Source organism: Mesorhizobium sp. UC74_2 (assembly GCF_042701485.1).
Taxonomy (GTDB): domain Bacteria; phylum Pseudomonadota; class Alphaproteobacteria; order Rhizobiales; family Rhizobiaceae; genus Mesorhizobium.
Map to the genome: position 1 here is coordinate 5672489 of NZ_CP170562.1, position 53991 is coordinate 5726479.

Below are 53991 nucleotides of genomic sequence, written 5' to 3' on the forward strand. Positions count from 1 at the left end.
GTCCGTCGGCTTCGTGGTCTCCTCGATGATGACCTCCTGGGTCGTCGCGCGCATTCCGGCGCCGCGTGTCATCGCCGGCGGGCTGGCGCTGGCCTCGCTTGCTTTCCTGCTGCTGACCCAGGTCGGCAATGGCCATCCACTCGGAATGATCGTGGCGGCGACAATCGTCATGTCACTGGGCCTGGGTCTCGTCTTTACGCTGACCACGGATCTGATCGTGGGTGCCGCGCCGCCTGAGCGCGCCGGAGCGGCTGGCGCGCTCTCGGAAACCGGCGCGGAATTCGGCGGCGTGCTGGGCATCGCGGTTCTGGGCAGCATAGGCATGGCGATCTATCGCAGTGCCATGGCCGGTGGTGTGCCCGCCGGCGTACCGGAAGAAGCCGCCCACACGGCACGCGATACGCTTGGCGGAGCGGTCGCGATTGCCCCGCAACTGCCGGAGGGACTTGCGGATGCGCTGCTGGTCGTGGCGCGGGACGCCTTCAGCAGCGGCTTCGAGCTGATCGCCACGATCTCGACGGTGCTGACTGTTGTCGCCGCGGTCGTGATGCTGCTGATGTTCCGCAAGGATGGCCCGACCAGGCCATCCGATGAGCCGCAATCGCCCGCCTTGCAAAAGGCCGCGTAGCTTGCGGAAGCAACGCGGCCCGTGGTTCAGGCGAGTTTGGCGTTCAGGCCGACCTTGATGGCGCCAAGGGCGCGCGAAACCGGGCACTCCGCCTTGGCCTTGGCGGCCAGTTCCTGGAACTTGGCGTCATCGATGCCGGGAACATCGGCAACCAGCGTGATGTTGCTCTCGGTGATGCCGGTGCCGGGGATGAGCTTCACAGCCGCCGTCGCCTCCAGCTTGGCGGCAGGCGTGCCGTTTTCGGCCAGGAAATGCGAAAGCTGCATGGCGTAGCAGCCGGCATGGGCAGCGGCGATCAGTTCTTCCGGGTTGGTGCCGGACTTGCCGCTTTCGTCCTCGAAGCGCATCTTGAACGAATAGGGCGTGCCCTTGAGCGCGCCGCTCTGGGTGTCGATCGTGCCGGCACCTTCCTTCAGATTGCCTTTCCAGACGGCTGTTGCGGTGCGATCCATGGTCTTTCTCCTGCAGGGATTGAGGAAGGAACTATAGCGCCGCAACCTGACAAGACCACAACATCCTTCTCGACCGCTGAGAATCGTCGCGCCGGAATGTCGGCTTTGCGCAAGCTGGGCCGTCCTGGGCCTGGCGCCATATCGGCGCACACCATATGGGGAAGTGAACGATGAAATATCTGTGCCTGGTTTATCACGAGGAAGCGGCCCTGCGGGCGCTGTCCGCCACAGACATGAGAAAACTCGATGCGGACTCACTCGCCTACGACAAGTTGCTGGACGATAGCGGCCATCTGATCGCGGCGGAGGCGTTGCAGCCGGTGAAAACGGCGAAGGTGGTGCGCAAACGCAAGGGCAGGGTGCTGGTGACCGACGGTCCGTTCGCCGAAACCAAGGAACAATTGCTCGGCTTCATTCTGGTCGAGGCAGAAGATCTTGAAAAGGCGCTCGCGCTAGCCGCCGATATCCCGCTGGCGGAGATGGGCATGATCGAGGTGCGAGCTATCTACGACATTCCGCAGCCGTAATACCAACGATCACCCAGGCGACCATTGGAGCGTGCGATTGCGCGCGGCCGTCAATCCTGCACTGCAGGCGCCGGTGCCTGGCAGACATCGACCCACTCGGCGCCGACGAGCGCCGCCATGCGTGTTGGATCAAGCCGCACGGCGGCATTCGTGGCGCCGGCCGCGGGCACAACCTCGGCGAACGCCTTCAGCGAGATATCGCAATAGACCGGCAACGGTGCAGGCAGGCCGAAGGGGCATACGCCGCCAATCGGGTGGCTGGTCAGGGTCACAACCTCCTCGGCTTCGAGCATGCGTGCCTTGCCACCGAAACGGTCCTTGAACTTGCGGTTGTCGAGCCGCGTTGTGCCGGCAGCGACCACCAGCATCGCCGTGTCGCCAACCCTCAGGCAGATCGTCTTGGCGATCTGGTCAGGTGTCACGCCATGGGCCTCGGCAGCAAGCGCAACCGTCGCCGAGCTTTCTTCGGTAACGATGATGTCGATGTCCGGGGCTTGGGCAGCGAAGAAGGCGCGGACGGATTCGAGGCTCATATCCAGACCATAAGGATCGCCTGCAAGGCAGGCAACCGGACTGGTCGCCAGTTCAGGTGGCCAGTCCGGATATCCATTGGTCCTGAGAATGCCTAGATCGCCTCTCCCTTCAGCAGGCGGGGCGTGTCATTCGCCAGGCCCGAAGCCTGCCGGATGAAGAAATCCTTCAGCCGGGGCATGCGTTCGACCAGGCCGAGGCCAATGTCGCGGACCGCGCGCAGCGGTGCGATGTCGTTGGAGAACAACCGGTTCAGCACGTCGGTGGTGACACCCATCTGCATCGTGTCGAAACGGCGCCATTGCTGGTAGCGTTCGAGCACGTCGAGCGCGCCGATGTCCTGGCCAAGCCGGTCGGCCTCGACGATGACTTCGGCAAGGGCAGCAACATCCTTGAAACCGAGGTTGAGCCCCTGTCCGGCGATCGGGTGGATGCCGTGCGCCGCGTCGCCCGCCAGTGCCAGGCGCGGCGCCACGAAGGCGCGGGCAAGCGTAAGCCCGAGCGGCCAGGCGCGGGGTTTGTCCATTGCGCGGATCTCGCCGAGCTTCAGTCCGAAACGCTGTTCCAGCTCCATCTCGAAGACAAGATCGTCGCCGCCGACAAGTTTTTCGGCGTCCTCGGTGCGTTCTACCCAGACAATGGAAGAGCGATTGGTGCCGTCCTTATCCGGTTTCAGCGGCAAGGTGGCGAAAGGTCCCGCGGGGAGGAAATGTTCCTCGGCGCGGCCGTTGTGCGGCCGTTCGTGCGCCACTGTGCAGACGATGCCGGACTGGCCGTATTCCCACCGCACCGTCTTGATGCCGGCCATGTCGCGCAGTCTGGAATTGACGCCATCGGCCGCGACCAGCAGGCGCGCATTGAGGGTGGCGCCATCGGCCAGATGAACGGTCAGGCCGGTGGTACCGGTATCGAAGGATTGCACAGCGACGCCTTCGATCAGGTCGATACCCAGGCGCTCGGCCTGGCGACGCAGGGCACCGTTCAGATCAAGGTTGGCGACCATATGCGCGAAGGGTTCGCCGGGAGCGACCTCACCATCGAAGGTCAGGAAGGTCGGCCGTACCGGATCCGCGGTGCGCGAATCGGTGATGATCATATCGGTGATGGCCTGCGCCTGAGGAGCAATCTCGGCCCAGACGCCGAGCTGGTCGAGCATGCGGCATGCGGCAGCAGCGATAGCCGAAGCGCGGCCATCCTTCCGCCATACACCCGCCGGAGCAGCATCGACGACGGCGATGCGCAGGCTGGGACGTGCCTGCTTGAGCGAGACAGCGGCGGCGAGGCCGACATAGCCAGCACCCGCCACCAGCACGTCGAGCCGCGTGTTTTCCAGTGCGTCTTTCCCCGATCCTGTCGCCATTCCAGCCACCTTTCCCACCTGGCCGCTCCAGCCGATATCCGCTTTATGCCTTGACTGCCCGCCATGGCTGTCCGAAACCGCGCCGACAATTGCGAGGAACGGACGCATGACGCAAGCCATGAACGAACTTCTTGGCATTCTCGACCTGGAGAAGCTGGAAGACAACCTGTTCCGAGGTCGCAGCCCCCAGACCGACTGGCAGCGTGTTTTCGGCGGCCAGACGATCGCGCAGGCGCTGGTGGCCGCGCAGCGCACGGTCGAGCCGGATCGGCATGTGCATTCGCTGCACGGCTATTTCATGCGGCCGGGCGACACAAAGCTGCCGATCATCTATGAGGTCGACCGCATCCGCGACGGCTCGTCCTTCACCACAAGGCGTGTGGTGGCGGTGCAGCACGGCCAGGCCATCTTTTCGCTGGAGGCTTCCTTCCAACTGGACGAAGGCGGGCTCGAACACCAGATTCCCATGCCCCGCGATGTTCCGGAGCCGGACACGCTGATGACGCAGCGCGACCTGCTGGAGAAATTCGGCGAGGCGGTGCCGGAAGGGATCAAGCGCTACTGGCAGCGCGAACGCCCGATCGAAATGCGGCCGATCATGCTCAAGCACTACACCAGCCGCGAGCGGCTGGAACCGGAGCAGAACATCTGGATCCGTACGACGGGGCCCGTACCGAATGATCGTGCGCTGCAGGCGGCGGTGCTGGCCTACCTGTCGGACATGACGCTGCTCGATACCTCAACCTTTGCGCATGGCCGGGCGATCTTCGACCGCGATATCCAGGCGGCCAGCCTGGATCATTCGATGTGGTTCCACCGCAGCCATCCGATCGACGACTGGATCCTCTACACGCAGGACAGCCCCTCGACGCAGGGCGCGCGGGGTTTCACACGCGGCTCGCTGTTCGCCCGCGACGGCACGCTGATCGCCTCCGTCGCCCAGGAAGGGCTAATTCGTCTGAAACGACCGCCTGCAGAATAGGCAATCTACCTTTTTTGCTCACTAAATAGGCATTTTGTAGGTGCCCATGGTGCTTCGATTCCGATCGAAGCATATGTATTTCTTTTTTAATCAAAGACTTAAGCATCCGTTTCGCCATTTGGCACGGAGCTTGAATTGCCATGGGCACTCGCCGGCCCATGTCGAGGCCGGTGATGTCGCGTGGAACGCGGGGACCGCAACGAACAAAGGGCGAAACCTGATGAAGATCGTGATGGCTATCATCAAGCCGTTCAAGCTCGACGAGGTGCGCGAAGCGCTCACCGCCGTCGGCATCCAGGGTCTGACCGTCACCGAAGTCAAAGGCTACGGACGTCAGAAGGGGCATACCGAAATCTATCGCGGAGCGGAGTACGCCGTCTCCTTCCTTCCAAAGATCAAGATCGAAGTCGCTGTCTCGACCGACCTCGTCGACAGGGCCGTCGAGGCGATCACCAACGCCGCCAAGACCGGCCAGATCGGTGACGGCAAGGTCTTTGTCTTCGGCATCGACCAGGCCGTGCGCATCCGCACCGGCGAAACAGACACCGACGCGCTGTGAGCGGGTCACGCATCGTTATGGAGAGATCGATGAACAATCTTCCTAGCCTGAAGAGGGTGGCAATGCCGCTGGCCGCCCTGGCCGGCATGCTTGCCGCGACTGTCGCCTATGCGCAGGAAGCAGCACCCGCCGCCGCTCCCACTCCCACGCTCGACACCGGCAACACCGCCTGGATGCTGACATCCACGGCGCTGGTGCTGATGATGACCATCCCAGGGCTCGCCCTGTTTTACGCCGGCATGGTGCGCAAGAAGAACCTGCTCGCCACCGTGATGCAGAGCTTCGCGATCTGCTGTCTGGTCACCGTGCTGTGGTTCGTGGCCGGCTATTCGCTGGCATTCTCGGATGGCGGCTCGCTCAACGCCTATGTCGGCGGCTTTTCCAAGGTCCTGTTTCAGGGGATCACGGTTTCGTCGCTGTGGGCGCCGGGCGTGGCCAACATTCCCGAGTTCGTCTTCGCCATGTTCCAGATGACCTTCGCCATCATCACACCGGCGCTGATCGCCGGCGCTTTTGCCGAACGCATGAAGTTCTCGGCGCTGCTGCTGTTCAGTGGCCTCTGGCTGCTCGTCGTCTATGCGCCAGTCGCGCATTGGGTGTGGGGAGGCGGCTTCCTCGGTTCGGCCGGCGTGCTCGATTTCGCCGGTGGTACCGTGGTGCACATCAACGCTGGTGTCGCCGGCCTCGTCTGTGCGCTGGTGCTTGGCAAGCGCGAGGGCTACGGCTCGGTCAACATGGCGCCCTATAACCTCGTCTACGCGGTGATCGGTGCCGCGCTGCTGTGGGTAGGCTGGTTTGGTTTCAATGCCGGTTCGGAACTCGCTGCCGATGGCCTTGCCGGGGCCGCCATGGTCAACACGCAAGTAGCGGCCGCAGCAGCCGGCCTCGCCTGGATGTTCACCGAATGGCTGGTTGCCAAGAAGCCGTCGGTGCTCGGCATCATCTCAGGCGTTGTTGCCGGCCTCGTCGCGGTGACGCCGGCTTCCGGTTTCGTCAATCCGACAGGCGCCTTCATCATCGGCATCGCCGCGGGCATCATCTGCTATTTCGCAGCGGTGAAGATCAAGCACGCACTTGGCTATGATGATTCGCTCGATGCCTTCGGGGTGCATGGTGTCGGCGGCATCGTCGGCGCACTGCTCACCGGTGTCTTCGCCGATCCCGCCATAAACGCGCTCGGCAAGGACGCCTCGGTGCTCAAGCAGCTCTACGGCATCGTCTTCACCATCGCCTGGGCCGCCGTCGCCACCTTCGTGATCCTCTATCTGGTCAAGGCACTGGTCGGATTGCGTCCAAGCAAGCAGGAAGAGATCGAAGGGCTGGACGTCACCCAGCACGGAGAGGTGGTGCAGTAAGCATTGCATCGCGGGCGTTCTGCGCCCGACAGAAAAATCCCGTCGTGGCCGCTGCGAACGCGCTCACGTCACTTGGGCCCGGAGCGATCCGGGCCCTTTTTTCATCGCCGCGGGTTGGCTGTCGTCAAAGATCATACCTTGTCCCGCATAGTTAATGCCGCCTTAACCATCGCCTCGATAGTCTGGGTTTCGAATCTGCCGGAATGCGTCCCGCATCCGGCCCAGGCAACGACAGACGGGGAAATTCATGCGTTCAGGGGCATCGGCACCGCTCGCGATGACTGGCACCGGACACGGTTTCCAGGCGTTCCTGCGACGCCAGGCCGGCCGGCTTGTCGGCGGAGCGCTGTTCGTTTTCGTCGCTTTCGGCGTGGCCGCGCTGGCGACCTGGAACGTTGCCGATCCCTCCTTCTCCCATGCCACCGACAATCCGGTGACCAATGCCATGGGGTATCCGGGTGCGGTATTCTCCGATCTCGCCACCCAGTTCCTCGGCCTTTCCGCCGTCGCCGCGCTGGTCCCGGCCGTGATCTGGGGTTTCCTGTTGTTCTCCGCCCGCGGCGTCGACAAGATGCCGCGCCGTGGCGTCTCGTGGTTCGGTTTCGCCCTGCTTGCGGCAGCCATGGCCGGCTGCGTTGTGCCGCCCAAGACCTGGCCGTTGCCAAGTGGTCTCGGTGGTGTCTTCGGCGACATGGTGTTGAAGGTGCCGGGGATATTCCTGGGGGATATCCGACCGGTGTCGCCGCCAGCATCATCGCCGTCCTGCTGGCCGCTCCCGCACTCTGGCTGTTCGCCTATGGGGCGGCGCTGATTTCCCGCGCCAACGGCTTTGCCGTCATCGACGAGCCCGAGCCGAAGCGTCGCGAGAAGGAAGAAGACCGCGATGCCATCCTGTTCGAGAATGAAGAGGATGACGACGACAATGGCGGCCTGCTGGCGCTTGGCGCCGTCACCCACTGGTGGCTTTCGTTCCGCGCCTGGCTGCATCGCCGTGCCGCCGCCCGTCGGCGCGAAGAGGAGGGCGAGTTCGATTTCGCCGAAATGCCGTCGCGGGAAAGCGCCTGGCGGCGCGCGGCGGAACGTGTGGAATCAGCCGAACTCGCTGAAGCCCGCATGAGCTCGAGCGGTCGTGCCCGCGTCGAACCCGAGTTCTTCGCGGCGATGGTCAAGGACCGCCATCCAACAGTCGATCCCGCGGTCGCCCCGTTCGAGACCGATGATTTCGACAATGGCGATTTCGGTAAAGCCGATGTCGAGCGCGACGAGGACGATTATGCCTATGACCAGCCCGTGGGCTCGCAGAGGGCCGGCTCTACTACCCAGGTGCGCAATTTCCGCTCCGATGCCGCAACGCGGGTCGAAGCACCTGCACCACGGCCGACCCAGGGCGCGCGCGTCCAGCGCGAGGCCCAGACCTCGCTGATCGCCCCCAGCAGTTTCGAGATGCCCTCGCTGCATTTCCTCTCAGAGCCAAAAAGCGTAGCCCGCGACCCAAGCCTGTCCAAGGACGCGCTGGAACAGAATGCGCGCCTGCTGGAAGGCGTGCTGGAGGACTTCGGCGTCAAGGGCGAGATCATCCATGTCCGGCCCGGTCCCGTGGTCACGCTCTACGAACTCGAGCCGGCGCCCGGCATCAAATCGAGCCGTGTCATCGGTCTGGCCGACGATATCGCCCGTTCGATGAGCGCGATCGCGGCCCGTGTCGCCGTCGTGCCCGGCCGCAACGCCATCGGCATCGAGCTGCCCAATGCCAAGCGCGAGATGGTCTATCTGCGCGAGATCCTGGCCAGCCGCGATTTCGAGGACAGCAAGGCCAAGCTCGCGCTTGCGCTGGGCAAGACCATCAATGGTGAGCCGGTCATCGTCGACATCGCCAAGATGCCGCACGTGCTGGTGGCCGGTACCACGGGTTCCGGCAAGTCGGTGGCCATCAACACCATGATCCTGTCGCTGCTCTACCGGTTGAAACCGGAAGAATGCCGCCTGATCATGATCGATCCGAAGATGCTGGAACTCTCCGTCTATGACGGCATTCCACACCTGCTCACCCCTGTCGTCACCGATCCGAAGAAGGCCGTGGTCGCGCTGAAATGGACGGTGCGCGAGATGGAGGATCGCTACCGCAAGATGTCCAAGGTCGGCGTGCGCAACATCGACGGCTTCAACCAGCGCGTCGCGCAGGCAGACAAGAAGGGCGAAAAGATATCGCGGACCGTCCAGACCGGCTTCGATCGCCAGACCGGCGAAGCGATCTATGAGACGGAGAATCTCGATCTCGAACCGATGCCCTACATCGTCGTCATCATCGACGAGATGGCCGACCTGATGATGGTGGCCGGCAAGGACATCGAAGGCGCCGTGCAACGCCTTGCGCAGATGGCGCGCGCCGCCGGCATCCACGTCATCATGGCAACGCAGCGTCCATCCGTCGACGTCATCACCGGCACGATCAAGGCGAACTTCCCGACCCGTATCTCCTTCCAGGTGACGTCGAAGATCGACAGCCGCACCATCCTCGGCGAACAGGGTGCCGAACAGCTGCTCGGCATGGGCGATATGCTCTACATGGCCGGCGGCGGCCGCATCCAGCGCGTGCACGGTCCATTCGTGGCCGACGACGAGGTCGAGAAGGTGGTGCAGCACCTGAAGCTGCAGGGTGTGCCTGAATATCTCGATGCGATCACCGAAGACGACGAGGACGGCGACGATGAGCCGTCGGGTCGTGGTGGCTCTGGTGGCGGCAACAGCAATCTCGACGATTCCGACGACCCGTACGACCAGGCGGTCGCCGTGGTGTTGCGTGACGGCAAGGCATCGACCAGCTACATCCAGCGCCGTCTCGGCATCGGCTACAATCGTGCCGCCTCGATCATCGAGCGGATGGAGCAGGAAGGCATCGTCGGCGCTGCCAACCATGCAGGCAAACGCGAAATCCTGGTGCCGACGGAAGAAGACAAGTTCTGACGGGAGGGATGGTCAAACTAAAGCCCAACTGAGGGTCCATTGGCTGTCCCGAACAACGATACGAGAGTAGGCGGCATGAAAGACGATCTTTTCGCAGCGACAGCCGGTCTTGCCCTGACGCGGCGGCGGTTGCTCGGGCTTGGCCTGATGGTGGCGGGTGCCGCCGCGGCCAATGCCGTGCCGGTGTTCATGCCCGTGGCTTCTGCCCAGGCCGGTGTCCCGCCTGCCGCGCAGAAGATCGCCGATCATTTCTCGGCCGTGAAGTCGATGACGGGCGAATTCGTGCAGTTCGGTCCGAAGGGCGAGCAGACCGGCGGCAAGTTCTTCATGGAACGCCCGGGCAAGATCCGCTTCAACTACGACGGCGCCAACAATTTCAAGGTGATCTCGGACGGCGAATCGGTGGTCCTGCTCAACAAGAAGCTGCAGACGTCCGATCTTTATCCGCTTTCCAAGACGCCGCTGAAGCTTCTGCTCGAAGACAGAATCGACCTGTCCGGCGACCGCGTGAAGACCGTGAAGGAAGAAGAAGATCTCACCACGATCAAGCTGTCGGACAAACAGGTGTTCGGCAATTCGACCATCACCATGATGTTCGATCCGAAGACCTATGAACTGCGCCAGTGGACGATCACCGATGCGCAGGGCAAGGACACGACGGTGATGATCTTCAACACCAGGGAAGGCGTTTCCTTCGCGCCCGACACGTTCAAGATCGACTACACCGCCAACCGCGAGCTCAATGCCAAGAAAGGCCTGCGCTAAGACTGGCAGCGGCAGTTTCGTTCCGGCTGCCGCCATCTCCCAACTCTTTGTGGAAATTCGACGCACCTGGCCGTTGTCCGATGCGTCGTCTTGTTTTTCCGAGCCCGGGCTGGCAGGTTCCGCGCACATTCATCGCATTGATGCCTTCGCTTGAGCCCGCCGGCTTGACGGGCACGGGTTCGGAACACGCATGGCTTTTACCCTGGCAACCTGGAACATCAACTCGGTCAGGCTGCGCATGCCGCTGGTCGAGCAACTGATCGCCGAGCGCAATCCCGACGTCATCTGCCTGCAGGAAACCAAATGCCCGGACGATCTGTTTCCGGCGAATGCGTTCCGCAAGCTGGGCTACGAGCACATCGCGATCCACGGCCAGAAGGGTTACCACGGCGTCGCCACCGTCGCGCGGCGACCGATCGAGATCGTGGAGAAGCGCCGCTTCTGCGAGATAGAGGACAGCCGGCATATCTCCGTGCGGTTCGAGGCTGGTGGCAGGAAGATCGTGCTGCATAATTTCTACGTGCCGGCGGGTGGTGACGAACCAGATCCGGCGATCAACCCGAAATTCCGGCACAAGCTCGATTTCGTGCAGGAGATGAACGGTGTTCGTGCGGACGACAGTGACGGCGCAGGCTCGATCCTGGTCGGCGATCTCAACATCGCGCCGCTCGAACACGACGTCTGGTCGCACAAGCAGCTGCTCAACGTCGTCAGCCATACACCGGTCGAGACGGAGAGTTTCGAGGCCATGCGCAAGCAAGGGGCCTGGGCCGACCTGATGCGCCTCAACGTGCCTCTCGAGCAGAAGATCTACACCTGGTGGAGCTACCGCGCCGCCGACTGGCAGGCGTCTGATCGCGGCCGCCGGCTGGACCATATCTGGTCCTCCAACAATCTCGTGCCGGCCTTCACGGGGTATGAGATCCTGCGCACGGCGCGCGGCTGGGAGCGCCCATCCGACCATGTGCCGGTGATCGCCCGGTTCGATCTCTGAGGACGTTGTTCAGATGCTGTCCGCTTGCCATTCGGGACGCAGCAGCGACATCACCAGTTCGTCGCGATACTCGCCGCCGAAATAGGCGCTGCCGCGTGAAATGCCCTCGGCCTGGAAGCCGATCGCCTCATACATGCGTCGGGCGCGCAGATTGTCGGGGAACAGGCCGATGACGAGGCGATGAACATCGGTCTCCTCGAACGCACGCGCGACAACGGCGGCAAGAAGGCGCCGCCCCTGGCCCTGCGCCTGGACTGACGACCGCGACGCGACGCACCAGCGTGGTGCGTTCGAGCGCATTCCAGAAGCGCATCAGGACGAAGCCGATCGGTGTCGGGCCGTCATAACCGATGAAGTAGGCATGACTGCCGTCGACAAAAGCGTCGCGGTGCCGCTGCTCATCCCAGCGACCGACGAGCCGGTCATAGCCGTCCAATCGTTCGGTGGTCATGATGAAAGGCAAATTGTCGACGCTTGCGCGGAGGAGATGAAAGGTCGTGCTCATGGGCGTTTCCGTCAGGTCGTCCGCTCTATCTCTTGGCCATGCGACATGATCTCGTCGGAAAGGCGGCGATTCTTGCTTTTCAAGCTTCGGTTCGGGGACGTGCCCTAGCCGCCGAAACGCGGCGCCAGTTCTTCGATCCGCTCGATCAGTGCCTGCAGTTCCTCGACGATGCGCTGATGCAATTGCACGGCAAGGTCGGGATACTCCTCGAGAATGCGCCGGAACATCTTGCGGTTGAGACGCAGAACCTGCGAATCGATGGCTGCGGAGGCACTGGTCAGGCGTTTTGTATCGGCGATCAACGCCAGCTCGCCCAGGATCGCGCCGGGTCCCGCGGTGCTGATGACGACATGATTGCTGTCGGCTTCGCGATAGAGGGCGATGCGGCCGCTGATCACGACATAGGCGGAGTCGGCCTCATCCTCCTCGCGGTAGAGCTTCCGGTCCGCCGGCAGCGAGGTGGTCTCGGCGCCGAAGGCGAGCAGGCGCAGCTGTTCCGGCGTGAAGCCCTCGAAGAGCCTCACGGCGGACAGGATGCGGATGTCGTCATCCAGCGCCATCAGTTATGTCCCCGGACCGACAGGTCGTTCCCTCCGTTGCGCGACCCCACCCAAATCGCCATCCGGCCAACTACACTTAATTGACCAATAATATAGAGCCTTTAACAGAATCTGTTCGGACAGGGGAGCGGTTCGAGAAAAGGCAGCTTGCCGGGTGCCCATAAGAAAACGGCCGGGACAATCCCGACCGTTGGCAAACAGCGGCTCCGGCCCTGCTTTGGCAAGGCGAGGTAACGTTCAGGGAACCAGCTTGTAGCCGCCGCTTTCGGTGACGAGGATCGCCGCATTCGACGGATCGTGTTCGATCTTCTGGCGCAGGCGGTAGACGTGGGTTTCCAATGTGTGGGTGGTGACGCCGGAATTGTAGCCCCAGACCTCTTCCAGCAGCACATCGCGCGTTACGACCTTCTGCTCCGCGCGATAGAGGTACTTGATGATGGAGGCTTCCTTTTCGGTGAGCCGCACCTTGCCGCCGCGCTGGTCGATCAGAAGCTTCTGGCTCGGCTTGAAGGTATAGGGCCCGACGGTGAAGGTGGCATCCTCGCTCTGCTCGTGCTGGCGCAGCTGTGCGCGGATGCGCGCAAGCAGCACGGCGAAACGGAACGGCTTGGTCACATAGTCGTTGGCACCGGCTTCCAGACCGAGGATCGTATCGGAATCCGTATCATGCCCGGTCAGCATGATGATCGGCGCCTTGTAGCCGCCCTTGCGCAGGATTTTCACCGCCTCGCGACCGTCCATGTCCGGCAGGCCGACGTCCATGATCAAGAGGTCGATCATACCGTTCCGCGCCGTCGCGACGCCTTTCGCCGCGCTGGTTTCCTGCAGGACGTCGAATTCCTCATAAAGCGACAATTGCTCTGCCAGCGTGGTGCGGAGGTCTTCGTCGTCGTCGACAACAAGGATGGTGCGTGAAGTCATGGATCAATCCGTTGTTTCAAAATTACAAAATGATAGGTGTGTCGTCGACTGGCATCCGTGTATGCGGATGTTGTCGCCTTAAACAGCTGATCACGGTAATTTGTTCCATGACGCTATCATATCCGAAAAACCGTGTGCGCAATGGGGCAGGGCGATCCTTGGCCACAGGTCTTCGAACACTGGTCGTTCGGGCGCGGCCAGGTGATGGAACCAAAGGGCTTCTGCAGGCAGGAAAGCTGGTGTTTCCCTGCGCCCTTGGCAGGGGCGGGATTTCGTCGAACAAGCGCGAAGGTGATGGAGCGACGCCGCTCGCGGCGATGCGCATTCTCTCCGGCTATTTCCGCAACGACCAGTTTTCCGGAGGGCGGCGTACGCGGCTTGCGATGGCAGCCATCAGCCCCGACCTCGGCTGGTGCGAGGTGCCGGATGACCGCAACTACAACCGGCCGGTCAGGATTCCCTATGGCGCCAGCCACGAGCGCATGAAGCGGGACGACCGGCTCTACGATGCCTGCCTCGTGCTCGACTGGAATGTCGCGCCGCGCCGCCGCGGGCGCGGCAGCGCGATCTTCTTCCATCTGGCGCGACCTGGTTTCATGCCGACCCAGGGCTGTGTGGCCGTGACCGCGCGGACCATGGCGCGGTTGTTGCCACTGCTGTCGGACCGGACCGTGATGAAGGTAGTGCGCTAAGCGATCGGATTTGGGTTCAGCGCACCGCGTTTTCGTTAAAAAACGGACATGCTCTATCGGCGCCTCGGCTGCCGTGGCGTCTGCCAGCCGAGATCGAGCAGGCCAAGGCGCTGGGGAGCTTCGGTGACCGTGCGCGCAACGTCTTCCGGACGCAGGCCGACGTCACGCAGGTGGGAGTCCGAAAGGGCTTCCGCGTTCTGCAGCGGCAACGATGCGGCGACACGAGCCTGCCGCAACCAGTCCAGGACGGGCTGGATGCGGCTCGGCCGCAGCGGCTGGGATTTCAGGACAATGGCAGACATGATCAGGTTCTTTCAAAGCAGCGAAGCTTAAGCTGCGCTTGGCAATTTTCGACTGATCCCAGTATCCTGCATTGAAACGCAAGGGGGAAACGAGTAGTTCTTGGCAGATCATCAAGGGGCGCTTGAAGATAGCCATGTCCCGCCTGCTGCCTGGAACCCGTGCCTTGCGGACGCTGGAAGCCGCGGGCCGACACCTCAATTTCACCCGCGCTGCCGACGAACTCGGGCTGACGCCGGCGGCGGTCAGCTACCAGATCAAGGAAATCGAGGATCAGCTCGGCCTGATCCTGTTCACGCGCACCAGCCGCAGCATTCGCCTGACCGAAGCCGGGCTTGCGCTGGTGGATGCGTCAGCGGATGCGCTGGAAACACTGAACCGTGCGGTGACCAAGGCAAAAAAACTCTCCCGCGGTGCGGCACAGTTGAAGGTCACCGCCAGCGCTGAATTCGCCACGCGTTGGTTGCTCCGCCGTGTCGATGGCTTCCGCAAACTGTATCCCGATGTCGACCTGCGTTTCGACATCACCTATGACGTTCGCGATTTCGACCGCGACGACGTCGACATCGGCGTTCGCTTCGGAACCGGCAAGTATCCAGGGCTTCGTGCCGAGAGACTGTTCGAAAACGTCATCATCCCGGTGTGCAGTCCCGAATTGCTGCGCCAGGGGCCGCCGCTCAACGAACCGCGCGACCTGCTCAGGCACACACTGGTTCATATCGAGTGGGTACGCCAGGGCATCGTCTGGCCGAACTGGCGCATGTGGATGGCCGCAGCCGGCATCGAGGACTTCGACGACAGCCGCACTGTGGTCATGACAACCTCCACCGATGCCATCGCCGCTGCCGCCGGCGGCAATGTCGTGGCGCTGGCCGATTTCGCCATGGTCGCCAACGATCTCTCGGAAGGTCGCCTGGTGCGACCGTTCGAACTCGGCATCAAGGTGCCACCGGAATTCGCCTACTTCCTGGTCTATCCGGAGGCATCGGCGCAGGATGCGCGGATCATTGCCTTCAAGGACTGGATTCTGGCCGAAGCGCATGCGCCGCCGGTCGACGCAGTCCGGTCAAGTTGGGACGATTTCTGAACGGCAATGGGGCGGGTTTCAGGAGCCAGGTGCGCCGAACCAGCCGACAACGGCGCCCATGATCAGCATCACGCCCAACCAATGCCCGGCGTCGATCGCGGTAAGAGCCCAGCTGGAACCCTGATAGCGGTGGTTGACCGTCAGTGTCGTGGCAATGAAACCCAGCCACAGCACAAAGCCGAGGACAACGCCAGCGATGGTGCTGGGGGAACCGCCTGTCATCGCGGCAACGACCAGCGCGACGATGATCGCCATGACAAACTCGCCGATGAAGCCTATGACAAAGGGCGAAACGGATCTGTTCATCCTGGTCGGGTCGAGCTGCGCCGCCTTAAGCCATGGCTTGCTCAAGGTCATGTACCAGGCCGCGCCGAACAGCCATGCGAGAATGGCGGCCACGGCGACCGCGAGCCAGTTGATTGCAGAGAAATCCATGATCCTCTCCCCCGTGGGGGAGATGGAACGCCCGTTCTCTGGCGGCGTCAAGTGAAACGCCAGACGGTCGTGCGCTTCACCTCGGCATCTTCCAATGCCCGCGTGACCGGCACTTCATAGGTCGCCAGCCCCTCAAGGCCGGTCCTGGGCAGGTAGGCGCGGCCGGGATCACCGATAAGGATATCAGCGCCACGGGTCTTCAGCGCGGAGAACCACGGCAGCAGTCGGTCGGCAAAGGGCTTTTCGTAGAAGACGTCGCCGGCGAGCACCACGTCCCAGCCGCTGTCGATGCCGACCTGATCCTGGCCGGTGAAGCCAATCGTCACGCCGTTGGCCATGGCGTTGAGACGGATCGCTGCCTCGCAGAAAGGGTCGATATCAGCTGCTTGGGCCGATATCGCGCCGGCTTTCATCGCCGCGATGGCGACGAGGCCCGAGCCCGAAGCAAAATCCAGCACGCGGCGGCCGCGCACGACTTCCGGATGGTCGAGCACATAGCGGGCCAATCCTTGTCCGCCGGCCCAGGCAAACGCCCAGAACGGCGGCGGCAGGCCGATTTCGGACAGCTCTTCCTCGGTACGACGCCATAGATCATGCGCTTCGTCGGCAAGGCGCAGCGTGATTTCACGCACGTGCGGCGGCGCCATCGGCGCCGTGTTGTCGAGGATGAAGCGCTCGGCGGTTCGCGGTGTCAGCCTCACGGTGCGGGGTCGAGACCGCCCATGCGACAGACTTCCTTCCATTCCTGAGGCGTCACCGGCTGCACCGACAGACGGCCCAGCCTGACCAGCGCCATTTCCGACAGCTTCGGATTGTTCTTGATGTCCGCCAGCGTCGGCGGTGTCGGCACATCGCGAACCGCCCGGATATCGACGCATTCCCAGCGCGGATCGTCGGTCGTCGTGTCATGGTGGGCCAGGGCGCAGACTTCGGCGATGCCGACGATGTTGAGCCCCTCGTTGGAATGGTAGAAGAAGCCGAGGTCGCCGATCTGCATCGCCTTCATGTTGTTGCGGGCGGCATAATTGCGCACGCCGTCCCATTGCGTGCCGGCCTTGCCCTTCTCCTTCAGCATGTCGAAGGAGAATTTGAACGGTTCGGATTTGAAGAGCCAATAGTTCATCGTGGTCCCTCTGCTGCCTGGAATACCTTGTTGCCGTTTCAGGCTTCGGCCGGTTTGTTGAACACCCAATTCCACGGCTTGACGTCGACGCTCTCGAAAAGCCCTGCCTTAGCGTAAGGGTCGGTTGCAGCCAGTGCCTCGGCAGCGGCGAGGTCTGCGGCCTCGATGACGACAAGGCTGCCGTTCGGCTTGCCGTCGGCGTCGAGGAAGGGGCCGGCAAAGGCGAGTTTCCTGTCGGCGTTCAATCCGTTGAGAAAGTTGACGTGATCAGGGCGCGCATCGAGGCGCACCTGGAGGTGACCGGGTTTGTCCTTGCAGATCAGCGCAAACAGCATCGTGCTTCCTCAATCGGTTCGGTTTAGTCGGTTTCCGTTTTCAGAGGCCGCGTCATCAGCATGGAGACGGCTTCGCCGATGGTGATGGCGCCTTCCAGAATGGCGGCGACGGCGGAGATGATCGGAGCGTCGATGCCTTGCTCGGCGGCAAGGCGGGCTGCGATCGCCGCCGTCGGTACCCCCTCGGCCAGCGGCCGGCCGACTAGCGTTTCGCCGCGTCCCAGCGCGAGCCCATAAGCAAAATTGCGCGATTGCGCCGATGAACAGGTCAGCATCAGATCGCCGAGGCCGGAAAGTCCCATCAGTGTCTCGGGCTTCGCGCCGAAGGCGGCGCCAATGCGGCGCAGTTCGACAAAGCCTCGGGTCACCATGGCGGCCTGCGCACTGGCGCCGAGGCCTGCACCGTTCACGGCGCCGGCCGCGAGCGCGAAAACATTCTTCAACGCGCCGCCGATCTCGACACCGACAAGATCGTCGCTGGAATAGCAGCGCAGATTGCGCGCGGAAAACAGCGCCGCAAGCTCCGCCGCCAGGATTTCATCGCGCGCGGCAACGACAACCGCAGTCGGCAGGCCCTTGGCAACGTCCGTGGCAAAGCTTGGTCCTGACAGGGCCGCGATCGGATTGTCGGGCAGGATCTCGCCGGCGATCGTCGAAAGCAGCGCGCCTGTGTCGCGCTCTATGCCCTTGGCGCACAAGACTACCGGTACGGCAGCGGCAATGTGTGGCCTGGCTTCAGCCAGAACCTGGCGCAGCGACTGCGCCGGCGTGACGGCAAGGATGCAATTGCTGCCGCCGAGGGCCTCCGCCAGCGAGGAGCTCGCCTCGATACCCTGGTCGATGGCGATGCCAGGCAGATAGTGCGGGTTCTCGCCCCGGCGAATGGCGGTTACCATTTCTGCGTCGCGGGCCCACAAGGACACCTTTTGGCCGGCGCGCAGCATGGCCTGCGCCAGCGCGGTACCCCAGGCTCCGCCGCCGAGCACGGTTATGTGGCGGACAGTTGCTTGCCGTTCGCTCATGCCTTGGCTCCTCGTCTGCCAGAGCCCACCACCGGCGCCGAAACCGCGTCGAGCGGCCATCGCGAACGCGGCACGAAGTCGAAGGCATCCTCTTCCTCGAGCCGTGCGTTCAATCGCTCGATGCCTGCCCAGGCAATCATTGCCGCATTGTCGGTGCACAGTTTGAGCGGCGGCGCGACAAAGCGGAAGCCCGCCTTGTCGCAGAGCGTCTCCAGCGTTGCCTTGATCATCCGGTTGGCCGCAACGCCGCCGGCAACGACGAGGGCGGGTTGCTTTTCGTGCGGAAATTCCGCCTTGAAACGGGCCAATGCCCGCGAAACACGGTCCGCCAGCGCATCGGCAACGGCTGTCTGGAACGAGGCGCAGACATCGGCGACGTCCTGTTCGGTCAGCGGCACGATCGCCTGCGCCGCCTGGCGCACAGCGGTCTTCAGCCCGGAAAACGAGAAATCGGGCTGAGTCGAACCCTTCATCGGCCGTGGAAAGGCAAAGCGGGTCGGATCGCCCGCCACGGCAGCCTTCTCGACATTGGGACCGCCCGGATAAGGCAAGCCCAGCATCTTGGCGGTCTTGTCGAAAGCCTCGCCCAGCGCATCGTCGATGGTGGTGGCCCAGCGCTGGTAATCGCCGACGCCGGCGACCCGCACGATCTGGGTATGCCCGCCGGAGACCAGCAGCAGCAGGTAAGGAAAGGCAAGGCCATCGGTCAACCGGGCCGTCAAGGCATGGCCTTCGAGATGATTGATGGCGAGCAGCGGCTTTCCGGCGGCGGCGGCGATCGCCTTTGCCGTCATCAGGCCGACGATCAGGCCTCCGACAAGCCCTGGACCGGCCGTCGCGGCAACGGCGTCGATATCACGCAGGTCGGTGCCTGAATCGGCAAGCGCCGCCTCGACGATGCCGTCCAGTGCCTCGACATGAGCGCGCGCGGCGATCTCGGGCACGACGCCACCGAATGCCGCATGTTCGGCGATCTGGCTTAGTACGACGTTGGACAGGATTTTCGGCGCGGAAGCGCCGTCCAGCGCCACGACACTGGCCGCCGTCTCGTCACAGCTCGTCTCTATACCCAGAACGCGGATCAATTCGCCGCAAACCTCGATGATTGCCGATCAGCAACTTCCCCGTTAGGAGGAAGGCTGGATATCCGGAGCTCAGGCTCCGAGCCGGGGTTATCACGGACCGCGCTTGATGCAAACAACCTTGAAGATTGGAACCCGAGGCAGCCTTCTGGCGCTGGCACAGGCGCATGAAACGCGCGACAGGCTGATGGCGGCGCATGGATTGCCTCAACAGGCATTCGAAGTTGTCGTCATTTCGACCAGCGGCGACCGCATCCAGGATCGGCCGCTGTCGGAAGCTGGCGGCAAGGGGCTCTTCACCAAGGAGATCGAGGAAGCGCTGCTGGACGGGCGCATCGATATCGCCGTGCACTCGTCCAAGGACATGCCGACGACGCTGCCGGAGGGGTTGGAATTGTCCGCCTTCCTGCCGCGCGAAGATGCCCGTGAAGCGTTCATCAGCCGGAAAGCAGCTCGCATCGTCGAGCTACCGGCGGGGGCCAAGGTGGGTTCCTCGTCGCTCAGGCGCCAGGCCTTGATTCGCCGGATGCGCCCGGATCTCGATGTCGTCTTGTTCCGGGGCAATGTGCAGACAAGGCTGCGCAAGCTCGACGAGGGCGTCGCCGACGGCACCATTCTCGCCCTGGCCGGGCTGAAGCGGCTCGATCTGGAGCATGTCGCCACCGACGTGATGTCGCTGGAAGCGTTTCCGCCGGCGCCGGGCCAAGGTGCGATCTGCATCGAAAGCCGCATCGGCGATGCGGAAACGGGCGCCATGCTGGCTGCCATCCACGATGTTCCGACGGGCCAGGCGCTGGCTTGCGAGCGCGCTTTCCTTGCCGCACTGGACGGTTCGTGCCGCACGCCGATCGCCGGCTATGCGACGGTTGCCGCCGGTCAACTGTCCTTTTCAGGCATGATCCTGACACCCGACGGCAGCGACATCCGCCAGGTGGCGCGAAACGGGCTCGGCGAAGACGCCGCGGCAATCGGCGCCGAGGCCGGGGCCGATGTGCGGGCACGCGCTGGCGCGCACTTCTTCGAAGGCTGGAATTGATGGCTTTCGGGGCGGAGCGGCACTGAATGAAACGCGTGCTGGTGACGCGGCCGGAACCCGACGCCGGCCGGACGGCGGCACGGCTTCGCGAGCGCGGCTTCGAGCCGGTGGTGCTGCCGCTTTCGGAAACGCGCACGTTGCCCGCCGTCCTGGAAATTCCGCCCGAAACCGTCTCTGCCCTGCTGGTAACCAGCGCCAATGCCGTGCGCCATGCGCCGGCCGACCTGCTGGCGCAACTCTCAAATCTGCCTTGCCATGTCGTCGGACCCAAGACGGCCGGGGCTGCACGCGCGGCCGGGCTTTCCGTCGTCAAAACAGGATCCGGCGATGCCAGGCAACTGGCAGAACTGATCGCGCCGGGGCTTGCCGGCAAGACTGTCCTCTACCTGTGCGGGCGTGTCCGTTCCGCGGATTTCGAAACATATCTTGCCGGGGAGGCGGTCAAGGTGCTGCCAGTCGAGACCTATGACACGCTGCCGGTCGACTATCCCGGCAAGGTTGCGGCGACACAACTGGCCGGCCAACCGGTGGCCGCGGTGCTGCTCTATTCCGCCAAGGCGGCGCGGGCCTATTCGACATTGGTGCAGCGGCCGGAACTGGCGCGCTACTTCGAAGAGACCCGTGTCCTGGCGCTGTCGGCACGTGTTGCACAGGCTGTCAGTACTGGTTTTCCGGGGCGGCTTGCAGTCGCAGCGCGGCCGGACGAGGACGCCTTGCTGGCACTGCTCGGCGCTGCGGAATGAGGCTGCTTCATCATACCGCCCCTTTTCACAGCTTGGAGGTGTGGTAGACCGTTTTAAGCCTGCCGCCTGACGGTCCGAACCATTTGGGGAGCCGAAGCATGGTCAAGACGCCTAAGACGCGCCACTCCAGGAGCCGTCGCGAACCGGTGACGATCGATCTCGATCCAGCCGATGTTTCGCGGGTGGGCGACAAAGACCGGCCTGACACTGGCAAGCAGCCGGAAGAGGCCCTGGCCGCACAGGCGGACATTTCAGAAACCGAATCGCCCAAAGAGGTCCCGGCAAGCGCTTCCGGCGCCAGTCCGGCCGCGACTGAGGATAAAGTTTCTGAGTCCCGCGGTTTCGACTACGACTTTGGCGAAAGCGATGCCCGGACGCAGTCGAAAGCGACGGAGCAAGGAACGGCGCCCGAAGCGGCGAAGGTCACAGACGGCGACAAGACGAATGGGGGCTTCGTGAACAATCAGCCCGTGGAACCGAAACGGGGCGGTCCAGGTGTCCTTGCCGCCGGTGTGATCGGCGGGGTGGTCGCCCTCGCCGGGATGGGCGCTCTGCAGGCCGCGGGCCTGTTCGGCTCCTCTGCAGCGAACAGCGAAATTGCAGCGCTCAAAAGCGAGGTGGCGGCGCTCAAATCCAGCTCCAAGCCGGATGCGTCGGTCGAGCTCTCGGCAGCACTTGATCAGGTGAAGACCGATGTCGCCACACTGAAGGCGGCGCCGGCCGCGAGTGCCGACGAAGGGCAAGTCAAAACGCTTTCCGACAAGATTGCCGAGCTTGATGCGGCACTCACTGCGTTGCGCAACGAAAGTGGGGCCGTCGATCTTGGACCATTGAACAGCAAGGTGACGACACTCGACGCGCAGATGCAGTCTGCGCAGCAGGCTGCTGCTGCGCTCGATGGCCGTCTTGGCATGGTCGAGCAGCAGGCGTCGCAGCTTGCAGGCAAGGTGGATGCGCAGGCTTCGCAACCGAAGATAGCGCTGGCCATCGCCGCATCGGCGCTGAAGGCTTCACTCGAGCGTGGCGCGCCGTTCACCGCAGAACTCGATACGTTCGCGGCGGTCCGGCCGGATGCGCCGCAGATCGCGACTTTGCGCGCCTATGCCGAAAAAGGCGTCCCGAGCCGCATCGATATCGCCGCCGGCATGGCTGACGCCGCCAATGCGATGGTTTCGGCGGCGACGCCTGTCGATCCCGACGAGAGCATTTTCCAGCGCCTGCTGACCAGCGCCGAATCGCTGGTGAAGGTGCGACCGATCGGTGCCGTCGAGGGCAAGGGCGCTCCGGAAACCGTGGCGCGCATGGAAGTCGCTGTGAACCAGGGCGACTATGCCAAGGCGCTTTCCGAGTTCGACACGCTGCCAGACACGGCCAAAGCCGCCGGTGCCGATTTCGCCGGCAAACTCAAGGCCCGGCAAGACGCGGAAGCGGCAGTGAACGAGCTGGTGTCCGGCGCGATGAAAGGATGACGAGATGATCCGCATCCTGTTCTATCTCGCCATCATCTTCGCGCTTGGATTGGGTTTTGCTTGGCTGGCCGACCGGCCCGGCGAAATGGTGGTCACCTTCTCAGGCTACCAGTACCAGGTCAGCCTGATGGTGGCTGCGGTTGCCGTGGTGGCGGTCGTAGCCGCGGTGATGCTCACCTGGTGGCTGCTCAAATCGATCTGGAACAGTCCGTACGCGATCGCCCGGCATTTCCGGGTGCGCCGCCGCGACCGCGGCTATCAGGCGCTGTCGACCGGCATGATCGCGGCGGGTGCCGGTGACGGCGCGCTGGCACGTCGCAAAGCCAAGGAAGCCGTCAAGCTGATCCGGTCCGACCAGGAGCCGCTGATCAATCTGCTTGATGCGCAGGCCTCGCTGCTGGAAGGGGACCATGACGGCGCCCGCCAGAAATTCGAGGCGATGCTCGATGATCCTGAAATGCGGCTGCTCGGCCTGCGCGGGCTCTACCTCGAAGCCGAACGGCTGGGCGACCGCAATGCGGCCCGCCACTATGCAGGCCGTGCGGCATCGGTGGCGCCGCAATTGGCGTGGGCCGCCGAAGCGACAATGGAAGAGCTCGCGGCTCGCGGCGACTGGGATGGTGCGCTGAAGCTGGCCGATGCGCAAAAGTCGAGCCGCCAGGTCGAACGCGATGTCGCCAATCGGCGCCGTGGTGTGCTTTTGACCGCCAAGGCCGAGGCGCTGATGGACAGCGATGTCGTTGGCGCCAAGGCAGCCGCGCTCGAGGCGAACAAGCTGCTGCCGGAATTCACCCCGGCGGCGATCGTTGCCGCCAAGATGCTTTTCAAGCAGAACGATCTGCGCAAGGGTTCGAAGATCCTCGAAACCGCATGGCGGGCGGAGCCGCATCCGGATCTCGCCGATCTTTATGTCCATGCCAGGCCGGCCGATGCCGTGCTCGATCGCCTTGGCCGCGCCCGAAAACTGCAGGAGATGAAGAAGAACCACGCTGAATCCTCCCTTGCGGTGGCACGCGCGGCGCTTGACGCCCAGGATTTTGTGCTGGCTCGCGAAGAAGCCGAGGCGGCAGCCCGCATGCAACCCAGCGAGGGCACCTACCTGCTGCTTGCCGATATCGAAGAGGCCGATGGCGGCAATCAGGGCAAGGTGCGGCAGCTGCTCTCGCAAGCGGTGCGCGCGCCGCATGACGCTGCCTGGGTGGCCGACGGTGTCACCGCGGAGCGCTGGGCGCCGATTTCGCCGGTGACCGGGCGGCTCGACGCTTTCGAGTGGCGTGGCCCGGTGGAACGCGCTGGCAGGCTCATCGAGGCAAGCCGGCCGGTTCCGAACGTGGCGCCACCATCCCTGGCCGGACCCGAGCGCGATGACGACGACGTCGTCGTGGTGGACGCAGAAACGGTTCCTGCTTCAAACGGCACGCCAGTGACGAGCCATCCTGTCGCGGCGGCCGACCCTGACGAGACGCCGCACCAGCCCGACGATCCAGGCGTCGGCCCCGACGACGAGGTTGAAAAGCCGCGCCGTTTCCGGTTGTTTTGAAAAGCCACGACTTGATCGCGCTCCGGAAAGGACCAGATTATCCTTATGTTCGAACGTGTTCTGTCCTTTCTGAAAGAGCTGCCTTCGGTCGGTGCGCATAGCCGTCCCCGGGCGGACGAACCACGTGTCGCGGCAGCAGCGCTGCTCTATCATGTCATGAATGCCGACGGCGTGCGCCAGGATGTCGAGTGGGAGCGGTTCAAGGTCATCCTCGCCGAGACTTATTCCGTCGAGGGCCAGGAGCTGGAAGCCTTGGCGGCAGCCGGCGAGAAGGCCGACAACGAGGCGATCGACCTCTATGCCTTCACCAGTGTCCTCAAGCGTGATCTCGATCCCGAGCAGCGCAAGGCCTTCATCGGGTTGATGTGGGAAATCGTCTATGCGGACGGCGAACTGCACGAGCTCGAAGACAACACCGTCTGGCGGGTGGCCGAGTTGCTCGACGTCGAGCGGGCTGACCGGGTGGCAGCACGGCGGAAGGCGGCAGCCGAGGTTCCGGGAGCCAAGGGCAGCGCGAACGACGAATGAGCAGGGCCGGACATTCGTGAAAGCTGACCAGCGGCCCCGCATCCTGATCGTCCTGCATCAGGAAAGCTCCAGCCCCGGGCGCGTCGGCCACATGCTGATCGAAGCGGGCTATGAGCTCGACATACGCCGTCCGCCGCTTGGCGATCAGCTTCCGCAGACGCTCAGCCAGCATGCCGGTGCCGTCGTGTTCGGCGGACCGATGAGCGCCAACGACCATCACGAGGAATTCGTGCTGCGCGAAACCGATTGGCTGGCGGTGCCGCTCAAGGAGAGCAAACCTCTCCTTGGCATCTGCCTGGGTGCGCAGATGCTGGTCAATCACCTCGGCGGCAAGGTCGATGGCCATCGCGACGGACTGGTCGAGATCGGCTGGTATCCGCTGCGCGCCACCGAGGAAGGCAAGAAGCTGATGCATTGGCCGGAAATGGTCTACCATTTTCACCGCGAGGGCTTTTCGCTGCCGAGGGACGCAACGCTGCTTGCGACCTCAGACAATTATCCCAACCAGGCCTTTCGCTATGGCGACAAGGCCTGGGGTATCCAGTTCCATGGCGAGCTCACCCGCATGATGATGCAGCGCTGGGTGGTGCATGGGGCGCATCGCTTCGAGCTGCCGGGCGCCCAGCCCGGCCGCGACCACCTCGGTGGTCGGTTGATCTGGGACATGCACCTGAAGCGTTGGCTGGGTGAATTCCTGGAAAGGATTTTCGGTCGCCCGGCCGCTCGCTGATCGAAGACCTGCCTATTCCCGAATGTCGAGGCGGCGTACCTTGCGCAGGTCCGGGAAGACCGCAGCCCAGATTCCGGCAACCACGATGGCACCGAGGCCACCGACGACCACTGCCGGCACGGTGCCGATCAGCGCCGCCATGGTGCCTGCGCGGAATTCGCCGACCTCGTTCGAAGCGCCGACAAAGACCTGGTTGACGGCGTTGACGCGGCCGCGAACCTCGTCCGGGGTCCAAAGCTGGATCAGCGTCTCGCGGATATAGACGCTGACCATATCGGTGGCGCCGAGCAGTGCGAGCGCAACGATCGAGAGCCAGGTGATGGTGGATAGCCCGAACAGCGCCGTGACGGCGCCGAACACCGCAACGAAGAACAGCATCACCGCACCGGCATGGTCGCGCAGCGGATGGCCGGCCAGCCAGACGGCGACGCACAAGGCGCCAATGCCGGGAGCCGAGCGCAGCATCCCAAGACCCCATGGACCGAGGTCGAGGATGTCGCGGGCATAGACGGGCAGCAGCGCGGTCGCACCGGAAAGCAGCACGGCCACCAGGTCGAGTGAAATCGCACCCAGCACGACTTTCTCACGCCAGATGTAGTGGAAACCCGCAAACAGGCTCTCCAGGCTGGGTTTATGGGTTTCGCTGCGTTGTGCGGGTTTCGGAATGCCGAGAATCAGCAGGAGTGCGAACAGCATCAGCACGGCGGCGGTACCGTAGGCGATCTCAGACGACAGGCCGTAGAGCAGGCCGCCGGCAACTGGGCCGATGATTGTCGCTGTCTGCCAGGCGGACGAATTCCAGGCAATCGCGTTGGCGAAATCCTTCGGCGGCACGAGGTTGGCGACCAGCGAAGCCGAAGCGGGGCCGAAGAAGGCACGGGCAACCCCAAACAGGAGAAGCACGCCGAAGACCGGGAACGGCGAATACAGCCCATGCCAGGTCAGAAGCAGCAGCACCAGCGCACAGGCCGCCTCCATCAGCGTTGCCAGCGCCATGATCCTGCGACGGCCGAAACGATCGGCGACGACGCCGGTGACCAGCACCAGAAGGAGCGACGGCAGGAATTGCACGATGCCGACCAGGCCAAGGTCGAAGGGATCGCGGGTGAGGTCGTAGATCTGCCAGCCAACCGCCACGGAAACGACCTGGGTGGCGAAGGTGATCAGAAAGCGGGAGGCCCAATAATTGCGAAATGCCGCGTGACGGAAGGCAGCATAACGCTGATCCGGAGACGGTCGGGATTCGGGAGACATTGAATTCAGCCCTTGGTGGTTTACACAGGCCGGCCGGGCTCTTCCACCATGGGCGCTGTTCCGGTGCGGGAGCTATAAACCAGTTTGCGGCGTTGCGCGCGGATAATTTTCGCCGTGCATGCGATCGGGATAAAAAGTCTGTCCTGTCAGTCGCGCAATGCCGCCGAGATTGCGGCAAGGCCGCCGCGAAGCTCGTCAGCGGTCGGCCAGCCGAAACCGACGCGAAAGAAGCTTTTCGGCATTTCGAACCAGTGGCCTGGGCCGACATAGGTGCCGTGTTTCTCGAGCAGCCTGAGGTAGAACCCATCGAGATCAAAATCAGGGGCGGTGTCGATGCGCGGGAAACCAACGACGCCACCCGACGGCTGCACCCAGTCGACCAGCGGCTCGTTGTCGATCCAGTCCTGAACGATGGCGCGCCGCGCCGCCATCTCGGGCAGCAGTCCGGCGAGAAAGGCATCGCGCTGTTCCAGCATGGTGCGGGCGATCGCCTCGTCGATGACGCTGCCGCAGATGCCGATCTGTTCCTTCGCCGCAAGGAACCTTTCCTGCAGTTCGCTATCGCGCGTGATCAGCCAGCCAATACGGATGCCAGGAATGCCGAAGGCCTTGGACAGCGAGGAGACGCTGATGGCGTGTTTGCTGAGCGACGCTGCTGCCGGCAGCCTGGTGCCATAGCTGAGATCGCGATAGGTCTCGTCGACCAGGAGATAGCAATCGTGTTGCTCTGCGAGGGCAATCAGCCGATCGAGATCGGCGCGGCTCATCATCGTTCCGGTCGGATTGTGCGGGCAGGTGACGCTGATGTACCGGGTCTCGGGTCGCAATGCGGCGGCAATGCGCTGGATATCGATGGTGAAACCATCCTCGAAAGCGAGATCGATGTAGCTGATGGCGCAGCCGATCGCTTTGGGAGTCTCGATGTTGGTGGCGTAGTTCGGCCGCACGACGACAAGGTGGTCGCGTTCCGACAAGAGCGTCGTGGCGATGATGAACAGTGCGCCGGCTGCGCCCGCAGTGACCAGCACATCATCCGATGTCAGGCCTTTGTCCGTGGCGGCGATCAGCTCGCGCAAGGCCCGGTCGCCGCGATGTTCACCGTAGAAGAGGGTGAGGTCCGGCAGTTTCAGCCCGATATCGGAAAGCTTCTGGTCGGCGATGGAGCTCTCGGAGAGGTTGTAGCGGATACGGTCATAGCCGTATTCCTCCGGCGCTTCCTTCTCGATCACCATGCGCGCGTAGTTCATCGGCAAACCTCCATCCCCTTGGAGCGCGCGAGGACACTCCAGCATTCGTTGGACGTCAGCCTAGGAGAGAAGGCTTGTGCGAAACAATCCCGGCCGTAGCGCTCCTGGATTGGTTTCTCGGCTGCAGGCCCGAGACGATCAGCGCGTAATATTGCAGGGCGAAGTCGACGGCGCGGGTTTTGCCCTCCGGCCGGAACCAGCGCACCATCCAGTTCAGCAAAGACAGGACCGCACGGGCAACGGTGGCGACATCGTCGATGGCGAAGGCGCCGCTGGCCTTGCCGTCGGCGAGCAAGGTGCGCAGCAGCGATTCATAGCGATCCCGCAGTGCCAGCTGCTGCTCGGTCCAGTGGTTCTTTTCGATGCCGCCGAATCCGTGCAGCATGACGACGAATGCGGCATGGTTGGCCTCGAGGAATTCCGCCTGCGCGCGCATGAAGGCCTTCAGCCTGTCAGGCGGGATTGCTGCTGCATTCACCTGGGCGCTGACAGCGGCATATTGCCGTTCCAGAAGGTCGATCATCATCTCGTCGAAGATGTCCTTCTTGGTCGGGAAGTAGTGGTAGACAGCGGCCTTTGTCACACCCACCGACTGCGCGACCTCGTTGAGCGAGGCGCCTTCGAAACCATGGGCGGCGAAAAGTTTCGCCGCGGCATCCAGGATGGTGGCGCGGGGCGCCGGCATGCTGGGTGGCCGACCTACCGGTGCTTTCGCTGTCTTGACCTGATCGGACTGTTGACGGGGCATGGGTCAAGTTTTATTACCGGCCAGCCGGTTTGTAAATATGAACGGTACCACCTGCGCAAGGGGAAGAGGTGCGATCATGGCTGAAGCAGCTTCGTCCGAAAACAAGGTGAGCGTGGAGCATCGCGGCGGCGTCGCGATCGTCACGATCGAGAATCCGCCGGTGAACGCGTTGTCGTTTTCGGTGCGCAAGCCGCTGCATGACGCGCTTGTCAGGCTTCGCGACGACGCGGCCACGGCTGCCATTGTCCTGACCTGCGCCGGCCGCACGTTCATCGCTGGTGCCGACATCACCGAATTCGGCAAGCCGATGCAGGATCCGGACCTGCGCGCGCTGATCGCGCTGCTGGAAACGATCGAAAAGCCGACGGTCGCCGCCATCCATGGTACAGCCTTGGGCGGCGGGCTGGAATTGGCGCTCGGATGTCATTTCCGGGTAGCCGACAAGGCGGCGAAGCTTGGTCTGCCGGAAGTGAAGCTCGGCCTGTTGCCCGGCGCCGGCGGCACGGTTCGCCTGCCTGCCCTGGTCGGCCCGCTGAAGGCGCTGGAAATGATCACGTCCGGGACGCCGATCGCGGCCAGCGAGGCGCTTGAAGCGGGTCTCGTCGACACGCTGGCCACGGACGGGCTCGTTGCCGATGCTGCCGCCTTTGCAGCGGTCAAGGCCGCGGAAGGGGGGCCTTTCGTTGCTGTGCGGAGCCGGCGCGACAAGATCGACGCCGCCGACCGCGAACAGCTGGAAAGCCGCATCAAGGCGATCGCCGCCAAGGCCAGGGGTCTGCGGGCGCCCGTTGCCTGCAGCGAGGCGGTGCGAAACGCCGTGGTTCTGCCCTTCAACGAGGCGCTGGCCGCGGAACGCGTGCTGTTTGTCGAGCTGGTGGCGTCAGACCAATCCAAGGCGCAGCGGCATCTGTTCTTCGCCGAGCGCGAAGCCGCAAAGGTGGAAGGCGTCGACAAGTTGGTGAAGCCGCGGGCTATTCGTCGGGTCGGCATCATCGGTGCTGGTACCATGGGCGGCGGCATCGCCATGGCCTTCGCCAATGGCGGCATCGCGGTCACGCTGATCGAGGCGGCACAGGATGCGCTGCAGCGCGGGCTAGAGCGCATCGAGAAGAACTATGCGATTTCGGTTTCCCGCGGCTCCTTGAGCGAGGACGCCAAAGCGGCACGCATGGGGCTGCTTTCCGGCGCCACGGACTTTGCGGCGCTCGCAGACTGCGACCTGGTCATCGAAGCGGTGTTCGAGGACATGGCGGTCAAGAAGGAAGTGCTGGCGGCCATCGACAAGGTGGTGAAGCCAGGTACGATCATCGCCACCAACACCTCCTACCTCGACGTCAACACCCTGGCCGCCTCCGTCAGCAGGCCACAGGATTTCGCCGGCATGCACTTCTTTTCACCGGCCAACATCATGAAGCTTCTGGAGATCGTGCGTGGCGGGGAAACGGCTCCGGATGTGCTGGTGACGCTGCTGTCGCTTGCCCGTTCGATCGGCAAGGTGCCGGTGGTGGTCGGCGTCTGCCACGGTTTCGTCGGCAACCGCATGCTGACAGCCCGCGGTGCGGATGTCGAAGCCCTGCTCCTGGAAGGAGCCAGCCCGACGGATGTCGACAAGGCCTTCACCGATTTCGGCTGGCCGATGGGACCCTTCCAGATGTGGGACCTTGCGGGACTGGATATCAGTTGGCGCAACCGCAAGGCGTTGGGCAAGACAGCGTTGATCGCCGACTGGCTGTGCGAGCAGGGCCGCTTCGGCCAGAAGACCGGCCGCGGTTTCTATCTCTATGCCGATGGCCGCACAGCGGAACCCGATCCCGAGCTGGCCAGTCACATCGCCGATGAAGCTAGGCGGCTCGGCATCGCGCCGCGTGTTATCTCGGCCGAGGAGATCATCGAGCGCACGCTCTACCCGTTGATCAACGAAGGCTCGCGCATCCTGGAAGAAGGCATTGCCGCGCGCGAATCCGATGTCGACCTGGTCTGGGTCAATGGCTACGGCTTCCCACTCGGCAAGGGCGGTCCGATGTTCTGGGCACGACAGAAGGGACTGCCGGGCATCGTCGATCGTCTGAGCCACTGGCACCTGAAGACGGGCAAGGACGTGTTCAGACCATCGGATTGGCTGAAGGCGACGGCTGCGGAAGCGTAGCTGGAATTCCGGAAATCAACGTTCGCTCCGGCCGTCGGACTGTTCGTGGCAACGCTCAAGGTTTCGAGACCGCCATACGCGTCAAACCGCGATGTCGTATCTGCCAACGACACCGGTGGAAACAACTGTCTCGAAATATTCGACCTTCAAGTCGAAGGATTTGAGCAGCTTCTGCGTGCTTGGTTTCACGACCGCATCGTCGAAGCCACCCTTTACGAAATGAGCAGCTGACGTCATGTCGCTCCAGAAACTCATGACGACGAGTTCGTTCTCGGTTCCCTTCACCTTACGAGCCAAGCTGGCGCCAAGGTGGCCCGGCAATTCGGCCATCTCGACAAAGGTGGTCCTCCGGAGATGGTCTGCATAGGCGGCTAACACCTCGTCCGAGCCGGCTACGGCCCGCCAGAAACGAATGATCATAAACAGCCTCTCCTGCGTCGGGGTCGGCCGGGAAAGCCCGGTCCGGTTGCCCCCGGCGCCGGGATGATAGATCAACCGACTGTGCCACGCGAACGCTGAAGTCGCTCGCCGGCTCATTCAATCGCCTGAGTCAGCAACAGCGTCGTCAGCGTCGATCGCAGCTCGGCGGGTCGAACGGGTTTCGACAATATCGGGATGTCGATGTCATTGACATCTGCGCGCACCCTGGCCTCGTCGTGACCGGTCATGATGATGGCGGGTATGGCGCGTTTCTTCAGCGCGCGAACACGCGCGATGCAATCGCTCCCGGTTTGCCTGTTGCCCAGATCGTAATCGGTGACCAGCACATCCCATTGCCCGGGCTTGGTCGGCGGTTCCAGCTCTGCCTGGGGGATGCAACCCCATTTCTCAAGCAGGGCGGCGGTTGCGAGCAGCACCTCCTTGTCGTCTTCGACCAAAAGAACGCGAAGGCCATCGAGAAGTGCCGGCGTCACCGGATCGGCCTGCGTCGGCTGTTCCGCCGGCTGTGGTACGATCTTCAGACCGGTTATGGAGACGCAGGTTCCCTTGTGCCTGGTGGATCGGATGTCGACTGCAAGGCCCATCAGCCTGCCGAGGCGCTGAACGATGGGCAGGCCGAGCCCGACGCCTTCGACGTCACGGTCGCCGCGTTCCCTGACCCGGTAGAATTCCTCGAACAGGCGCGGCAGATGCTCTTCCGCGATGCCGTCGCCCTGATCATAGACCTCTATGGAGAGCGTGTCGCCGCGCCGGCGGCAACCGACCAGAACGGGCCTCCCGGGGGCATATTTGATGGCGTTGTTGACGATGTTTTGCACCATCGTGGCGAGCAAGGTCTCGTCCGCTTCGACGTAGCAGGCTGATGCCACGACGCGCAGCGTCACCTTCGACCAGGCGGCGACATGGGTATTCTGGCGCGCGACCTCGTTGATCAGGTCGCCAACCGCAACGGGCCGTCTCTCCGGCGTGACGCTGCCGCTGTCCAGCGTCGAGATATCCAGGAGCGATCGAAACAGGCTGGAAACGCTGTGCAGGGAGCGGTCGATGTTTTCGACCATCTTGCGCGCTTCCCGCTTCAGCCCGGCGTCGGAAAGCCAGGCTGTGTAGAGGCTGATGGCATGGATGGGTTGGCGCAGATCATGGCTTGCCTGTGCCAGGAAGCGGGACTTGGCCAGATTGGCCTCCAGCGCCTGCGCATAAGCCGTCTGCAACCGTTTCTGAAGGCCGTAGATATAGGCCGGGACAAGGATGGTGGTCAGCAGCAGCGTCAGAACCACAAAGGGGTTCGCCTGCATGTATTCGTTGAACAGAAGCGCTACCAATATCGACGCCAGTGCGCAGAAGGTGGCGCCAATGAGATAATGCGAACCATAGCGCAGGCCGTTTCCGACGGTTACCCATAACAGCATGGCAAAGACGGGGATGGTGACCGCCCCGCCAACCGCCATCGCAAATGTCATGGCAAGGTAGTCGTTGAATATCGTGAATACTCTTCTCTTGAAGTTGTATCCTGGATATTTGCCTATGTGATAAAGAAGCGCCCAGGATCCCGGTATATAAAGCAGAGTGTAGATAACCATCACAGTGACGACCCAGTTCATATACGCGCTGGTCACGAGCAGCGTGGTCAGCACGTAGGCGTCGATCGGCGGGACGGTAACAACCCGCATCACGGCTTGCCCGCGCTCGGCGTCCATGTTCTCGACGCCGTGCCCGACCAGCCATCGGAACTGGTCCCGCAACCTGCCAAATATGGTGAGGCCAACAGCTGAGGTGTCCGTTACCGTCATTGTCATCGGTATTCCTCGCTGTTCGTGCGGATCGTGAGCGGCGGACATATGAGCCGGCAGACAGACTGCTTTAATAAACGCCATGGGGCCGCTGGCGTGAACTGTGTCGATGTCCGGGGGGCTCGAACACCACGGCTGGGGGTATTTCTTCGAAGTACCTATGGGCATCGCACCACCATCAGTCTGGTTGCGCGTCGGGACGCTCGAAGCTCCGCACTCCGACCAGGCTCGCTGGAGGCTGAGGTCAGCAAGGCGCCAACGTCGCCCTGCCTCCGAACAGGTCGCGCTCTACGGGCAACCTGCCATGCCTCTTCGTCCCGGCTTCTCTTTCTGAGATGATTTTTGTTCTTGTTGGCTGGTCCTAGTCTCGCTCCTTCGTGCGGGGTGAGAACCAGTTGAGATTCTTATAGGAACCAGATCTGGCGCAGTTTAGCAACGCGGCAGGGCGCGGATGCTGCCATTGCGGGTGCCAAACCCGTTCTCACGGTCACGCGACTAGGACACCTGTCGCAATTGTTCCCCGGTTGCACCACAGGCAAAATTTGAACGTTGCGGTTGATCGTGATCGTCAGGCGGCAGGCTTGGACGGTCGCGTTTTGTTGCAGAGCAGATTTTGCATCGAACGAGGGACGTGTCTTGATCGGAAATACGATCGGAAAATCCGGCGCAGCGCGCTGGACCAAAATTCTTCTGGCTTCCACAATCCTGGGCAACGGCGGTGCCGGCACTGCGTCTGCGGTTGCGTTGTCCATTGCGATGTCGGCGACAGGCGGCATCAGCCCGGCATTCGCGCTCGACCCCAATGACATGGTCATCGACGCGCCGGGTTCCTATTCCTGGTCGACGGATCAAACATTCCAGGATGACCTGATCATCGGTCTCGAGAACAAGGGCATCGCGGCCACCGTGCGGGATGGCGCGAAGATCTATGTCGAGAACCGAGCCATCATTGCCGGCATGGAAGGATCGCAGGCAATCCTTACCGTGAGTGGCCCTGGGAGCGAGCTGAATGTCGTTCGCACAACCGACATACTCGGCAACACGCTCCATGTCGGTGGCGGTTGCAATGGCTATTCAGTCATGTGCGTTTATGGCGGCGATGGCGCGTTGATCGTCGAGAAGGGCGGCAAGGTCGATGCGAAATGGACCCGTATCGGCGATGGCCAGAAGAGCAGGGGAGACCTCACCGTTACCGGCCAAGGGTCAATTCTCAACACCGACGAGTTCTATGTCAGGACATGGATCGACAATGCCAAGGGCAGCACCGTAACGATTAGCGATGGTGGTTCCATCACCACCAACTATGTCTCGACCGGCGGTGATTTCGCCGACGCTCTCGGCTCGAAGGTGGTTGTCACCGGAGAGGGCTCGAAGTGGATCAATACCGGCACTTTCGAGCTGGGGGGAGACATGACCGTCGAAGACGGCGGCCTCCTGAGCACCTCCACTCTCAAGGTGGGAAACAGCTCCATTGGCGAGAACACACTCTACATTACCGGTGACAAGTCTTCGGTGAATGTCTCAGGCGTTCTTCGCATGGGGCCGGGCAACGTCTCGGTCGCCAACGGAGCCAATTTGAATGTCGCTGGCGGGATCGATCTGTCCGAGGACAATGGCTACGTGACGATCGGTGGCAGGATCGACATGGGAAGCTTCACCGACGAACCGAAGGCTCTGAATCCACAGGCGGCGGGCCACATCAACAAAGAGGCGGTCATCACCTTTGGATCGGGAGACAATGAAGGAGGACGTCTCGTCTTCAATCATACGGAAACGGGTTACGACTTCTCGAATGCGCTGGTTGGCAACGGCGTGATTGCGGCCCTGAATGGCGAGACGGTTCTGACCGGCGATCTCACGCGATTTTACGCGACCAACAGCTACGGTGGTATCGTCGTCGACGGCAAGGATGCCAAGCTGGTCCTCAAAACGGACCTTGGCACGGCTGTGGCGGGGATCGATTCCAACAAACTCTCGCCATATGTCAGCCGAATGCAGGTCAGGGACGGTACCTTGGTCCTTGGCGGACAGACGGGCCGGATCGTGACCAATTTCCTCGGCTCGGAGACCTATACGAGCCGGGTGGAGGTGTGGGGCGAGGGCATCAATACGGCTCGCAACATGCCTGCTGCGGTCGGAAGGCTTGAGGGTTGGGGCACGATCGGCAGCCTCACCGTGGACAAAAACGCGATTGTGTCGCCGGGAACATCCGAGAGCCGGATCGGCACGATTGTTGTCAAAGGGCAGGTTCAGTTCGCCACGGGTTCCTTGTACGACGTGGATATCGCAAGCAATGGTACCAGCGACAAACTCGTCGTGGAGACACTGAAGCAGGCATCCGGCTTCGACGACAATGGGAACCCGAAGACCATTGATGGTCTGGGAACAGTCTATATCGGTAGCGATGTCAGTGTTCGTGTAACTGCATTGGACCCAGCTGCGAGCTATCTGTCTGGGCAGACCTATACGATCCTGACTGCGGCCGGCGGAATAGATGGTGAATTTGCACAAGCCGTTTCGCAATCGGCCTTCCTGGATGTGTCGCTGAACCAGACGGCCAATCAGGTCGACCTGAAGATCCAGGTGAAGGACTCCGGCAACCCCGGGGAACCTGGAAATCCCGGAGAACCTGGCAACCCAGGCGAACCCGGCAATCCGGGCGAGCCGGGCAATCAGGAAACCCCGGTGAACCGGGCAACCCCGGAAATCCGGGTAACCCAGATAATGCCGGCACGCCTTCACGTCCCGGCCCGGATGTCAGCGGTCCGTTCGATGACGTGACCGAGACGCACAACCAGTATGAGACGGCGGTGGCCCTGAACTCGTTGCCGCAAAGCGGAACGTCACTGGCGCTCTACAACACGCTGCTGTTGTTGAATGCCGCCGACGGTCGCGCCGCTTTCGAACAGCTGTCTGGCGAGGTGCATGCCTCCGGTACGACCGCGCTGATCAATTCGTCGCAATATGTGCGCAACGCCGCCAACGATCGCGTCCGTGCCGCCTTCGGCGATGTCGCCGCAGCCGCCATGCCGGTCATGGCCTATGGCCCCGACGGCAAGGACATCGAAGCCGCAACCACCGCAAGGACTGCCGCCTGGGCCAGGTCTTCGGTGCCTGGAGCAGCATCGACGGCGACGGCAATGCCTCCCGCATGAAGCAGTCGACCGGTGGCTTCGTCACCGGCATCGACACCGAGCTTGCCGAAGCCTGGCGCGTCGGCGTGCTCGCCGGCTACAGCCGCACCTCCTTCGATGCCAAGGATCGCACCTCGTCGGGCGACAGCGACAACTACCATCTCGGCCTCTATGGCGGCACGCGCTGGGGTGCGCTGGCCCTGCGCACCGGGCTCTCCTACACCTGGAGCAACATCGAGACCGGCCGCACCGTCTCCTTCCGCGGCTTCAATGACGGCCTGTCGGCCGACTATGATGCCGGCGCCTTCCAGGCCTTCGGTGAGCTGGGCTATCGCCTCGATGCGGCGGGAGCCGCCTTCGAGCCGTTCGTCAACCTCGCCCATGTCAGCCTGCGCACCGACGGCTTCACCGAAAAGGGCGGTGCTGCTGCCCTCAGTGCCGAGGCGCAGACCACCAACACCACCTTCTCGACGCTCGGCCTGCGTGCCTCGACCGACTTCATGCTGGGCTCGGTCGCAGCCTCGGCCAACGGCACGGTCGGCTGGAAGCATGCCTTCGGCGACACCACGCCGTTCACCAAGGTCGGCTTTGCCGGTTCCAGCCTGTTCACGGTGGCCGGTGTGCCGATCGCCAAGAATACCTTCGTGCTGCAGACCGGTCTCGACATGAAGGTGACCGACAATGCCACGCTCGGCATCTCCTACAATGGCGAGTTCGGCTCCGGATCGTCGACCAACGGCGTCGACGCAAGGCTCGGCATCCGCTTCTGATGCCAGCTATCAGATCGTTGATCGGCGCGGCGGCCTTCCTGGCTGCCGCGTCTGCCGCTTCCGGGCAGGAACAGCAACCCGCCGCCGGCCCGGCCGCTGCCGCAGGCGGACCGTCGTCGCTGTCGGAGACCTATGAGGACTGGCGCGTCGCCTGCGTGGCGGCGCCCGAGAACAAGAAGCAGTGCGCCTTCTCGCAGGGCCAGGTCAGCCAGAACGGCCAGCGTGTGCTCACCATCGAGCTGACGCCTGCCGACGATGGCGGCTTGAAGGGCCTGCTGGTGATGCCGTTCGGGCTCAACCTCGACAAGGGCGTGACCTTCTCCGTCGACGACACACCGCCGGGCAAGCCGTCGCGCTTCCGCACCTGCCTGCCGGGTGGCTGCGTCGTGCGGCTCACCTTCACGCCGGCAACCACCAAGGCGCTCAGCATCGGCACAGCGCTGAAGCTCGGTGCCTTCGCTTCCGACACCGAAAAGGACGTCGCCTTCTCCATCTCCCTCAAGGGCTTCAACAACGCCCTCGAAAGAACCATGCAACTGGGGAAATAAGTCCGCGGATCGTACCCGCCGATCAGTATTAGATAGAACTAATAATAATACATCTGGACTAGAAATGTTTCATAGTAAGCGTGCCGCTGCTATTTGACCGAATAGTCAAATATTTGGAGGGACTTTTGCGGGGCGATCGCATCATACTCGCTGATGATCATCCTCTCTTTCGAGAGGGCATACGCCGGCTGCTGCAAAGAGTGGCGCCGCAAGTTGAAATCATCGAAGCGGATGATCTCGTTCAGATGCTTCATCTTGCTCGCAGGGGGGAGCCGCCGAGCACCTTCATCATCGACCTTATCTTCGCGGGGCAGAGCGTCGAGCCGGACCTTCCCGAGCTGCGGCGGGAGTTCCCGCGGTCTTCGATCATCTTTGTCTCGATGGTGCAGGATCGTGTCATCGCGGAACGCATCATGGGCAAGGGCGCGGATGGATTTATCTGCAAGAGCCTGAGACCGCAGCAGATCATGGCTGGCATCGCGGCGGTACGCGACGGCGAGAGGATCATACTCATCGAGCCCGACGCCAGGGACCTGCCGGAGCTGAAGGATGATCTTTCGGCGCTGACATTCCGGCAACGCGAAGTGCTACGCCTGCTCTCCGCCGGCCGAACCAACAAGGAGATCGGGCAGGCTCTTCACATTTCGCCTTATACTGTCCGTGCCCATGTTTCGGCCTTGCTCAAGACCCTTGGCGTGTCATCCCGGACAGCAGCGGTGTCGAAAGCCAAGTCGTCGGGGCTGATTTGAAGGCCGGCGCGGCTGCCGTCGACACGGATAGCCGAAATCGAGGGGAAATTCGGACAGTCAGGGAGCCAGGAGTTCCGTTGGTGGAGCTGAGGGGGATCGAACCCCTGACCTCGTCATTGCGAACGACGCGCTCTCCCAGCTGAGCTACAGCCCCGTCCAGCGGATGGCGCATTTATGAGGCGCCGCGCTTCACTGTCAAGCGAGCTTTTGGACGCCTGCCCGTCGTTGCCGTGTGCTTGGCGATGCCCGATCTTCAATGCAATGGTTTCGATCGAAGGCTGCGACCGCCCTCCTGTGCGGCCTAAAAATTCCGGGAAACCACCGCAAGCGTGCCCGGCTCTTGCCGCATCCGTGCGCAATCGCTAAATGTCGGCAACACTCGGAGACCTGCATGACCGCCCTCATTCAAACCGTCATTCTGGCGCTTGACCTCTATTGGTGGATCATCATCGCCTCGGCCATCTTTTCCTGGCTCTTCGCCTTCAACGTCGTCAACCCGCGTAACCAGGTGGTCAACACGATCGGTAATGCGCTCTACCGGCTGACCGAACCGGCACTGCGCCCCATCCGCCGTATCCTGCCGGATCTGGGAGGTATCGACATTTCGCCGATCATCCTCCTGCTGATCCTGTTTTTCCTGCGCCAGTTCATCCTCACAACCATCTACCCGGCGCTCGTCTGACGCCAGTGATGGGCGAAATCCTTCGCCTGCGCCCCGACGGCATCGATCTGTTCGTTCGGTTGACGCCGAAGGCGGCGTCCGATGCGCTGGATGGTGCTGAGACCGCTGCCGATGGCCGTAGCCATCTCAAGGCACGCGTGCGCGCCGTTCCGGAAAAGGGTGCCGCCAATCTTGCGCTGGAGAAGCTTGTCGCCAGAGCTCTCGCTGTGCCGCTGTCATCCGTGGCCGTGGTGGCCGGCGGCACGGCGCGTTTGAAGACGCTGCGTGTCAGCGGCGATCCGGCCGAGCTCGCGCGGCGGGTGTCTGGAGCAATTCCAGGAAAAGCCTGCAACGGTTTTCCATCCGGAATTGCTTAGAAAAAAATAGTTGGAGCGTTTCCGTGAAAACGGAAACGCCCTGGCCCCGGCGTGGCACGGACGCGATTTTGGCGATATGGTGCAGACGTCCGTCAGCCGGAGAACGCCATGCGCAGCATCCTGATCTTTCTCGTTCTTGCCGGCTTCTGCCAATCCGCGTCAGCGGGCCAGATCACGAGCGTCTATACGGACCTTGTCACCGAAAAGGATTGCCTGACCTATGCGAAGGCCGGCGAGAGCGACGGCGACTGGGCCGATCTTTCCTGCTCGGGCTATCGCGGCTATCCGGTTCTGCTCGCCTATGATGACGCGCGCGAGTCTGTTTTCTACGGTTTTCCACCCGCGGACATGACGTCGAGCTGGGAGAGTTTCGTCGGCTTCAACAGCGCCGGACCGAAGGTGGAGTGGCGCGTGGAGACGACGGGGGATGTCTCGGTTCCGTTTGCGGCCATCCACCGCCGTTCCGTCAGCAGCGGCGATGACGGCACGAAAAAGACCGACGTCCTGGTGGTGGCGAAGGTTGCCCAGATGGAAGGCCGTCAAGGCTGCACGATCGCGCTGGTCGCAGCCGGAAGTCCCAATGCCAATGAAGAAGCGCGCAAGATAGCCGACGAGAAAGCGCGTTCCTTTGCGTGCGGAAAAGATACGCGCATCACCGTCGGCGACGTTCCGGCCTTCGGCCGGGTCGACAACTGAAGACGCCGGCGACCCAAGGGGCACCGGCGTCCAAAGCATTCCAGAAAAAGTGTGCGGCAGTCGTCCGTCCGGAATTGCGTAAACAGAAGCTGGAGACGGCCTACTTCTTGGCTGCCTTGGCGCGTTCGATGGCTTCGACGATCATCTTCTTGGCGTAGGCCGCATCGTGCCAGCCGCCGATCTTTACCCATTTGCCGGGTTCGAGATCCTTGTAGTGCTCGAAGAAGTGCTCGATCTGCTTGAGGGTGATCTCCGGCATGTCGGTGTAGTCAAACACCTTCTCGTAGCGCTTGGTGATGTGCGACGACGGCACCGCGATCACCTTCTCGTCCTGGCCGGCATTGTCTTCCATGATCAGGACGCCGATCGGGCGTACGTTGATGACGCAGCCAGGCACCAGTTCACGCGTGTTGCAGACCAGCACGTCGATCGGATCGCCGTCGCCGGACAAGGTGTGCGGCACGAAGCCGTAATTGCCTGGATAGCGCATCGGCGTGTAGAGGAAACGGTCGACGAACAGAGTGCCGGCTTCCTTATCCATCTCGTATTTGATCGGCTCGCCGCCGACAGCGACTTCGATGATGACGTTGACGTCTTCCGGCGGATTCTTGCCGATGGATATCGCCTCGATACGCATGGGTAACCCTCGCTTTGGCGCTGTCCTGATCGGGATCTGTCGTCAGGTCATGCGCAGGATGAAATGGCTTGCCGCGCCCCATACGCATCTTGACTTGCGTGGGGGCAGGCAACCGCGCACCGAATAACGGGCGAAACGGCTTTGTGCAATGCGGCAATGCGTGCGGAAGGAGAAGGCGGCGCCGACCTGGTCAATCCCAGACGAAAGCGACCTTCTTCAGCGCCTTCTGCTCGAAGATCTCGACACCTTCGGCGACATCGCGGCCACCTTCGCCGGCATAGAAGGCGAGCGCATTCTGGTTCTCTTCCAGCGCCCAGACGACGAGGCCGCTCAAGCCATGATCGGCAAGCTTGCGGCGCGCTGCCGAAAACAGCCTGCGGCCAAGGCCGATGCCCTGGTATTCGGGACGCAGGTAAAGCTCGTAGATCTCGCCCTGCTGGCGCAATTCGCGGGCACGATTGCGACCGACGGTCGCGTAGCCGGCGATCGTTCCGCCGATTTCAACCACCAGCACGGTGGCAGCCCGGCGGATGGCATTCGACCACCAATCGGAGCCGCGGCGATTGATCATCGCCGTCAGCGTCTTGTGCGGGATGATACCGCTATAGGCGCCTCGCCAGGCCTCGAGATGCACGTCGGCAATCGCCGCCGCGTCTTGCGGCTCGGCCCTGCGGATGTCGATGGTCAACGTGTTCATGGTTTGTTAACCATAGACCCGGTCGGCAAACTTGCAAAGAGTCCGGCTTGCTTTCGCACAAGCGAAAATACTGGGCCAAAAAAAGGTGGCCTAGATCTCGACCAGATGGTCGTCGAGTTCGTTGACGTCGCCGAGGCCGACCGGGAAATGCTCCGCCAGCACGGAACCGACCGCGCCGATGGCACTCACGAAACCGTCGGCCAGGCGATCATCGCCGGCATGGGCGGTCAGGTTGCGCACCACACCGTCCCAGACATGCTGGCCGACCTTGGCGTCAATGCCGCTGTCGGCGACAACTTCGGCATAACGTTCGGCGATCGAGACGAAGATCAACACACCGGTCCGTGCAGCGGTGCGATGCACGTTGCGCGCCAGGAACTGCTTGACCGCATTGGCATGCGCGGCCTTGTAGCGTTGCCGGCGCGGCACGAAATGGATGCGCAGGCCTGGCACCAGCCACAGAAGGACAAACAGGCTGATGGCGGCCACTGCCTGAACGATGAGAAAATGCGGCAGGCGTACGCTCAGCCACAATGCCTCCAGCACGTAACCGAAAGCGATGCTGACGGCGAACAGGGCAAGCGTTGCGGTGAAGGCCGCCTGGAAGAAATATCCGTCGCTCGAGCGCGCCACCACGCAGTAGATTTCGCCGCTTGTGGTTTGCTCCGCCGCACGGATCGCCTGCGCGATGCGCTCATGGTCGGCATGGGTGAGTGAACGTGTCGCCATCGTCACCAGCTTCCCGAAGATCCGCCGCCGCCGGAAGAGCCGCCGCCGCCCGAAAAACCACCACCACCGCCACCGGAAGACCACCCACCGCCACCGCCTGACCATCCACCGCCGCCGGACGACCAGCCACCACCGCTGTTGTTGGACGAACGTCTGTTGGTGTCGAAGGTCATTCCCAGCCAACGGTAGCGACCAGGGCCAATCTTGGTGCCGAAAATCGGCGGCAGGATCGCGATGGCAAGGCCGCCGAAGAACAGGACCGCCCATATGGTGATGAACAGCGCAAACATCACCTGTTCGGCGTCGTATTCGCTGAAGCTGTCCTGCTGGTGGCGCTTGCCGCGCGCCTCGAGTTCTTCCGGATTGCCCTCCAGCACCATGATCATGTCGTCGACGGCCTTGGTGATGCCGCCGGCAAAGTCGCCGCCACGAAAAGCCGGCACCATGTCGTTTTCGATGATCAGCTTGGTATGCAGGTCGGTCAGCGTGCCTTCCAGGCCGTAACCGACCTCGATGCGCATCTTGCGGTCGTTCTTGGCTACCAGCAGCAGGACGCCGTTGTTGTCGCTGGCCTGACCGAGCTTCCAGGCGCGGAACAACCGGTTGGCATAGGGCTCGATCTCCTCGCCGCCGAGGCTGTCGATGGTGGCGACGACGATCTGGTCGGAGCCCTTCTTTTCGAAGTCGGCGAGTTTTTGTTCGAGGGCTGCCTTCGCTGCCGGGTCAAGCATGCCGGCATTGTCGACGATACGCCCGGTCAAGGCTGGCAGATCGTCGGCCAGCGCCATGCCAGCAAGCAACATGGCGAAGACCATTGCCAGCAGCAGCTTGAGCGCAACAGCCCACGACACTGCGTGGGTCTCATGCGCGGGCAAACGGCGAGATGGCAGGGAGGAACGCAAGGTTCAGCCGGTCCGGGTCAGGGAAGGGGTGGCGTTCAGCCACCCTGACCCGCGGGTTTGCTGGTGCCGAAGTCGACCTTCGGCGTCTGCATCTTGTCCTCGCTGATGGTGAAATTCTGGAAAGGCTCGTTGGAGCGGAACCAGAACGTCGCCCACAGCACGGACGGGAAGGTCTTCAGCGTCAGATTGTAGTCCTTGACCGCCTGGATGTAATCGCGGCGTGCCACGGCAATGCGGTTTTCGGTGCCTTCAAGCTGTGCCTGAAGCGCGATGAAATTCTGGTTGGCCTTGAGGTCGGGATAGTTTTCGGTAATGGCGAGCAGGCGTGACAGTGCGCTGGTCAGGCCCGACTGGCTGTCCTGGAATTTCTTGAAGGCTTCGGGATCCTTGAGGGTTTCGGGTGTCACCGTGACCTGCGTGGCCTTGGCTCGGGCCTCGACCACGGCATCCAGGGTGTCCTTTTCGTGAGCGGCGTAGCCTTTCACCGTCTCCACGAGGTTCGGAATCAGGTCGGCGCGGCGCTGATACTGGTTCAGCACTTCGCTCCAGGCTGCCTTGGCGTTTTCTTCCGCCGTGGGAATGGTGTTGTAGCCGCAGGCCGACAGCAGCGGCAGCAAGAGCGCCATCAAAAGGAAAGCCGGGAGGTTGCGGGGAAGCGAAGACAGGCGCTGTGCGTACATGAGCGGTCCCTCGTTTGCTCGAATAGGCAAGCAATACCATAAAGATCGCAGGATAAAACGCCTTTGCATGACCGCCGCCAATGCCGGTGGCGCAGCCTCGTCGGCAACGAGGCCCTGTAACCTTGAGCGCGATCGGGCTAGGATCAGCGAAAAGAGGAGCATCCATGGCAGGTCATGCCGACAGGGACAGCGAGCACGAGTTCGCGCCGCATCCTGGACCGCATTGCACGCGAGACCGAGCCCGGCGGCCTGCCATCCGACCGGCATGCAGCCGACCAGGGTGATTTCGATCCAATTGAATATTGGGGCACCCGCATCGGCCGTGTGCTAGGCGTCATCCTGGCGATCGCGATGCTGATCGCTGTCGGTTATTACATCGCCCGCCATCTATAGGACCATCATGAACACCAGTCAGGCCGAGGCGCCCCGCGCCGTCATCGTCGTGTCCAGCCATGTTGCGCGCGGGTCCGTGGGCAATCGCGCTGCTGTCTTCGCGCTGGAGACACTGGGTTTCCCTGTATGGGCGGTCCCAACCGTGATACTGCCCTGGCATCCCGGTCACGGCCGGGCGACAAGGATTGTTCCGCCTGCGGAACAATTTGCGGCGCTGATGGCCGACCTGGCGCGCGCGCCCTGGCTCGGCGAGGTCGGCGCCGTCCTTTCCGGCTATCTCGGCGAGGCAAGCCAGGCCGATGCCATTGCCGACCTGGTCGACGCGGTAAAGGCCAGGAATCCAGGCGCTCTCTACGTCTGCGATCCGGTGATGGGCGATTCCGGCGGGCTTTATGTCCCCGAAGCAACCGCCAAGGCCCTGCGCGACCGGCTGATGCCCTTGGCCGATATCGCCACGCCGAACCGCTACGAACTCGCCTGGATGGCGGGAGCCGACCTGCCGGACCTGAAATCGACTACTGCGGCGGCGCTGGATGCTGGTCCGGCAACCATGCTGGTGACGTCGGCGCCGGCGATGATGTCGGGCAGCACCGGCAATCTCCTGCTCGATTCCAGCCAGGTGCTGCTCGCCGAGCATCGTCTGATCGACCGGCCGCCGAATGGCCTCGGCGATCTCACCGGCGCGGTCTTTCTGGCCCGCACCCTGTCCGGTCAGCCACCCGCCAAGGCGCTGCAATCAACGACGGCCGCCGTCTACGAGATCCTGGCACGTACGGCCAAACGCGGTGGCGACGAGCTGCAGCTGGAAACCGATGCGCAAAGCCTGTCGCAACCCATGGCGATGGTGCAGATGCGCCATCTCACGCATCCGGGTCGAGGTCGCACGGCGTGACCGGAAACCCGGCCAACGTAACCGTGGCTGGGGTCGATGGCTGCAAGGCTGGCTGGATTGCGATGCGGCAGGATCCTGGCGGATCACCGATCGTCGGTGTCTATCCTGGCTTCGACGATCTCCTGACGGCCCTACCGTCTGATGCGATCGTGGCTGTCGACATGCCGATCGGTCTGCCCGAGGTTTCGGGCAAAGGCGGGCGCGGGCCCGAAGCACTGGTGCGCCCCTTGCTTGGCCAACGACAATCCAGCGTCTTCGCCATTCCATCGCGGGCAGCAGTCTATGCCGATACAGCCAGCTTCAGCACAGTCGATGCCTGGTATGAGGCGCATCGGCGCGCCAGCGCCGTCGCGGCGGCGACGTCCAATCCGCCGCGCGGCGTTTCCATCCAGGCCTTTGGCATCTTCGGCAAGATCCGCGAGATCGACAGGCTTTTGACGGCGCGGCCGGATCTACGAGCGCGCGTTTTCGAGTCTCATCCCGAGGTGGCATTCTGGCGGCTCAATGACGGTCGTGCGATGACCCTGCCCAAGAAGATCAAGGGCACGGTCAATCCAGCCGGCATGGAAGAGCGGCGGGCTTTGCTCGCCCGTCACGGCTATGAGCGCGCCTTTCTTGATCAGGCGCCGCCGAAAGGTGCCGCGGCGGACGATTTTCTCGACGCCGCTGCCATGTTGCTGGTTGCAGGCCGGATCGCGCGGGGCGAAGCCACCTCCTATCCGAATCCGCCGGGGGGCGATGACAGAGGAATCCCTGTCGCTATCCATGTTTGAACGTTTTGGCATAGCGAGCTATGCGCCATGCATGGTTCTCGCGGGAGAGCTATGACAATTTTGCATTGATTGCCTGGCCAATTTGCCGTTAGTGCCATTCGCAGTGGAAACGAGCCGTCGCCGTCCAGCCTGGAAAGGTCCAGATGCCGCATCTCCCAGAACATCTCATTGCCGGTTATCGCAACTTCATCAACGGCCGCTATGTGGCCGAGGCCGATCACTACAGGTCGCTTGCACGCGAAGGCCAGGCGCCGGAGACGATGATCGTGGCCTGCTGCGATTCGCGCGCCGCGCCGGAGGTGATCTTCAATGCCGGCCCAGGCGAACTGTTCGTGCTGCGCAATGTCGCCAATCTGGTGCCGCCCTATGCACCTGATGGCGAGTACCATTCAACCTCTGCCGCGCTCGAGTTCGCGGTGCAGAGCCTGAAGGTCAAGAACATCGTCGTCATGGGGCACGGCCGATGCGGTGGCATTCGCGCCGCGCTCGATACAACATCCGCTCCGCTGTCGCCGGGCGATTTCATCGGCAAGTGGATGAGCCTGATCGCGCCGGCCGCCGAAGCTGTTTCAGCCTCGACCATGATGACGACCGGCGAACGGCAGACGGCGCTGGAGCGCATCTCCATCCGCTACTCCATCGCCAACCTGCGCACCTTTCCCTGCGTGAAGATTCTGGAAGGCAAGGGCAAGCTCACCCTGCACGGCGCATGGTTCGATATTTCAACCGGCGAGTTGTGGGCGATGAACAACGAAACCGGCGATTTCGAACGGCCCGATATCAGCTGAAGACAACCACGGGCGGCACTGCCGGCCGCGCGCGCTTCACTTCTCATCCATACAGGCCTAGGTTGCATGGAGGAGGTGTCGTCCAGTGCCAGTTGCCGGCTCGTCGAAACTCTGTCTGGTCGTCCTTTACGTCCTGATGCTGGGTTCAGCGCGGGCTGACGACAACGCCGTGATAGGCCGCTGGTATTCAGCACTGCTGGTTGCGGACCGCGGCCAGCTCGCGGACATGCTGACCGATGATGCCCGCATCCGATTGCAGGATGTCGATACCGAACAGAACAAGCAGCAGTTCCTTGCTTCGATGGACGAATGGCAGGGCGCGGTATCAGGCGCAAACATTCGGCATCGCATCGAAAGCGCCGACAACGGTCTGGTCACTGTCGTCGTCTGCTACGACTTTCCCGGTAATGATCTTCTGACAAGAGAGGTGTTCGCACTGAGCGACGAACGCATCACCGCATCCTCGCAAGCGACCATTGCGGAAAATTGCGACGGCTTCTGAGAAACCTGCGCCAGGCCCTTCGTCGCTGGCTATCCGACGCGGGCCGGCGGGGCTTGTCGTTGCACCGGCGGTCCCATCGGCCTACATCGGAAAGATATTGTCGTTCCGCCTTCCTCACGTTCAGCGAAAGTCCCCCCATGTCCGTATCCGATCTCGCCGCCCATGCTTTGACCAACTGGCAGGGGCCGCTCGGTCTTCCCGATTTCACGAAGATCGGCGATGAAGACTTTGGGCCGGTGTTCGAGGCGGCGCTGAAGGCGCATGAGGCGGAAATCGATGCCATAACCGCCAACACCGAACCGGCTACCGTCGAAAATACACTGCAGGCACTGGAGCTTGCCGGTGAAGCGCTCGACCGCGTCTCCTCGATCTTCTGGTGCCGGGCCGGTGCCCATACCAACGACGCCATCCAGGCCATGGAGCGCGAGGTCGCGCCGAAGATGTCGCGGCATTTCTCGGCAATCTCGATGAACGAGAAGCTGTTTGCCCGCATCGACGATCTCTATCAGCGGCGCGATGGCCTGAAGCTCGATGGCGAGACGTTGCGTGTCCTGGAACGGACCTGGAAAGGGTTCGTCCGCTCCGGTGCCAAGCTTGACGCCGAAGGCAAGAAGCGGCTTGCGGCGATCAACGAACACCTGTCTTCGCTTGGCACCACCTTCGGCCAGAACGTGCTGGCCGATGAGCGGGAATGGGCACTGTTTCTGGATGAGGCCGACCTTGCCGGCCTCCCCGATTTCCTGAGAAGCGCGATGGCGGAGGCCGCCGAGACGCGCGGCCAGAAGGGCCGCTATGCGGTGACGTTGTCGCGGTCGATCTACGAACCCTTCACCACCTTCTCCGAGCGTCGCGACCTGCGTGAAGGCGCATGGCGCGCCTTCACCCGGCGTGGCCAGAACGGCGGCGCCAGCGACAACACCGCGGTGGTGCGCGACATGCTCAGGCTGCGTGCCGAGAAGGCGAAGCTGCTGGGTTATGATTCCTTTGCCGCGCTGAAGCTCGACGACACCATGGCCAAGACACCGAAGGCCGTGCACGACCTGCTCGACCCGGTCTGGGAGAAGGCGCTGGAGAAGGCTGCGGCCGACCAGAAGGAACTGCAGCGGCTGGCGGTTGCTGCCGGCAGCAACGAACAGTTCGCTGCCTGGGACTGGCGATTCTACCAGGAGAAACTGCGCGCCGAAAAGTTCGCTTTCGACGAGGCCGAACTCAAGCCCTATCTGCAGCTCGACCACGTCATCGCTGCCTGCTTCGACGTGGCGACGAAGCTGTTTGGCCTCACCTTCGAAGAGAAGAAGGGCATTGCCGGCTGGCATCCGGATGCGCGTGTGTTCGTGGTCAGGAACCCCGACGGATCGGAGCGCGCGCTGTTCCTGGCGGACTATTTCGCCAGATCGTCCAAGCGGTCCGGCGCCTGGATGAGTGCGCTGCAGTCGGGCTACAAGCTGGGCAAGGGTGCGAAGCCGATCATCTACAACATCATGAATTTCGCCAAGCCGCCCGTCGGCGAGGCCGCCTTGCTGTCAGTGGACGAGGCCAAGACCCTGTTCCATGAATTCGGCCATGCGCTGCACGGCATGCTGACCGACGTCACCTGGCCGTCGGTTTCGGGCACATCGGTCAGCCGCGACTTTGTCGAGCTGCCTTCGCAGCTCTACGAACATTGGCTGACGGTGCCGGCAGTGCTGGAAAAACACGCACTGCATGTGAAGACCGGCAAGCCGATGCCAAAGGAACTGCTCGACAAGATGCTGGCGGCGCGCACGTTCGGCGCCGGCTTCGCCACGGTCGAGTTCACCGCCTCGGCGCTGGTCGACATGGCCTATCATGCGCGTTCGGATGCACCGGCCGAACCGCTGGCCTTCGAGACGGAGACGCTTGAGAAACTCGCCATGCCGGACACGATCGCCATGCGCCATCGTACTCCGCATTTCAGCCATGTCTTCGCCGGTGACGGCTATTCAGCCGGCTACTATTCCTACATGTGGTCGGAGGTGCTCGATGCCGATGCCTTCTCGGCCTTCGAGGAAACCGGCGATCCGTTCAATCCGGCTCTGGCGAAAAAGCTGCGGGAAAACATCTACGCGGCCGGCGGCTCGAAGGATCCGGAAGAGCTCTATACCGCCTTCCGCGGCAAGATGCCGACCGCGGATGCCATGATGGTGAAGCGCGGGCTGACCTGATCCTGTTCCTCATGCCTGTCCGGTGGATGAGGCGCTGGAGGGCCTGCTAACGCGCTAGCGCGGCGCTAGCCTTTCAGGCTGGCGCCGATCAGAAGGTCGGCCTGTTTGGCAACCGACTGCGAGGGACCGCCCGGGCCGAAGATCTGGCTTGAGATGTAGGCGCCTTCGATGAGAAGCAGCAGGCCGTCGCCCAGCGTGCCGGGGTCGGCCGCCCCCATCTCCTTGGCCATGGCGCGCAGACGACGGCGCAGTTCGCGCTTGTTCTCTTCGCTGACCACGCGCGCGGGGTGACCGGGTTCGGGGTATTCGACCGCTGCATTGGTCATGCCGCAGCCGCGGTAGCCCTGTTTCTGCGAGCGTTTGCCGACGCGCGTCAGGAACGCGATGATCTGAGCCCGCGCATCGCCCTGATGCGCAGCCACTGCTTCGTCGAAACGCTCCCAGAACTCGATGTCGTATTTACGCAGATAGGATGCCGCGAGCTCGTCCTTCGATGAAAACGAGCGATAGAGGCTTGGCTTGGTGACGCCCGCCTTTTTCACGATCTCGTCGACGCCGATCGCCCGGATGCCTTCGCGGTAGAAGAGCTCATGCGCGACGCCGAGGATTTTCTCGGCCGCCGGCGGCAAGGCTGCGTCTCGCGAAACGCTGGGTTCAATATTTTTGTCAGTGGGCATGAGGTGTTCCAATTGACATGTTACTAACCGGTACGTACACATTCGGCAACTGCAACGTACCGGTCAGTAACATGATAGTCCAGCCCCGCCCGTTTGGCCAGCGCTACGCCTTCGTCGTCGTTGCGGTCATCTTCCTCTCCCTGCTCATCGCTGCGGGCCTGCGTTCCGCGCCCTCCGTGATGATGCTGCCCCTGGAGAATGACTTCGGCTGGCGCCGCGACGTGGTGTCGCTGGCAGCCGCCATCGGCATTTTCCTTTATGGCATGACCGGTCCTTTCGCCGCCGCGCTGATGGAACGCATCGGCCTGCGCAAGACGGTGATCGGTTCGCTGGTGGTGATGTCGGCATCGACCGGGCTTTCGCTGTTCATGACGCAGTCCTGGCAACTCATCGCCACCTGGGGTGTATTCTCCGGCGTCGGTTCGGGCGCTGTCGCCACCGTGCTCGGCGCCACCATCGTCAACCGCTGGTTCAAGACCAACCGCGGCCTGGTCATGGGCCTGATGTCGGCGTCCAGCGCGACCGGCTTGCTGATCTTCCTGCCTTTCCGGCCTGGCTTGCACAGTCGGGCGGCTGGAAGCCGGTGGCGCTCGTCATTGCCATCGCCACCGCAGCTCTGGTGCCGTTGGTCTGGCTGCTGGTGCCGGAGCGGCCGGCGTCGATCGGCCAGGTGCGTTTCGGCGCCGAGCCCGACGATGTGCCGCCGACGCCGCCAGCGGCAGCCGGCAACTTCATCTCCCATACGCTGAGCACACTGCGCGAAGCAGCCAGGACACGCGTGTTCTGGTACCTCTTTGCCACTTTCTTCATCTGCGGCTTCACGACCAACGGTCTTGTCGGCACGCATCTGATCGCGTTCTGTGCCGACAATGGCATCAACGAGATCCAGGCTGCCGGTCTGTTGTCGCTGATGGGTATCTTCGACCTCATCGGCACGACCCTGTCGGGCTGGCTTACCGACCGTTTCGATCCGCGCAAGCTGCTCGGCGTCTATTATGCCATTCGTGGCCTCTCGCTGATGTATCTGCCTTATTCCGGTTTCTCGGCGACCGCGCTCATCGTTTTCGCGGTGTTCTACGGGCTGGACTGGATCGCCACCGTGCCGCCGACGTTGCGTTTGTCCAACGAAGCCTTCGGTGATGCCAAGGGACCGCTGGTGTTTGGATGGATTGTTGCCGGCCATCAGGTCGGCGCGGCTACGGCCGCGTTCTTCGGCGGAGCTATGCGGGAGTTCCAGGGCAGCTATGAGCTTGCCTTTGTCATTGCCGGCATGACCGGTATCATCGCCGCCTGCCTGTCGCTGCTGATCAACACCAACCGCCCAATGCTGGAGCCGAAAGAGCAGCCGGCCTGATTCCAGAGCGTTTCCGTTTTTCACGGAAACGCTCTGTCTTCTTTTGCTGGAATTATCCCAGCGGCGGCAAACTGTGGACCGTCAAGAAAGTTTCACGTCTCCGAAATGCGGCTGAAACAATGGCCAAGGACCTTGGCGGCACCCATTCGCCGCCAAGGAGCCAGCCATGAGCAAGCCAACCAGCATCAACCGCCGTGCCTTCATCGTCTCGACAGGGGCAGCTGGCCTGGTCGGATTGTCGGGTTTGGCCATGCCTTATTATTCGCGTGCGAACACGCGGCCGGCCTTTACCCACGGTGTCCAGTCAGGCGACATCGACGCGATATCAGGCATGATCTGGACGCGCGCCGACAGGCCATCGCGCGTGCAGTTCGAAGTGGCGACCACGGAAAGTTTCGCCAATGCCGAACGCCTGGCGCCGCTCAATGCGCTGCCTGACAGCGACTATGCGGTGAAACGCCTGCTCACTGACCTGGCGTCGGACCAGGACATCTTCTATCGGATGACGCTTGCCGACCTGAATGACGTCAATGCGGTGTCCGAGCCGATCGTCGGCCGTTTCCGCACCGCACCGACCTCGCGCCGCTCCGTACGCTTCGCATGGTCGGGCGATACCGCCGGCCAGGGCTGGGGCATCGATGAGGTCGGCATGAAGACCTATGCCTCGATCGCCAGGCACACGCCCGATTTCTTCCTGCATTCGGGCGACACGATCTATGCCGATGGCGCCATGAAGGACGAGGTCGATCTCAAGGACGGCACAAAGTGGAAGAACGTCGTGCTCATCGACGAGAAGCGCAAGGTTGCCGAGACGCTCGACGAATATCGCGGGCAGTGGAAATACAACCTGCTCGACAAGAACCTGCTTGCCATGAACGCGGCACTGCCGACTTTCTTCCAATGGGACGACCATGAGGTGGTCAACAACTGGTCGAGCTCGAAAGATCTGACCGCCGACGACCGCTACAAGGAAAAATCGATTGCCGTGCTGGCGGCACGTGCCGGCCGAGCCTTCCATGAGATGACGCCGATCCGCTTCACGCCGGCCGAGCCCGGTCGGGTCTATCGCAAGATCGCGTATGGTCCGCTGGTCGACGTCTTCTTCCTCGACATGCGCTCCTATCGCGGCGCCAACGGCCCGAACCTGCAGACCGAACTCAACGCGGGCTCGCGCATGCTGGGCGAGCAGCAGACCCGCTGGCTCAAGCGCGAGCTCGCCAATTCCAAGGCCACCTGGAAGGTGATTGCCGCCGACATGCCGATCGGCCTGGTGGTGTGGGACGACGCCGCCAACAAGAAAGGCTCGGAAGCGGTCGCCAATGGCGACAACGGCCCGGCCAAGGGGCGCGAGCTCGAATTCGCCGACCTGCTGCGCTTCATCAAGAATGCCGGCATCACCAACACGGTCTGGCTGACGGCGGACGTACACTACACCGCAGCCCATCACTACAGCCCGGATCGCGCGCAGTTCCAGGATTTCGAGCCGTTCTGGGAATTCGTCTCCGGGCCGATACACTCCGGTACCTTCGGTCCCAACGATCTCGACATGACCTTCGGGCCGGAAGTGAAGTATGTGAAGGCGCCGAGCGCCGAGCAAGGCCAGAACCTGCCGCCTTCCGCAGGCTTTCAGTTCTTCGGCCTTGTCGACATCGACGGTATTACCGGGCAGCTGACCGTCAGGCTGATGGATCGCGACGACAACGAGCTCTACAAGACGACGCTCGATCCGGTTCGGGCTGCGTGATCTGGGATCAGTGCTCGAAGCAGGCGGCGGGCACGTTTGGCCAGGTCGCCTTCTCACAACCGATATCGGCCTGGCGCTGCTTGAAGGCGGCGCTAACCGGGCCGGTAACGATCGGGTCGACCCCGTCCGGAGCGTCCGCAAAGAGCTTTTCCGCCTGCGTCGTCACCACGGCCATCGGCTTGTCGGCGGGCGTTGCTGCCGACCATGCGCCACCCAGCGCCAGCAAGGCGACGAGCGTGGCCGAGAGGGAGATCATCACGAACCGGTTCAGACTGCGTATCATGGACGCCCGAATGCTCCACAGCGGAAAAGGTTCCGCGTTTGGTTAATGAAATTCTACGCTGCTGCCACTTAACAAAAGGTGACCAACCAACTGCCGGCACGCCGCCCCCTTTCGCAAATGCGAAAAACCCTGTATGAGCCGCGCAACTGAAAAAGGCGGCGTCTCGATTTGACTATCCGGGCGTGCTGCCTGAACAACCTCCGAGACCCAGCATGAACATCCGCAATATCGCGATCATCGCGCACGTCGACCATGGCAAGACCACTCTGGTCGACCAGCTCCTCAAGCAGTCCGGCTCGTTCCGCGAGAACCAGCGTGTCGCCGAACGCGCGATGGATTCGAACGACCTCGAAAAGGAACGTGGCATCACCATCCTGGCCAAGGCGACTTCGGTCGACTGGAAGGATACCCGCATCAACATCGTCGACACCCCCGGCCACGCCGACTTCGGTGGTGAAGTCGAGCGCATCCTGTCGATGGTCGACAGCGCCATCGTTCTGGTTGACGCCGCAGAAGGCCCGATGCCGCAGACCAAGTTCGTGGTCGGCAAGGCGCTTAAGGTAGGCCTGAAGCCGATCGTCGTGATCAACAAGATCGACCGCCCGGACGGCCGCCACCAGGAAGTCATCAACGAGGTGTTCGATCTGTTCGCAGCCCTCGATGCCACCGACGAGCAGCTCGATTTCCCGATCCTCTATGGTTCGGGCCGCGATGGCTGGGTATCCGAGAACCCGGAAGGTCCGAAGGACCAGGGTCTGGCACCGCTGTTTGACCTGGTGCTCAAGCATGTTCCGGAACCGACGGTCCATCCCGGCCCGTTCCGGATGATCGGCACCATCCTGGAGGCCAATCCGTTCCTCGGGCGCATCATCACCGGCCGCATCCATTCCGGCACGTTGAAGCCGAACCAGGCGGTCAAGGTCCTGCACCATGACGGCTCCCTGCTGGAAAACGGCCGCGTATCGAAGATC

59 protein-coding genes, 1 tRNA gene and 2 pseudogenes (2 of these 62 only partly in view) are annotated in these 53991 nt (G+C 62.7%); 35 read left to right on the plus strand and 27 right to left on the minus strand.

Annotated features, from left to right (window positions below):
* A protein-coding gene (locus ACFJIU_RS27630) for an MFS transporter (protein WP_379065370.1) crosses the window boundary here: on the plus strand, window positions 1-628 show its final stretch. It extends 926 nt beyond the left edge of the window; 628 of the gene's 1554 nt are visible here — the last part of the coding sequence; its start codon lies off the left edge, out of view; its stop codon occupies window positions 626-628.
* 26 nt (window positions 629-654) lie between these two features.
* Here ACFJIU_RS27630 and ACFJIU_RS27635 read toward each other — a convergent pair whose 3' ends face one another.
* Window positions 655-1080, minus strand: coding sequence for an OsmC family protein (locus ACFJIU_RS27635; RefSeq protein WP_379065372.1), 426 nt, complete (start codon window positions 1078-1080; stop codon window positions 655-657).
* A 170-nt stretch (window positions 1081-1250) separates the two neighbouring features.
* Between ACFJIU_RS27635 and ACFJIU_RS27640 the strand changes: the two genes are divergently transcribed.
* Complete coding sequence (locus tag ACFJIU_RS27640) at window positions 1251-1607, plus strand: YciI family protein (protein ID WP_379065374.1); 357 nt, start codon at window positions 1251-1253, stop codon at window positions 1605-1607.
* 50 nt (window positions 1608-1657) lie between these two features.
* Here ACFJIU_RS27640 and ACFJIU_RS27645 read toward each other — a convergent pair whose 3' ends face one another.
* Window positions 1658-2140, minus strand: a complete 483-nt coding sequence (locus ACFJIU_RS27645; RefSeq protein ID WP_379065376.1) for a YbaK/EbsC family protein — start codon at window positions 2138-2140, stop codon at window positions 1658-1660.
* Window positions 2141-2232: 92 nt separating this feature from the next.
* Complete coding sequence (locus tag ACFJIU_RS27650; protein WP_379073245.1) at window positions 2233-3498, minus strand: ubiquinone biosynthesis hydroxylase; 1266 nt, start codon at window positions 3496-3498, stop codon at window positions 2233-2235.
* Window positions 3499-3604: 106 nt separating this feature from the next.
* Here ACFJIU_RS27650 and tesB point away from each other — a divergent pair, with 106 nt between their 5' ends.
* The 6 genes and pseudogenes from tesB (at window position 3605) to ACFJIU_RS27680 (ending at window position 11117) form a co-directional block, all read left to right on the plus strand.
* On the plus strand, window positions 3605-4480 hold the full coding sequence (gene tesB, locus ACFJIU_RS27655) for an acyl-CoA thioesterase II (RefSeq protein WP_379065379.1): 876 nt from the start codon (window positions 3605-3607) through the stop codon (window positions 4478-4480).
* 220 nt (window positions 4481-4700) lie between these two features.
* Window positions 4701-5039 (plus strand): P-II family nitrogen regulator, encoded by a 339-nt coding sequence (locus tag ACFJIU_RS27660; RefSeq protein ID WP_239362395.1) that lies wholly within the window; start codon window positions 4701-4703, stop codon window positions 5037-5039.
* Window positions 5040-5101: 62 nt separating this feature from the next.
* The gene (locus ACFJIU_RS27665) at window positions 5102-6394 is read left to right on the plus strand and encodes an ammonium transporter (RefSeq protein ID WP_379073246.1); all 1293 of its coding nucleotides are present in this window, start codon (window positions 5102-5104) and stop codon (window positions 6392-6394) included.
* 247 nt (window positions 6395-6641) lie between these two features.
* Window positions 6642-9358 (plus strand): annotated as a pseudogene (locus tag ACFJIU_RS27670) (DNA translocase FtsK).
* Window positions 9359-9433: 75 nt separating this feature from the next.
* The gene (locus ACFJIU_RS27675) at window positions 9434-10123 is read left to right on the plus strand and encodes an outer membrane lipoprotein carrier protein LolA (protein WP_379065381.1); all 690 of its coding nucleotides are present in this window, start codon (window positions 9434-9436) and stop codon (window positions 10121-10123) included.
* A gap of 190 nt (window positions 10124-10313) precedes the next feature.
* Window positions 10314-11117, plus strand: a complete 804-nt coding sequence (locus ACFJIU_RS27680) for an exodeoxyribonuclease III (RefSeq protein WP_379065384.1) — start codon at window positions 10314-10316, stop codon at window positions 11115-11117.
* A gap of 9 nt (window positions 11118-11126) precedes the next feature.
* Here ACFJIU_RS27680 and ACFJIU_RS27685 read toward each other — a convergent pair whose 3' ends face one another.
* A complete protein-coding gene (locus ACFJIU_RS27685) occupies window positions 11127-11417 on the minus strand; it encodes a GNAT family N-acetyltransferase (protein WP_379065386.1) in 291 nt (96 codons plus the stop codon).
* 61 nt (window positions 11418-11478) lie between these two features.
* Here ACFJIU_RS27685 and ACFJIU_RS27690 point away from each other — a divergent pair, with 61 nt between their 5' ends.
* A complete protein-coding gene (locus tag ACFJIU_RS27690) occupies window positions 11479-11730 on the plus strand; it encodes a hypothetical protein (RefSeq protein ID WP_379065388.1) in 252 nt (83 codons plus the stop codon).
* On the opposite strand, the gene ACFJIU_RS27695 is transcribed toward ACFJIU_RS27690, so the two are convergent.
* Window positions 11727-12182: a cyclic nucleotide-binding domain-containing protein gene (locus ACFJIU_RS27695; protein WP_379065390.1), complete on the minus strand. Its 456-nt coding sequence runs from the start codon at window positions 12180-12182 to the stop codon at window positions 11727-11729. The two genes, ACFJIU_RS27690 and ACFJIU_RS27695, sit on opposite strands and share 4 nt — an antisense overlap.
* 237 nt (window positions 12183-12419) lie before the next feature.
* Entirely contained in the window at window positions 12420-13103 is a 684-nt protein-coding gene (locus ACFJIU_RS27700) for a response regulator transcription factor (protein WP_379065392.1), read from the minus strand.
* A gap of 107 nt (window positions 13104-13210) precedes the next feature.
* Here ACFJIU_RS27700 and ACFJIU_RS27705 point away from each other — a divergent pair, with 107 nt between their 5' ends.
* Window positions 13211-13795: a L,D-transpeptidase gene (locus ACFJIU_RS27705; RefSeq protein ID WP_379073247.1), complete on the plus strand. Its 585-nt coding sequence runs from the start codon at window positions 13211-13213 to the stop codon at window positions 13793-13795.
* Window positions 13796-13848: 53 nt separating this feature from the next.
* Here ACFJIU_RS27705 and ACFJIU_RS27710 read toward each other — a convergent pair whose 3' ends face one another.
* Complete coding sequence (locus ACFJIU_RS27710) at window positions 13849-14097, minus strand: hypothetical protein (protein ID WP_379065394.1); 249 nt, start codon at window positions 14095-14097, stop codon at window positions 13849-13851.
* A gap of 134 nt (window positions 14098-14231) precedes the next feature.
* On the opposite strand from ACFJIU_RS27710, the gene ACFJIU_RS27715 reads away from it, so the two are divergent.
* Entirely contained in the window at window positions 14232-15182 is a 951-nt protein-coding gene (locus tag ACFJIU_RS27715; RefSeq protein WP_379065396.1) for a LysR substrate-binding domain-containing protein, read from the plus strand.
* Window positions 15183-15200: 18 nt separating this feature from the next.
* Here ACFJIU_RS27715 and ACFJIU_RS27720 read toward each other — a convergent pair whose 3' ends face one another.
* From ACFJIU_RS27720 to tsaD, 6 genes are read right to left on the minus strand one after another with little or no spacing between them, the layout of a single operon-like run.
* Window positions 15201-15617, minus strand: coding sequence for a DUF1761 domain-containing protein (locus ACFJIU_RS27720; RefSeq protein WP_379065398.1), 417 nt, complete (start codon window positions 15615-15617; stop codon window positions 15201-15203).
* A gap of 47 nt (window positions 15618-15664) precedes the next feature.
* On the minus strand, window positions 15665-16360 hold the full coding sequence (locus ACFJIU_RS27725) for a class I SAM-dependent methyltransferase (protein ID WP_379065400.1): 696 nt from the start codon (window positions 16358-16360) through the stop codon (window positions 15665-15667).
* A complete protein-coding gene (locus ACFJIU_RS27730; RefSeq protein WP_379065402.1) occupies window positions 16315-16740 on the minus strand; it encodes an EVE domain-containing protein in 426 nt (141 codons plus the stop codon). Before ACFJIU_RS27730 ends, ACFJIU_RS27725 begins: the two co-directional genes overlap by 46 nt.
* A gap of 38 nt (window positions 16741-16778) precedes the next feature.
* Window positions 16779-17075 (minus strand): YciI-like protein, encoded by a 297-nt coding sequence (locus ACFJIU_RS27735; protein ID WP_379065404.1) that lies wholly within the window; start codon window positions 17073-17075, stop codon window positions 16779-16781.
* Between the two features lie 23 nt (window positions 17076-17098).
* Complete coding sequence (locus tag ACFJIU_RS27740) at window positions 17099-18097, minus strand: NAD(P)H-dependent glycerol-3-phosphate dehydrogenase (protein ID WP_379065406.1); 999 nt, start codon at window positions 18095-18097, stop codon at window positions 17099-17101.
* Window positions 18094-19179: a tRNA (adenosine(37)-N6)-threonylcarbamoyltransferase complex transferase subunit TsaD gene (gene tsaD / locus ACFJIU_RS27745; RefSeq protein ID WP_379073248.1), complete on the minus strand. Its 1086-nt coding sequence runs from the start codon at window positions 19177-19179 to the stop codon at window positions 18094-18096. Before tsaD ends, ACFJIU_RS27740 begins: the two co-directional genes overlap by 4 nt.
* 109 nt (window positions 19180-19288) lie before the next feature.
* Here tsaD and hemC point away from each other — a divergent pair, with 109 nt between their 5' ends.
* The 6 genes from hemC to ACFJIU_RS27775 all read left to right on the plus strand — a co-directional run bounded on the left by hemC (window position 19289) and on the right by ACFJIU_RS27775 (window position 25225).
* Complete coding sequence (gene hemC / locus ACFJIU_RS27750) at window positions 19289-20215, plus strand: hydroxymethylbilane synthase (protein WP_379065408.1); 927 nt, start codon at window positions 19289-19291, stop codon at window positions 20213-20215.
* Between the two features lie 26 nt (window positions 20216-20241).
* Window positions 20242-20958: a uroporphyrinogen-III synthase gene (locus ACFJIU_RS27755; RefSeq protein WP_379065410.1), complete on the plus strand. Its 717-nt coding sequence runs from the start codon at window positions 20242-20244 to the stop codon at window positions 20956-20958.
* A gap of 98 nt (window positions 20959-21056) precedes the next feature.
* Window positions 21057-22427 (plus strand): COG4223 family protein, encoded by a 1371-nt coding sequence (locus ACFJIU_RS27760; RefSeq protein WP_379065413.1) that lies wholly within the window; start codon window positions 21057-21059, stop codon window positions 22425-22427.
* Window positions 22428-22431: 4 nt separating this feature from the next.
* On the plus strand, window positions 22432-23967 hold the full coding sequence (locus tag ACFJIU_RS27765) for a heme biosynthesis protein HemY (protein WP_379065416.1): 1536 nt from the start codon (window positions 22432-22434) through the stop codon (window positions 23965-23967).
* A gap of 45 nt (window positions 23968-24012) precedes the next feature.
* Window positions 24013-24495, plus strand: a complete 483-nt coding sequence (locus tag ACFJIU_RS27770; protein WP_379065418.1) for a TerB family tellurite resistance protein — start codon at window positions 24013-24015, stop codon at window positions 24493-24495.
* A 16-nt stretch (window positions 24496-24511) separates the two neighbouring features.
* Entirely contained in the window at window positions 24512-25225 is a 714-nt protein-coding gene (locus tag ACFJIU_RS27775) for a glutamine amidotransferase (RefSeq protein ID WP_379065420.1), read from the plus strand.
* Between the two features lie 12 nt (window positions 25226-25237).
* On the opposite strand, the gene ACFJIU_RS27780 is transcribed toward ACFJIU_RS27775, so the two are convergent.
* The 3 genes from ACFJIU_RS27780 to ACFJIU_RS27790 all read right to left on the minus strand — a co-directional run bounded on the left by ACFJIU_RS27780 (window position 25238) and on the right by ACFJIU_RS27790 (window position 28411).
* Entirely contained in the window at window positions 25238-26479 is a 1242-nt protein-coding gene (locus ACFJIU_RS27780) for an MFS transporter (protein WP_379065422.1), read from the minus strand.
* Between the two features lie 146 nt (window positions 26480-26625).
* The gene (locus tag ACFJIU_RS27785; protein ID WP_379065425.1) at window positions 26626-27726 is read right to left on the minus strand and encodes an aminotransferase class I/II-fold pyridoxal phosphate-dependent enzyme; all 1101 of its coding nucleotides are present in this window, start codon (window positions 27724-27726) and stop codon (window positions 26626-26628) included.
* 55 nt (window positions 27727-27781) lie between these two features.
* Window positions 27782-28411, minus strand: coding sequence for a TetR/AcrR family transcriptional regulator (locus ACFJIU_RS27790; RefSeq protein ID WP_379065427.1), 630 nt, complete (start codon window positions 28409-28411; stop codon window positions 27782-27784).
* Window positions 28412-28550: 139 nt separating this feature from the next.
* Between ACFJIU_RS27790 and ACFJIU_RS27795 the strand changes: the two genes are divergently transcribed.
* A complete protein-coding gene (locus tag ACFJIU_RS27795; protein ID WP_379065429.1) occupies window positions 28551-30620 on the plus strand; it encodes a 3-hydroxyacyl-CoA dehydrogenase NAD-binding domain-containing protein in 2070 nt (689 codons plus the stop codon).
* Between the two features lie 81 nt (window positions 30621-30701).
* On the opposite strand, the gene ACFJIU_RS27800 is transcribed toward ACFJIU_RS27795, so the two are convergent.
* Together ACFJIU_RS27800 and ACFJIU_RS27805 are read right to left on the minus strand one after the other, a co-directional pair.
* The gene (locus tag ACFJIU_RS27800) at window positions 30702-31040 is read right to left on the minus strand and encodes a hypothetical protein (protein ID WP_379065431.1); all 339 of its coding nucleotides are present in this window, start codon (window positions 31038-31040) and stop codon (window positions 30702-30704) included.
* A gap of 113 nt (window positions 31041-31153) precedes the next feature.
* Window positions 31154-32857, minus strand: a complete 1704-nt coding sequence (locus ACFJIU_RS27805) for a hybrid sensor histidine kinase/response regulator (protein WP_379065433.1) — start codon at window positions 32855-32857, stop codon at window positions 31154-31156.
* Between the two features lie 630 nt (window positions 32858-33487).
* Here ACFJIU_RS27805 and ACFJIU_RS27810 point away from each other — a divergent pair.
* The 4 genes from ACFJIU_RS27810 to ACFJIU_RS27825 are packed head-to-tail and all read left to right on the plus strand — an operon-like array spanning window position 33488 to window position 37303.
* A complete protein-coding gene (locus ACFJIU_RS27810) occupies window positions 33488-35632 on the plus strand; it encodes a hypothetical protein (RefSeq protein WP_379065435.1) in 2145 nt (714 codons plus the stop codon).
* Entirely contained in the window at window positions 35629-36006 is a 378-nt protein-coding gene (locus ACFJIU_RS27815; protein WP_379065436.1) for an autotransporter outer membrane beta-barrel domain-containing protein, read from the plus strand. The genes ACFJIU_RS27810 and ACFJIU_RS27815 overlap by 4 nt, the downstream gene beginning before the upstream one ends.
* Window positions 35946-36755 (plus strand): autotransporter outer membrane beta-barrel domain-containing protein, encoded by an 810-nt coding sequence (locus ACFJIU_RS27820; RefSeq protein ID WP_379073249.1) that lies wholly within the window; start codon window positions 35946-35948, stop codon window positions 36753-36755. The genes ACFJIU_RS27815 and ACFJIU_RS27820 overlap by 61 nt, the downstream gene beginning before the upstream one ends.
* Window positions 36755-37303 (plus strand): invasion associated locus B family protein, encoded by a 549-nt coding sequence (locus ACFJIU_RS27825; protein ID WP_379065437.1) that lies wholly within the window; start codon window positions 36755-36757, stop codon window positions 37301-37303. Before ACFJIU_RS27820 ends, ACFJIU_RS27825 begins: the two co-directional genes overlap by 1 nt.
* An 89-nt stretch (window positions 37304-37392) precedes the next feature.
* Here ACFJIU_RS27825 and ACFJIU_RS27830 read toward each other — a convergent pair whose 3' ends face one another.
* Window positions 37393-37557: a hypothetical protein gene (locus ACFJIU_RS27830; protein WP_379073284.1), complete on the minus strand. Its 165-nt coding sequence runs from the start codon at window positions 37555-37557 to the stop codon at window positions 37393-37395.
* Between ACFJIU_RS27830 and ACFJIU_RS27835 the strand changes: the two genes are divergently transcribed.
* A complete protein-coding gene (locus tag ACFJIU_RS27835) occupies window positions 37483-38052 on the plus strand; it encodes a DNA-binding response regulator (RefSeq protein WP_379073250.1) in 570 nt (189 codons plus the stop codon). The genes ACFJIU_RS27830 and ACFJIU_RS27835 overlap by 75 nt on opposite strands.
* 78 nt (window positions 38053-38130) lie before the next feature.
* On the opposite strand, the gene ACFJIU_RS27840 is transcribed toward ACFJIU_RS27835, so the two are convergent.
* Window positions 38131-38206: transfer RNA gene (locus tag ACFJIU_RS27840), tRNA-Ala, on the minus strand.
* Window positions 38207-38443: 237 nt separating this feature from the next.
* Between ACFJIU_RS27840 and ACFJIU_RS27845 the strand changes: the two genes are divergently transcribed.
* From ACFJIU_RS27845 to ACFJIU_RS27855, 3 genes are all read left to right on the plus strand, one after another.
* Window positions 38444-38734 carry a YggT family protein gene (locus ACFJIU_RS27845; protein WP_379065438.1) on the plus strand — a complete coding sequence of 97 codons (291 nt, stop codon included), beginning with the start codon at window positions 38444-38446 and terminating at the stop codon, window positions 38732-38734.
* An 8-nt stretch (window positions 38735-38742) separates the two neighbouring features.
* Window positions 38743-39090: a DUF167 family protein gene (locus tag ACFJIU_RS27850; protein ID WP_379065439.1), complete on the plus strand. Its 348-nt coding sequence runs from the start codon at window positions 38743-38745 to the stop codon at window positions 39088-39090.
* 108 nt (window positions 39091-39198) lie between these two features.
* Window positions 39199-39786 carry a hypothetical protein gene (locus ACFJIU_RS27855; protein WP_379065440.1) on the plus strand — a complete coding sequence of 196 codons (588 nt, stop codon included), beginning with the start codon at window positions 39199-39201 and terminating at the stop codon, window positions 39784-39786.
* 100 nt (window positions 39787-39886) lie between these two features.
* Here ACFJIU_RS27855 and ppa read toward each other — a convergent pair whose 3' ends face one another.
* From ppa to ACFJIU_RS27880, 5 genes are all read right to left on the minus strand, one after another.
* The gene (gene ppa, locus ACFJIU_RS27860; protein WP_054310325.1) at window positions 39887-40423 is read right to left on the minus strand and encodes an inorganic diphosphatase; all 537 of its coding nucleotides are present in this window, start codon (window positions 40421-40423) and stop codon (window positions 39887-39889) included.
* Between the two features lie 190 nt (window positions 40424-40613).
* A complete protein-coding gene (locus tag ACFJIU_RS27865) occupies window positions 40614-41120 on the minus strand; it encodes a GNAT family N-acetyltransferase (RefSeq protein WP_379065442.1) in 507 nt (168 codons plus the stop codon).
* Between the two features lie 90 nt (window positions 41121-41210).
* Complete coding sequence (locus ACFJIU_RS27870; protein ID WP_379065444.1) at window positions 41211-41849, minus strand: TPM domain-containing protein; 639 nt, start codon at window positions 41847-41849, stop codon at window positions 41211-41213.
* Window positions 41850-41851: 2 nt separating this feature from the next.
* Window positions 41852-42664: a TPM domain-containing protein gene (locus ACFJIU_RS27875; RefSeq protein ID WP_379073251.1), complete on the minus strand. Its 813-nt coding sequence runs from the start codon at window positions 42662-42664 to the stop codon at window positions 41852-41854.
* Window positions 42665-42786: 122 nt separating this feature from the next.
* On the minus strand, window positions 42787-43431 hold the full coding sequence (locus ACFJIU_RS27880; protein WP_379065446.1) for a LemA family protein: 645 nt from the start codon (window positions 43429-43431) through the stop codon (window positions 42787-42789).
* Between the two features lie 174 nt (window positions 43432-43605).
* Here ACFJIU_RS27880 and ACFJIU_RS27885 point away from each other — a divergent pair, with 174 nt between their 5' ends.
* The 6 genes from ACFJIU_RS27885 (at window position 43606) to ACFJIU_RS27910 (ending at window position 48962) form a co-directional block, all read left to right on the plus strand.
* Window positions 43606-43824, plus strand: coding sequence for a hypothetical protein (locus ACFJIU_RS27885; RefSeq protein WP_379065448.1), 219 nt, complete (start codon window positions 43606-43608; stop codon window positions 43822-43824).
* A gap of 7 nt (window positions 43825-43831) precedes the next feature.
* The gene (gene pdxY / locus ACFJIU_RS27890; protein WP_379065450.1) at window positions 43832-44716 is read left to right on the plus strand and encodes a pyridoxal kinase PdxY; all 885 of its coding nucleotides are present in this window, start codon (window positions 43832-43834) and stop codon (window positions 44714-44716) included.
* A gap of 62 nt (window positions 44717-44778) precedes the next feature.
* Window positions 44779-45489, plus strand: a complete 711-nt coding sequence (locus tag ACFJIU_RS27895; protein WP_379073252.1) for a DUF429 domain-containing protein — start codon at window positions 44779-44781, stop codon at window positions 45487-45489.
* Between the two features lie 143 nt (window positions 45490-45632).
* Window positions 45633-46277, plus strand: a complete 645-nt coding sequence (locus ACFJIU_RS27900) for a carbonic anhydrase (protein WP_379065453.1) — start codon at window positions 45633-45635, stop codon at window positions 46275-46277.
* A gap of 85 nt (window positions 46278-46362) precedes the next feature.
* Window positions 46363-46779, plus strand: coding sequence for a nuclear transport factor 2 family protein (locus ACFJIU_RS27905; protein WP_379065456.1), 417 nt, complete (start codon window positions 46363-46365; stop codon window positions 46777-46779).
* A gap of 137 nt (window positions 46780-46916) precedes the next feature.
* Window positions 46917-48962: a M3 family metallopeptidase gene (locus tag ACFJIU_RS27910; protein ID WP_379065458.1), complete on the plus strand. Its 2046-nt coding sequence runs from the start codon at window positions 46917-46919 to the stop codon at window positions 48960-48962.
* A gap of 65 nt (window positions 48963-49027) precedes the next feature.
* Here ACFJIU_RS27910 and ACFJIU_RS27915 read toward each other — a convergent pair whose 3' ends face one another.
* Entirely contained in the window at window positions 49028-49639 is a 612-nt protein-coding gene (locus ACFJIU_RS27915) for a TetR/AcrR family transcriptional regulator (RefSeq protein ID WP_379065460.1), read from the minus strand.
* 71 nt (window positions 49640-49710) lie between these two features.
* Here ACFJIU_RS27915 and ACFJIU_RS27920 point away from each other — a divergent pair.
* Together ACFJIU_RS27920 and ACFJIU_RS27925 are read left to right on the plus strand one after the other, a co-directional pair.
* Window positions 49711-50993: pseudogene (locus tag ACFJIU_RS27920) on the plus strand (MFS transporter).
* Between the two features lie 166 nt (window positions 50994-51159).
* On the plus strand, window positions 51160-52737 hold the full coding sequence (locus ACFJIU_RS27925) for an alkaline phosphatase D family protein (RefSeq protein WP_379065462.1): 1578 nt from the start codon (window positions 51160-51162) through the stop codon (window positions 52735-52737).
* A 7-nt stretch (window positions 52738-52744) separates the two neighbouring features.
* Here ACFJIU_RS27925 and ACFJIU_RS27930 read toward each other — a convergent pair whose 3' ends face one another.
* Window positions 52745-53020 carry a hypothetical protein gene (locus tag ACFJIU_RS27930; protein ID WP_379065464.1) on the minus strand — a complete coding sequence of 92 codons (276 nt, stop codon included), beginning with the start codon at window positions 53018-53020 and terminating at the stop codon, window positions 52745-52747.
* Between the two features lie 212 nt (window positions 53021-53232).
* Here ACFJIU_RS27930 and typA point away from each other — a divergent pair, with 212 nt between their 5' ends.
* Window positions 53233-53991, plus strand: partial view of a translational GTPase TypA gene (gene typA, locus ACFJIU_RS27935; protein ID WP_129412548.1) — the beginning only. 1065 nt of this gene lie beyond the right edge of the window; the window shows 759 of its 1824 coding nt (coding positions 1-759); its start codon is at window positions 53233-53235; its stop codon lies off the right edge, out of view.

Bases quoted from the DNA above. Each gene is read 5' to 3' on its own strand.
- ACFJIU_RS27690 (WP_379065388.1), top strand. From the start codon at position 11,479: ATGACTGCCGTCGACAAAAGCGTCGCGGTGCCGCTGCTCATCCCAGCG.
- ACFJIU_RS27770 (WP_379065418.1), top strand. From the start codon at position 24,013: ATGTTCGAACGTGTTCTGTCCTTTCTGAAAGAGCTGCCTTCGGTCGGT.
- ACFJIU_RS27885 (WP_379065448.1), top strand. From the start codon at position 43,606: ATGCCGACAGGGACAGCGAGCACGAGTTCGCGCCGCATCCTGGACCGC.
- ACFJIU_RS27680 (WP_379065384.1), top strand. From the start codon at position 10,314: ATGGCTTTTACCCTGGCAACCTGGAACATCAACTCGGTCAGGCTGCGC.
- ACFJIU_RS27930 (WP_379065464.1), bottom strand. From the start codon at position 53,020: ATGATACGCAGTCTGAACCGGTTCGTGATGATCTCCCTCTCGGCCACG.
- ACFJIU_RS27645 (WP_379065376.1), bottom strand. From the start codon at position 2,140: ATGAGCCTCGAATCCGTCCGCGCCTTCTTCGCTGCCCAAGCCCCGGAC.
- ACFJIU_RS27640 (WP_379065374.1), top strand. From the start codon at position 1,251: ATGAAATATCTGTGCCTGGTTTATCACGAGGAAGCGGCCCTGCGGGCG.
- ACFJIU_RS27830 (WP_379073284.1), bottom strand. From the start codon at position 37,557: ATGAAGCATCTGAACGAGATCATCCGCTTCGATGATTTCAACTTGCGG.
- ACFJIU_RS27675 (WP_379065381.1), top strand. From the start codon at position 9,434: ATGAAAGACGATCTTTTCGCAGCGACAGCCGGTCTTGCCCTGACGCGG.
- ACFJIU_RS27755 (WP_379065410.1), top strand. From the start codon at position 20,242: ATGAAACGCGTGCTGGTGACGCGGCCGGAACCCGACGCCGGCCGGACG.
- ACFJIU_RS27825 (WP_379065437.1), top strand. From the start codon at position 36,755: ATGCCAGCTATCAGATCGTTGATCGGCGCGGCGGCCTTCCTGGCTGCC.
- ACFJIU_RS27705 (WP_379073247.1), top strand. From the start codon at position 13,211: ATGACGCTATCATATCCGAAAAACCGTGTGCGCAATGGGGCAGGGCGA.
- ACFJIU_RS27870 (WP_379065444.1), bottom strand. From the start codon at position 41,849: ATGGCGACACGTTCACTCACCCATGCCGACCATGAGCGCATCGCGCAG.
- ACFJIU_RS27710 (WP_379065394.1), bottom strand. From the start codon at position 14,097: ATGTCTGCCATTGTCCTGAAATCCCAGCCGCTGCGGCCGAGCCGCATC.
- ACFJIU_RS27740 (WP_379065406.1), bottom strand. From the start codon at position 18,097: ATGAGCGAACGGCAAGCAACTGTCCGCCACATAACCGTGCTCGGCGGC.
- ACFJIU_RS27785 (WP_379065425.1), bottom strand. From the start codon at position 27,726: ATGAACTACGCGCGCATGGTGATCGAGAAGGAAGCGCCGGAGGAATAC.
- ACFJIU_RS27780 (WP_379065422.1), bottom strand. From the start codon at position 26,479: ATGTCTCCCGAATCCCGACCGTCTCCGGATCAGCGTTATGCTGCCTTC.
- ACFJIU_RS27895 (WP_379073252.1), top strand. From the start codon at position 44,779: ATGCGGCAGGATCCTGGCGGATCACCGATCGTCGGTGTCTATCCTGGC.
- ACFJIU_RS27925 (WP_379065462.1), top strand. From the start codon at position 51,160: ATGAGCAAGCCAACCAGCATCAACCGCCGTGCCTTCATCGTCTCGACA.
- ppa (WP_054310325.1), bottom strand. From the start codon at position 40,423: ATGCGTATCGAGGCGATATCCATCGGCAAGAATCCGCCGGAAGACGTC.
- hemC (WP_379065408.1), top strand. From the start codon at position 19,289: ATGCAAACAACCTTGAAGATTGGAACCCGAGGCAGCCTTCTGGCGCTG.
- ACFJIU_RS27635 (WP_379065372.1), bottom strand. From the start codon at position 1,080: ATGGATCGCACCGCAACAGCCGTCTGGAAAGGCAATCTGAAGGAAGGT.
- ACFJIU_RS27700 (WP_379065392.1), bottom strand. From the start codon at position 13,103: ATGACTTCACGCACCATCCTTGTTGTCGACGACGACGAAGACCTCCGC.
- ACFJIU_RS27900 (WP_379065453.1), top strand. From the start codon at position 45,633: ATGCCGCATCTCCCAGAACATCTCATTGCCGGTTATCGCAACTTCATC.
- ACFJIU_RS27855 (WP_379065440.1), top strand. From the start codon at position 39,199: ATGCGCAGCATCCTGATCTTTCTCGTTCTTGCCGGCTTCTGCCAATCC.
- tesB (WP_379065379.1), top strand. From the start codon at position 3,605: ATGACGCAAGCCATGAACGAACTTCTTGGCATTCTCGACCTGGAGAAG.
- ACFJIU_RS27850 (WP_379065439.1), top strand. From the start codon at position 38,743: ATGGGCGAAATCCTTCGCCTGCGCCCCGACGGCATCGATCTGTTCGTT.
- ACFJIU_RS27795 (WP_379065429.1), top strand. From the start codon at position 28,551: ATGGCTGAAGCAGCTTCGTCCGAAAACAAGGTGAGCGTGGAGCATCGC.
- ACFJIU_RS27910 (WP_379065458.1), top strand. From the start codon at position 46,917: ATGTCCGTATCCGATCTCGCCGCCCATGCTTTGACCAACTGGCAGGGG.
- ACFJIU_RS27720 (WP_379065398.1), bottom strand. From the start codon at position 15,617: ATGGATTTCTCTGCAATCAACTGGCTCGCGGTCGCCGTGGCCGCCATT.
- ACFJIU_RS27735 (WP_379065404.1), bottom strand. From the start codon at position 17,075: ATGCTGTTTGCGCTGATCTGCAAGGACAAACCCGGTCACCTCCAGGTG.
- ACFJIU_RS27695 (WP_379065390.1), bottom strand. From the start codon at position 12,182: ATGGCGCTGGATGACGACATCCGCATCCTGTCCGCCGTGAGGCTCTTC.
- ACFJIU_RS27650 (WP_379073245.1), bottom strand. From the start codon at position 3,498: ATGGCGACAGGATCGGGGAAAGACGCACTGGAAAACACGCGGCTCGAC.
- ACFJIU_RS27660 (WP_239362395.1), top strand. From the start codon at position 4,701: ATGAAGATCGTGATGGCTATCATCAAGCCGTTCAAGCTCGACGAGGTG.
- ACFJIU_RS27665 (WP_379073246.1), top strand. From the start codon at position 5,102: ATGCCGCTGGCCGCCCTGGCCGGCATGCTTGCCGCGACTGTCGCCTAT.
- ACFJIU_RS27805 (WP_379065433.1), bottom strand. From the start codon at position 32,857: ATGACAATGACGGTAACGGACACCTCAGCTGTTGGCCTCACCATATTT.
- pdxY (WP_379065450.1), top strand. From the start codon at position 43,832: ATGAACACCAGTCAGGCCGAGGCGCCCCGCGCCGTCATCGTCGTGTCC.
- ACFJIU_RS27760 (WP_379065413.1), top strand. From the start codon at position 21,057: ATGGTCAAGACGCCTAAGACGCGCCACTCCAGGAGCCGTCGCGAACCG.
- ACFJIU_RS27790 (WP_379065427.1), bottom strand. From the start codon at position 28,411: ATGCCGGCGCCCCGCGCCACCATCCTGGATGCCGCGGCGAAACTTTTC.
- ACFJIU_RS27685 (WP_379065386.1), bottom strand. From the start codon at position 11,417: ATGCGCTCGAACGCACCACGCTGGTGCGTCGCGTCGCGGTCGTCAGTC.
- ACFJIU_RS27730 (WP_379065402.1), bottom strand. From the start codon at position 16,740: ATGAACTATTGGCTCTTCAAATCCGAACCGTTCAAATTCTCCTTCGAC.
- ACFJIU_RS27865 (WP_379065442.1), bottom strand. From the start codon at position 41,120: ATGAACACGTTGACCATCGACATCCGCAGGGCCGAGCCGCAAGACGCG.
- ACFJIU_RS27800 (WP_379065431.1), bottom strand. From the start codon at position 31,040: ATGATCATTCGTTTCTGGCGGGCCGTAGCCGGCTCGGACGAGGTGTTA.
- ACFJIU_RS27725 (WP_379065400.1), bottom strand. From the start codon at position 16,360: ATGGAAGGAAGTCTGTCGCATGGGCGGTCTCGACCCCGCACCGTGAGG.
- ACFJIU_RS27765 (WP_379065416.1), top strand. From the start codon at position 22,432: ATGATCCGCATCCTGTTCTATCTCGCCATCATCTTCGCGCTTGGATTG.
- ACFJIU_RS27845 (WP_379065438.1), top strand. From the start codon at position 38,444: ATGACCGCCCTCATTCAAACCGTCATTCTGGCGCTTGACCTCTATTGG.
- ACFJIU_RS27915 (WP_379065460.1), bottom strand. From the start codon at position 49,639: ATGCCCACTGACAAAAATATTGAACCCAGCGTTTCGCGAGACGCAGCC.
- ACFJIU_RS27715 (WP_379065396.1), top strand. From the start codon at position 14,232: ATGTCCCGCCTGCTGCCTGGAACCCGTGCCTTGCGGACGCTGGAAGCC.
- ACFJIU_RS27880 (WP_379065446.1), bottom strand. From the start codon at position 43,431: ATGTACGCACAGCGCCTGTCTTCGCTTCCCCGCAACCTCCCGGCTTTC.
- ACFJIU_RS27875 (WP_379073251.1), bottom strand. From the start codon at position 42,664: ATGGTCTTCGCCATGTTGCTTGCTGGCATGGCGCTGGCCGACGATCTG.